The sequence below is a fragment of the Methylocystis sp. Se48 genome, from assembly GCF_056269425.1.
Genome location: NZ_CM149850.1, coordinates 279,920 through 334,347 on the forward strand (window position 1 = coordinate 279,920; position 54,428 = coordinate 334,347).

Sequence of the window (54,428 nt, forward strand, 5' to 3'; positions counted from 1 at the left end):
GGGTGCGCGCCCTCGATGAGAAAGTGCCGCAGGCGCTTTCCGGCATGCGGCCGCGCGCCAGCGCCGGAGCCTTCCTCGGCGCGCAGGACAATCGCGCGGTGACGCGCCAGTTCGACATCGATTTGCGCGATCCGACCCTGCGTGCGCCGACGAAGAGCATCCAGACCGGCGGCAGCATGCCGCGCGCCGCCAACTTCACGATCGAGCAGCCGGTCTTCGACGGCTTCAAAACGCAAAACGCCGCGCGCATGGCGGAAACCAACGTACTCGGCGGCCGCGAACGCCTGCGCCTCACCGAGCAGCGCGTGCTCTTTGCCGCCGTCTCCGCCTATATGAACGTTCTACGCGACACGGCGGCGCTCAAATTGCAGGAAAACAACGTCGCCGTTCTAAGCGAGCAATTGCGCCAGACGAAAGAACGCTACGCCTACGGCCAGATCACGCTGACCGACATCGCGCAGGCGGAGGCGCGTCTCGCCGCCGGGCAGTCGCTCGTCGGCCAGGCGCGCGCGGCGCTGGAGGCGAGCGTCGGCGCCTATCGTCAGACGATCGGCGCGGAGCCGAAGCGGCTCGCGCCCGGCGCGCCCGTCGACCGCCTGCTGCCGAAGACGCGCGAGGAGGTCGAGCGCATCGCGCAGGCGGAGCATCCCGTCATTTTGGCCGCGCTGCACGACGCCGACGCCGCCGATCTCGACATCAAGGTTCTCGAGTCCGATTTCATGCCGAAATTGTCGATCGTCGGGAACGTCTACACGCAAACCGACATTTCCGGCGTCTACAATCGCAACATCGGCGCTTCAATCGGCGGGCGTCTGAACGTGCCGCTCTACGAAGGCGGCCTGACCTCGTCGCAGGTGCGCGAGGCCAAGGAAATCGCTGGCCAGCGCAAGCTCGACGTCGATGTCGCGCGCGCCGATCTCATTGCGCTCGTGCGCGCCAACTGGGGCGCGCTGCAGGCGGCGAAAACGCAGATCGCCGCCGCGCAGACACAGATCGCCGCCGCGGAGCGCGCGCTCTACGGCGTGCGCGAGGAGGCCAAGGCCGGCCAGCGCACGACGCTCGACATTCTCAATGCGCAGCAGGAATTGCTGAACGCGCGCATCGGCCTTCTCTTCGCGCAGCGCGAGCGCGTCGTCGCCTCCTACGCGGTGCTCGCCGCCATGGGACGCCTCTCCACCGAGACGCTGCGTCTCGGCGACGCCCGTTACGATCCTTCGCGCCACTTCGATCAGGTGAAGGATATGTGGGGCGGGACGGCGACGCCGGAGCGTTGAAGACTTTTCGGCGAAAGCGCATTACTCTGCGCCGCAATCGTCGCCCGGCGACGCAACGAAAAGAGGAAACGCAATGCGAGGCGCTTACCTGAAAATCATTGCTGCGGCTCTCGCCGCGGCGCCGTTCGCCGCCAGCCCGGCCGCGGCGATTTGCTGGCTCGGCTGCGGCGATCCCACCGAGGCCCACGCCCGGCAGATCTTCGAGAATCTCCTCCCGCAGCGTTTCGACAAGCCCGGCAAGATCCTCGAATTCAAGCAGACCATGTCCGAACCGCTTGAGATGCATGCGACCGGGGAAAAGGGTTACGAGATTTTCTTCAACGCCAAAGTGCAGTTTCCCGAGGGCGCCAATCTCGACTGCAAGCCGGACGACGCCGGCAAGTTCAAGGACGGCTGTTCGCCGAGCAAGCATTACGTGACGTCGCCGCGCTCGGCCGATCCGAAGGGCAGGCAATATGTGGCGCCCGGCGAGACGGTCGTCTTCGACGAAGAATATCGCTTCTACGAGGATCCCAACGGCTGGAAGGGCCCGGACGGCAACGTCTATCGGCAGTAAAAAAATTATGGGCGCGCAATTCATGCGCGCCCCTGTGTTTCAAAACGCCTTTCCTCGACGGAAAGCGCGCCTCTCCGCTCTTAGTCGAGCAGCTTGTCGTTCTGCGGGCAGCCCGCCTTCTCGTTGCAGGCATGGAAGCTGGCGCGCAGCTCGTCCTTGTTCGCGCCGTAGTTCATCTTACGGGCGAGATATTCGTCGTAGCACTTCGACGCCGCCGCAGCCTGCTTGTCTTCGTCGGCCTTGCGCGTGTCGCAGTCGGCGAAAGCGGGGGTCATGCCGGCGACGAGGGCGAGCGCCGTGACAAAGGCGAATTTCTTCATTCTGTGGTTTCCTCTGCTTCTTCTAAGCTTGATTGGCTTGCTGATTGCGTTTGAACCCATCCCGCCGTAAACAGTACCGGCCCCAAAGATCGCGGCAAGCGCGTTGGACGATGGCGGATGAATTGCCGTGTGTCAATCGCGGTTCGAGAGACGGCGCCGGACGGCGGCCCGATTGCCGGCCGATTTTTTTTGCGCCGCACATCGGCGCCGGGCCAAACGTCGCGTTCACGCTTCAGGTTTGATATTGACCGCGAATGATTGCCGGAGCGGAAAGGTTGACGCCCGCGACAATGAAAAAGGGCGCGCCTGACGCGCGCCCTCTATCGGTGCGAAAACCGCGAGCCGGCCTCAGAGGCCCTTCGAGTTCTGCGGGCAGCCGCACTTCTCGTCGCAGGCCTTCTTGGCTTCCTTGATCTTCGCCATGTCGGCGGTCCAGCCCTGCTGGTCCTTCAGATAAGCGTCTTCGCACTTCGAGGCGCAGACGGCCTGCTCGTCTTCGGCGTGGGTGTCGCAGCTCGCGAAGGCCGGGACGGTCATCGCGGCAAAGATAGCGACGGCCGTGGCAATGGAGAACTTCTTCATCTTGGGGTTCCTCTATCTTCCGGTTTTTTGTTGCTTCTTGCGCCGCGCCTCGCGCCGCATTCGATCATGCGGCGCGGGAGTTCCCACGCTGGAGCGTCACGAACATGTCGCAGGAAGCTCTGCCCGTCAACGAGGGTCGAAGTTTTTGACAGCTCTTTTACGAGGCAAGTTGTCGCAGGACGTAAGGAAGAATGCCTCCATTTTTGAAGTATTCCAATTCGTCGAGCGTATCGATGCGCAAGAGTAGCGGAGTCGAGACCACTTTGCCGTCAGGCGATGTGATCTCGGCGACCAGCGTTTGACGCGGCGAAAGGCCCGCCTCCAGTCCGCGAATGGACACCCTCTCTTCGCCCGTCAGTCCAAGCGTCGTCCAGCCGGTCCCGGCTTCGAAGGTCAGGGGCAGGACGCCCATGCCGACGAGATTGGAGCGGTGAATGCGTTCGAAGCTCTGCGCGATCACTGCGCGCACGCCGAGCAGCGCCGTGCCTTTCGCCGCCCAGTCGCGCGACGACCCGTTGCCATATTCGGCGCCTGCGAAGACGACGAGCGGCGCGCCCTCCTTCTGATAGCGCATCGCCGCGTCATAGATGGAGAGCGTTTCCCCGCCCGGATAGTATTTCGTGAGCCCGCCTTCGGGAACGATCCCTTCCGCGTTCTTCATCATGTAGTTCTTGATGCGAATATTGGCGAAAGTGCCGCGCATCATGACCTCATGATTGCCGCGGCGCGTGCCGTATTGATTGAAGTCCTTCTGCGCGACGCCATTGTCCAACAGCCATTTGCCGGCGGGCGACGCCGCCTTGATGGAGCCGGCCGGCGAAATATGGTCGGTGGTGATCTTGTCGCCGAAAAGCGCGAGGATGCGCGCGCCGACGATGTCGGTCACCGGCTTCGGCTCTTTCGTCAGGCCGACGAAATAGGGCGGGTTGCGCACGTAGGTGGATTTGTCGTCCCAGCCATAGGTCTCGCCCGCCGGCGCCGCCACGGCGCGCCAATGTTCGTCGCCCGAGAAAACATTGGCGTAGGTCTCGCGGAAGAGGTCGCGGGTGACGTTCTCGCGAATGAAACGGTCGATCTCCGCGTTTGTCGGCCAGACGTCGCGCAGAAAGACGGGCTTGCCGTCCGAGCCGGTTCCGAGCGGCTCCTTCGTCAGGTCGATCGCCACCGTGCCGGCGAGCGCGAAGGCGACGACGAGCGGCGGCGAGGCGAGATAATTCGCCTGCACGTCCGGATTGACGCGGCCCTCGAAGTTGCGGTTGCCGGAGAGCACCGAGGCCGCGACGAGGTCATGCGCGTTGATCGCCTTCGACACCGGCGCGGGCAGCGGGCCGGAATTGCCAATGCAGGTCGTGCAGCCGAAGCCGACGAGATTGAAGCCCAGTTCGTCGAGCGATGTCTGAAGGCCCGATTTTTCGAGATATTGACCGACGACCTGGCTTCCCGGGGCGAGAGAGGTCTTCACCCAGGGTTTGACCTTGAGGCCTTTCGCGACCGCGTTGCGGGCGAGCAGGCCCGCCGCGATCAGCACGCTGGGATTGGAGGTGTTGGTGCAGGAGGTGATGGCGGCGATCACGACGTCGCCATGGCCGAGGTCGAAATTCGTCCCCTCCACCAGGTGACGCGGCCCAAGCCCGCCTTCCTTCTTGTATTCGCCGGCGAGCGCGGCCTCGAAGGTCTTGCCCATGTCCTCCAGCGGCACGCGGCCCTCGGGGCGCTTCGGCCCGGCGAGCGAGGGCGTGACGGCGGCGAGGTCGAGCGCGAGCGTGTCGGTGAATTCGGGATCGGGCGAGGCGGCGGTGCGCAACATGCCCTGCGCCTGCGCATAGGCCTCAATCAGCGCGATGCGCTCGGCGCCGCGGCCGGAAGTGTTGAGATAAGCGAGCGTCTCGGCGTCGATGGGGAAGAAGCCGCAAGTCGCGCCATATTCCGGCGCCATATTGGCGATTGTCGCGCGGTCGGCAAGCGAGAGGTGATTGAGGCCCTCGCCATAGAACTCGACGAATTTGCCGACGACGCCCTTTTTGCGCAGCATTTGCGTCACGGTGAGCACCACGTCGGTGGCGGTGACGCCCTCTTTCGGCGCGCCCGTCAGCTTGAAGCCGATCACCTCCGGCGCGAGCATGGAGAGCGGCTGGCCCAGCATGGCGGCCTCCGCCTCGATGCCGCCGACGCCCCAGCCGAGCACGGCGAGCCCGTTGACCATCGTGGTGTGGGAGTCGGTGCCGACGAGCGTATCCGGATAGGCGATTTCGGCCCCGTCCTCGGCGCGGGTCCAGACCGTCTGGGCCAGATATTCGAGATTGACCTGATGACAGATGCCCGTGCCGGGCGGCACGACGCGGAAATTGTCGAAGGCCGACTGGCCCCATTTCAGGAAGCGATAGCGTTCCCCATTCCTCTGATATTCGAGTTCGACGTTTTGCGCGAAAGCGCGCGGCGTGCCGAATTCGTCGACGATGACCGAATGGTCGATGACGAGGTCGACGGGCACGAGCGGATTGATCTTCTGCGGATCGCCGCCAAGCGCGACAAAAGCGTCGCGCATCGCCGCGAGATCGACGACAGCCGGCACGCCGGTGAAGTCCTGCATCAGCACGCGGGCCGGGGAGAAGGCGATTTCGCGCTCGGTCTTGCCCTTTTCGGTCAGCCATTTGGCGAAGGCGAGGATCGTGTCCTTCGTCACCCAGCGGCCGTCCTCGTTGCGCAGCAGGTTTTCGAGCACGACCTTGAGCGAATAGGGCAGGCGCGAGACGCCCGCGAGGCCGTTCGCCTCCGCCGCCTTCAGCGAGAAATAGTCATAGGTCTTGTCCCCCACGACGAGCTTTTGGCGGGACTTGAAACTGTCGACGGAAGTCATGGGGCGTGGTCCTCGAACGGGTCAGGAAACCCTTTGGAGACGGAAAGGCGGGCGCCGCCTTTCTAGAAAATTCCGTGCCATCGGCACAAGCGGCCGCACGCACATTACATAGGTCAGCGCCGCCGTTCGCCTCGCAGCGGCTTCTCCTCCATGCGCGCCATGAAGGCGAAGGAGAGCGTCATGCAGACGGCGAGCGCGGCGAAGACCAGCCTGAAGCTCTGGACGAGGCGCGCGACTTCCCCGGGGGAAAGCGTCGCCGCCGCAATGTAATCCGCGCGGCCGCCGCCGAGCGCCAGAGCGCCGAAGAGCGCCACGATGATCGCGGCGCCGAGCTGCCGGAAGAATTGCGTCGCGGCCGTCCCCGTGCCGAGATCGCGCGGATCGACCGCGTTCTGCACCGAGACCGTCGCGACCGGCAGCATGGTTCCGACGCCGAGCGTCACGACGGTGAGCAGCGCATTGAGGGCGAGGAGGGAAGCGCCCTCCGCTTTCCAGGCGGCGACGCCGGCCGCGATCGAGCCTGCGCCGAGGCCGAGCAAGGGAATGATCTTATAGCGGCCGACGACCGCCATCATCCGCCCGGAAAAAGTCGCGCCCGCGACCGTCGAGACCATCAGCGGAATGAGCGCGAGGCCCGAGTCATGAGGGGACAGCCCGGCCGCCGCCTCGAAATAGACCGGCATGACGACCGAGAGGCCGACGAAGGCGCCGAGCCCGAAGGAGCTCGAGGCGATGGCGTCGCGCACGATGCGCAGACCGAGAATCCGCAAAGGGATCAGCGGCTCCGGCGCGACGCGCGTGCGCCAGGCGAAGGCGCTCCAGAAGAGGCCGGAGGCGGCGAAAAGCGCGAGGACCGGGGCCGAGGCCCAAGGGTAGCGCGATCCGCCCCAGCCGAGCGCCAGCGTCATGGAGCCGGAGGCCATGACCAGAAAGGCGGCGCCCGGATAATCGACGCTGTGCGGATGGCGCCGCTCCGGCAGGCGCTTGAGGCGCGCATTGGCGATGAGAAGCGCGGCGAGGCCGAGCGGCAGGTTGATCCAGAAGATCAGCGACCAGTGCAGATATTGCGCAAAAAATCCGCCGAGCGCCGGGCCCGCGACGCTCGATGTGGCGAAAACGGCCGCGAAATAGGTTTGATACCGCCCGCGCTCGCGCGGGCTCACCAGATCGGCGACGATGGTCTGGGCCAGGGCGATGAGCCCGCCCCCGCCCAGCCCCTGCAGGAAACGGGCGGCGGCAAGCGCCGCGATGCTCGGCGCGAGCGCGCAGGCGAGCGAACCGAGGACGAAGGTCGACACGCCGACGAGCAAAACGATTCGCCGTCCGTAAATATCGGCGAATTTGCCGTAAAGCGGCGTCACCACGGTCGCGGCGACGAGATAGGCGGTGACGATCCAGGGCAGGTTTTCCGGTTCGCCGAGATCGGCGCCGATCGTCGGCATGGCGGTGACGACGATGGTCTGGTCGAGCGCCGAGAGCAGCATGGCGAGGCCGAGCCCGACCATGACCTGCCGGAATTCGGCGGGATGATGCGGCGCGTCGTCATGCATGGGGGCTTCCTCCGGGGAAGCCGTTCATAGACCGTTGCGCCGCAGCATGGAACTCCGGCGGGGCCGTCGACTCGAAAGGGGCGCGCCCACGCCCCGAAAGGCGAGGGACGCGCCCCATCTCATCTGGCGGCCGAGAGGCGCGGCCTCCCCCTTACTGGACCCAATGCGGGATGTCGGCCGAAGACGCCGCATGGGTCGCAGCGCCGGGGTAGCTCGCGCGCAAAAGGCGCCAGCCGGCCGGAAGCGCCGTCGTGAAGAGCCGCGCCCGCGCGCGCAACAGGCCGAGGAAGCCCGTCGTGGTCGCGGGGAGGAGGCGGTCGGTCGTCGCGCCGTCGCCGATCTGGCCGTAATTATTGCGCTCCCAACATTTGACGCCGCCGGCATTGGTGACGGCGCACGTATGCTCATAGCCCGCCGCCAGCGTCGCCTGGCCCGCGCCGAGGGCTTTCAACGGCGCCGCGCCCAATGACGTCGCATTGTCGGCGAAGGTCACGCTGCCGGTCGCCGCGCCGCCGCCGAGCGCGTCGACTTCCGCCGTCATCAAGACCGCCTGCCCGACGCGGGTCGGGCTCGCGGTGACGAGTTGCGTGCGGGTGACGCTTTGAGCCAGGGCGGGAAAAGCCAGCAAGACCGCGAACGCGCCCGCCGTCAGGCGCGTCGATGCGAATGAAAACAACATATGTCCCCCTCGAAAAAACGACAAAACCGATCTGATCGGAATTTGGCCAATCGCTCAGGTCAAGGTGTGGCGCATGCGGCTAATTGTCCTCTGCGGCCCCGCCGGCCTCCCCCTCCGCCGCCATCGCCCGGAAAAAGGCCGCAGGCTCGACGACGCCCGCGAAGAGCGGGTCGTCCGGACGCTGCGGCCGGGCGCGCGCAAGGTTGCGCAGCGTCTCGTCGCTCGCCACGCGGCGCGGCGCGAGGCGGCGGCGTTTCGCGATCATCCGGCGCTCCGCCTCCAGCGCGCGCAGAAGCCGCGCCTCCATGACGGTGAGGGACGCGGTGGAGGCGTCCGGCGTTTCGAAGGGCGCCTCGACGCCGGGGGAGGGGCCGGGCGGCGGCTCCGCTTCTTCCTCGCCGGCGGAAAATTGCGCCAGCCGGCTTTGCGCCGCAACGCGCCAGCCGAGCGCCAGCGCCCCGGCGCGGCGCGGCCAGGCGAGCGGGCCGCCGCGGCAATGGTCGCATTTGCCGCAGGGCGCGCTCTCCTCGCCGAATTCCGCGAGCAGGGTCTGGAAACGGCAGGCGGGCGTCGCGCAGAGCCGGGCCATGGCCTTGCGGCGCGCGTAATCTCCCGCCGCCGCTTCATTGTCCGCCGCGCTCGCCGGCGTGCGCCAGCGCAGCGCCAGCTCGCGCGGATCGAACAGGGCGAGCGCCCGCGCCGGCGCCCCGTCGCGCCCCGCGCGGCCGATCTCCTGATAATAGCCCTCGATGGACGTCGGCAGATCGGCGTGCGCGACGAAGCGCACGTCCGGCTTGTCCACCCCCATGCCGAAGGCGATGGTCGCCACCATGACGACGCCCGGCCGGGCGAAAAAGGCGTCCTGATGGGCGGCGCGCGTATGGGCGTCGAGGCCGGCGTGATAGGGCAGGGCGTCGAACCCCATGCGGGCGAGGCCCGCGGCGAGCGCATCCGTCATGCGGCGCGAATTGCAGTAGACAATCCCGCTTTCCTTGTCCCTCCCGATGAAATTCATGATCTGCCGCAGGCCCGGCCGCTTGCGGGCGAAGGCGAGCGAGAGGTTTGGCCGCGCGAAAGAGCGGACGAAGACTTCCGGCTCCCGCGAGAAAAGGCTGCGGCGGATGTCGTCGCGCGTGCGCGGCCCGGCCGTCGCGGTGACGGCGAGCACCGGCGCGCCGAGCCCGCGCGCGATGTCGCCGAGGCCCCGGTAGTCGGGGCGGAATTCATGGCCCCAATGCGAGACGCAATGCGCTTCGTCCACCGCGAACAGCGTGACGCGGTTTTTGCGCAGCAAATTCTGCATCCCCTCCTGCGCGAGCCGCTCCGGCGCGGCGTAGAGCAGCCGCGCCCGCCCAGTGGAGACGGCCTCGAAAGCCGCGCGCGCTTCGTCGTCGTCCTGCGCGGAGTGGAGCGCGACGGCGGGCAGGCCCTTGTCGTCGAGCGCCCGCAACTGGTCGCGCATCAGGGCGATGAGCGGCGAGGCGACGACGACGAGGCCCGGCCCCGCCGCGGCGGGGAGCTGATACAGGAGCGACTTGCCGGAGCCGGTCGGCATGACGGCGAGGGCGTCGCGGCCCGCGAGCACGGCCTCGATCGGCTCCGCCTGGCCGGGCAGGAAGTCCGGGTAGCCAAAAATGCTGCGCAGCAATTCATGCGCTCCGGCGCGCGCGCCGCCGCTCACGAAAGGCCCTTTTCGAGGAGCGCGGCCGCGATCTCGCGCCACTCGTCCGCCAACGCGCCCCTATGCGGCGGCCGCCCGGCGCGGCGATACCAGTAGCCCGCGTTCCACTGGTCGCCTTCCTTGCGGTGGAGATAGGCGTGGACCCACATGCCGTCGCGGTCCGACAGCGCGTCGACGCATTTGTGCGCGGCGTCCCAATCTCCCCGCGCGTCGAGCCAGAGGGCGCGCAGCGGAGCCGTTGCGGGGGGATCGCCGCCGGCGTCGACCGAGGCGAGGAAGTCGGAGAGTGAAAGCGTCACGGGCGGCCTCTCATCAGGCGCCCATATCTTGCGACAGCTCAGGCGCCGAAGAAAACATATTCCGAATAGGAGAGGTCTCCCGGCCGGGGGGCGTTCGGGCCGCGGAAATATTTCGGGCCGCGATCGGGAAAGAAGCGCCCGGCGAGCCCCGCGATGGGGCCGTTGGCGTCCGCGACGCAGAGCGCGTCGCCGAGGCGCAGCATCCGGCGTCCCAGGGCGCCGGCGATTTTGGGCAGATCGGCGACGTCGCGGCAATAGACGATCTGCCGGGCGCGCACGACGCCCATCATGATTTTCTTCTGAAGGACGAGGGGATAGGCCGCGCCGCCGCTGACGCAGATCAGCGAGACGCAATCGAGCGCCGCATGTTCTTCCAGAATCCGGCGTTCGGCCGGGCGGAGCGCGGCGGCCTCCGGCAGGCCCGGGTCGAAGTCGAGGGCGCGGTCCCCGGGCGCGACGCGGCTGAAGGCGGGAAAGAAAACGATCTGCCCTTCGCAATAGCGCCGGAAACCGTAGCCGGCGGCGACCCCCCAGGTCTCCTCGGTCGGCGAGACATTGGTGAAGGTGACGCCCTTGTGACGGAAGGCGGCGAAGGCGAGTCGCGGCGCATAGCTGCGGTAGGCGGGATCGACGCACCAGCTCGAGAGATTGCAGCGCAGTTCCGATCCCGCGCCCTCCCCGTGGCGGGAGAAGATCATGAGCATCACCCCGACAATGTCGCCGGACCGCGCCAGCGCATAGCCGAATTTCGGATAGCCCTCGATCGCCGGACGCGCGGCGAGGCGGGCGAGCCCGCGCTCCCAGTAGGCCCTGGAGCGCACCGGGAAGCCCCGGCACAGGCAGGAGGCGACCCCGTCGAGGTCGCTTTCCTCGATCAGCCGACAGGTCAGGTTTTCACCCAGGCCGCCCAGCGCCGCCATTCGACATCCCCCTCTTCGACGCGCCGCGCCTCGACGCGTCCCGACAAGCTGGACAATAGTCTGTTCCCTGGGAGAGCAATATTTTAATCAGTCGTTTACGTTAATCGCCGGCGCGCGTGGGGTCCGACAAAAGACAGAAGGCGGAAGGGTCCACGCCGCGTTTGCGGCGGCACAGGACGACGAGGAAGACCGCGGCCGGCGCGGCGACGAGCGCCCATCCGAGCGCGGCGCCCATGGAGCCGAGGATCACCGAGAGGCCCGCGGAAAGCGCGATCCGTCCCGCCGTGGCGGCCGCGGCGATGCGGGAGTAGAGCTTTTCGAGTCCTGTGAGCAGCAGCACGCCCGGCGCGAGGCCGCACATGGCGACCGTGAAGGTCGCCACGGACAGAAGGACGAGCGTTGGATAGGCCTCGGCGAAGCGCGCGCCGAAGGCCGAGAGTATGACGCGCCCGAACAGGACGACGGCCGCGAGCGCCGGCGCCGCGAGCGCCAGGGCGACCGCCGCGATGGCGCGGAACATGTTCTGAAGCTCCCGGATGCGACCCGAGAAATAGAGGTTAGCGCCATGGGCGGCCGCATAGGCGCCGAGCCCGCTGACCAGCATGAGAAACACGCCCGCGATACGCGCCGCGACGAAATACTCGCCCGCGGCCACGGGCGAGGCGAGGGCGCCGATCAGCATGACGTCAGCGTGCTGACTCGCCGCTTCGATCACGGCCGAAAGCCACATCGCGCCTGCGCGGTTTCGCCATTCAGCGCGCGTGCGCGCATCGAGGCGCGCCGCCCCCGCGCGCGGCAATGCCCGGCGGGCCGTCGCGGATTGGAAAAGCGCGGCGGCTCCCATCCCGGCCGCCGCGATCCAGAAGAAGCCCGCCGCCGTTAGCCCCGCGGCTGTGGCGGCCGCCGCTGTTCCGGCGAGCAGCGCGAGCCGCCATGTCGCCTCGCGATGGCTCTCCGAGACGAGGAAGCCCGCGACGACGCGGCTCGAACTGGATGAATAGGCGAGCGCCCCCTGCATGAACAGGAAGGCCGCCCCGGCGCGGGCCGTCTCCGCCGGCATCCCCAAGATCCGCCCGCCGAACAGGACGACCGCGAGCGCGCCCGCCGCGGCGCCGAGCAACGCCAGTCGCCAGCCATGGGCGTAGGCGGCGCATGCCCGCGCGTCGTCGCCTTGTCCACGATATTCGCCCCAGGAGCGCGAGATGAGCGTGTCCTGGCCGAGCGCCGCCGCGACGGCGAGAATCGACAGGGCGCTGAACCACATGGCGAGTCGCCCGAATTCCTCCGGCGCCATGGCGCGGGCCGCGAGAGTGAAGACGGCGATGTTGAGCAGCGCGCCCGAGGCTCTGAGGCCGAGCGCGGCCGCCGGCCCGGCGAGGGCGCGACGAGCGCGCAATAAGGCCGGCGCTGCGGAAAGGAAGGAGGCGAGAGAAGCGGCCAAGCGACGGTTCGGGAGGCTTTTCGGGAAACCGACCCATAATCTCGCCCGGGCCGGCGCGCCACCGGCGTCTCGAATCGCGGTTTACGGAATAAGTTGACAGGGGCCGCCGCCTCGGCCATTTGCGCGGCGCAATACGCGAGGCCCGATGATCCCCAGCCCCTGCAACAAGATCTGCACGCTCAATGAAAAGAACGTCTGCGTCGGCTGCGGCCGCACGCGCAACGAGATCGCGAGCTGGACGCAGCTCTCCGAGGGCGAGAAGAAACGCGTCGTCAGTCTCGCGAAGGAGCGGCTCGCGACGCTCGAGGGCGCGCCGGGAGCGGCGCGCAAATAGCGTTCGGCAAGAGAACTGCTGCGCCGCAAAAAGACCGGCCCTCGCGGACCGGCCTTTTCGGGCGTCTATGGCGCTCAGAGTTTTTCGAGCGTCGATTCTGCGCTGGAGACCGTCGCAACGCTCGAATTCTCCTCGACGTTGATCCATTCGACGACGCCGTCCCTGACGACCGCCGAATAGCGCTTGCCGCGCACGCCGAGGCCGAAGTCCGTGAGATCGAGATCGAGGCCCATGGCCTTCGCCAGAACGGCTGAGCCGTCCGCGAGGCCGTCGATCTTGCCGGCCGCGCCGCGCTCCTTGAGCCAGGCGTCGAGGGTGAAGACGTCGTTGACGGCGGTCACCGCCACGGCGTCGACGCCCTTGGACTTGATCGCGTCATAATGCGCGAGAAAGCCCGGCAGGTGCTTGGCGTGGCATGTCGGCGTGAAGGCGCCGGGCACCGAGAAGAGCGCGATCTTGCGGCCCTTGAAATAGTCCGAGGTTTTGATCGGTTCGGGGCCGTTCTTGCCCATGACGGTGACGGTAACATCCGGAATTCTGTCGCCAGCTTTGATGGTCATATGCCTCGTCTCGCTGAGGGTCGGGTGGAAGCGCTATCCTCCTATATAGCGCGTTTTCCTTTTCCGTCGCCTTGGCGGGCGCCGCTTTTCCTGTGAGTTGTCACGATCTGGCGAAATTGTCGCTGCGATCTCGGGCGCTTGTGAGCGGGCGCGCGGCGATGCAACATGCGCGCCTGCGACTCGAAACGCGAGCGCGCTCTTCCTCGGAGGTTGGGAGACATGTCGAATACCGAAACGCCCGAAAGCGGCCCGGCGCCCGCCGCCTGGGTCTGGAGTCAGTATCGCGGCGAACTGCCCGCGGGGCCGACTCCGGCCGAAACGCCCGCCTCGGCGCCGGCCGGAGCGCCTGCGGCCGCGCCCGCGGCGACTCCGGCGACCCCGCCCGCCGGAAGTCACGGCGCGATCGGGCTTGGAGTCGCGGCGGCGGTGATCGTCATTGCAGGTTTGACGTGGTTGTTCACGACCAGAACCGCCTCTGGCCCATCCGAATCCGCCGCGCCGCCCCCCGCCGAAGCCCCGGCCCCCGCTCCTCCCGAGACGAAGAGCGAAGCGCCGCCGGCCCCCGCCGCCGAGGCGCCCGCAACGCAGCCGCCCGCGGCCGCCGCGCCCGCGCCGGCCCCGGAACGCCCGAAAAAGAAGAAGAAACACAAACGGGAAGACTAAGCTCCCGAACAGGCGGCGGCGCTCCGGCTCGCCGCCGCTCTTTCAGATGTTCTCACGTCCGCCAGGGGTGTTCGGGGAGATCGCAGACGCCGAGCGTCGCAACCCCGGCCTGCGCCACCGCGTGGTCGTTCTCAACGGACGAACCGCTCACCCCGACGGCGCCGATCATCACCCCATTCTTGTCGACGATCGGCAGGCCGCCGGGGAAAGTGATGAGGCCGTCATTGGAGTGTTCGATGCCGTAAAGCGGCCCGCCGGGCTGCGAGAGCTTGCCGATCTGGCCCGTCGGCATCCCGAAGAAGACGGCCGTCTTCGCCTTCTTCATCGAAATGTCGATGCTGCCGACCCAGGCGTCGTCCATGCGGTAGAAGGCCTTCAGCACGCCGCCCGAGTCGACGACGGCGATGCACATCTGCGTCTTGAGTTCGAGCGCCTTCTCGCGCGCCGCAACGATGGCCTTTTCGGCCTGTTCAATGGTGACATGCATGGAAACGACCTCCCTCTTCCCCGTCTACGGCCAAGGCGGCGAGACGAGAGATAGGGCGCGCTCCGGCTATTTTGAGGCCGCCTCGACCGCCTTCGACGCCAGCGCCTTCGCGTCCGCCGAATGCCATGCCGCCGGGCCGTTCATCAGGCCGATCTGGCAGCCCTCGGGGTCCACCAGCATCGTCACCGGCAGGCCCAGCGCCTTGCCGGCCTGTTTCAACTCGAAGAAAATGTTGGCCTTGGGATCCGCATAGAGCGTCAGCGCCTTGACGCCCGTCTCCTCGAAGAATTTCTTCGGCCGCTCGAGGCGTGAAGTGTCGATGTTCACTGTGACGACCTGGAATTTTTCGGAGCCGAGCTCCGCCTGAAGCTTGTCCAACTCGGGCATTTCCGCGCGGCAGGGCACGCACCAAGTCGCCCAGACGTTGAGGAGCAGCGTCTTGCCCTTGAAGGCCGCGAGCGAGACGGACTTGCCCTCGGGGTCGTTGAAAGCGAAGTCGGGAAGCTTCTCCGGCTTCTTGGAAATAGTCATCGCCGCGACCTCGCCATGGGCGAGATCCTTAACGGCTTCTGCGATCTTCGCGCCGGCCGCGCAGTCTTCGGCGCGCGCTTCCTTGCCGCCCGGACCGCCCGCGTATAGAAACCCGGCGCCCGCCGCTGCAAGGATAATGGTCGCGAGGCGACGCGGGAAGGCGGGCTCTTTCATCAGGCGCAGGCTCCGGGGATAAAATGACGAGCAAGATATGGGGCGGGCGCTTTCAGAGCGCAACCGACGCCGTTCTGGAAGCGATCAACGTCTCCATCGATTTCGACAAGCGCCTCGGGCCGCAAGACATCCGCGGCTCGCTCGCCCATGTCGCCATGCTGGCCAAGCAGGGGATCGTCGCGCCGGAAGACGCGGCGAAGATCACGGAAGGGCTGACGCGGATCGCGGGCGAGATCGAACGCGGCGAATTCAAATTCTCCCGCGCGCTCGAAGACATTCACATGAACGCCGAGTCGCGCCTCGCCGAACTGATCGGCCCCGCGGCCGGGCGCCTGCACACGGCGCGTTCGCGCAACGATCAGGTGGCGACCGATTTCCGTCTCTATGTCCGCGACGAGATCGACGCGCTCGACGCGCAACTCGCGGATTTGCAACTCGCGCTGGCCGAGCGGGCGATGGCGGAGGCGGGCAGCGTCATGCCCGGCTTCACCCACCTTCAATCCGCGCAGCCGGTCACCTTCGGCCACCATCTGCTGGCCTACGTCGAGATGATCGGCCGCGACCGAGGCCGCTTCCGCGACGCCCGCGCGCGGCTCAACGAATGTCCGCTCGGCGCCGCCGCGCTCGCGGGCACCTCCTTCCCCATCGACCGCCGGATGACCGCCGCCGCGCTCGGGTTCGACCGGCCGACCGCCAATTCGCTCGACAGCGTCTCCGACCGCGACTTCGTGCTGGAGACGCTCGCGGCGGCCGCGATCTGCGCCACGCATCTGTCGCGCTTCGCGGAAGAGATCGTTCTGTGGACGACGCCGCAGTTTGCGTTCATTTCGCTCTCGGACAAATTCACCACCGGCTCCTCGATCATGCCGCAGAAGCGCAACCCGGACGCGGCGGAGCTGGTGCGCGGAAAATCCGGCCGCATCATCGGCGCGCTTCAGGCGCTGCTCATCGTCATGAAGGGCCTGCCGCTCGCCTATTCCAAGGACATGCAGGAGGACAAGGAAGGCGCCTTCGACGCGCTCGACTCGCTCTCCCTCTGCATCGCCGCCATGGCCGGCATGGTCCGCGACATGACGGTGAACCGCGACCGCATGAAGGCGGCCGCGGGCGCCGGATTCTCGACCGCGACCGATCTCGCCGACTGGCTGGTGCGCAGGCTGGGGATGCCGTTCCGGGAGGCGCATCACGTCACCGGCCGCGTGGTGGCGCTGGCCGAAGGCAAGGGGGTCGGGCTCGAAGACCTCGCCCTCGCCGATCTCCAGAGCGTCGAGCCGCGCATCTGCGCGGACGTGTTCGACGTGCTCGGCGTCGAGAAATCGGTCGAGAGCCGCACGAGCTATGGCGGCGCGGCGCCAGAAAACGTGCGCCGCGCCGCGCAAAGCTGGCTCGATTGTCTGAAAGGTTCGAAATGAGCAAGGACGCCCCGCAGCTCTATCTCGCGACCCCGCCGCTCGCCGGGGCGCGCGATTTCCTGCCGGCTTTGACGCGCGCTCTGTCGGCGGGCGACGTCGCCTCGCTCCTCATCCGTCTCGCGGGAGACGACCCGCGCAGGAACGAGGAAACCGTCCGCGCGCTCGCGCCCGCGGCGCAGGAGAAGGGCGTCGCGGTTCTCGTGGACGGGGCGCCGTCCTTGGCGCTGCGCGCGCGGGCGGATGGCGCGCATATCGAGGGCGCGGGCGCCGAGCTGACCGAGGCCGTTCAGAAGCTGTCGCCGAAATATATCGTCGGCGCCGGTGGGCTGGAGCTGCGCGACGACGCCATGCGCGCGGGCGAGGCCGGCGCCGATTACGTGCTCTTCGAGGGCGGGGATCTCGAAGCGCTCACGGAGCGCGTGGCCTGGTGGGCGGAACTCTTCAACACGCCCTGCGTCGCGCGCGCCTCGCGCCTAGCGGACGTCGCGCCGCTCGCGCGGGCGGGCGTGGATTTCGTGCTGCTCGACGACGCGGTCTGGTCCGACCCGCGCGGCCCCGAGGCGGCGGTCGCGCAGGCCCTGAAAGAGCTGGAGGAAGCGAGGACATGATCCGCCGTCTCCTCGCGCTCCTCGCGCTCGTCTCCCTCTTGGCGCCCGCTCTCGCCGCGTCGGCCGAGGCGCCCGCGCGCGATCTCGCCTTCGGCGCTTATCAGCGCGGCGACTATCGCGCGGCCATGACGGAGGCGAAGAAGCGCATCGAGGCCAATCCGCAAGACGCCGCCGCCTACACGCTCATCGGCCGCATGTATCTGGAGGGCTCGGGCGTCAAACGCGACATGAAGCAGGCGATGGACTGGTTCCGTCGCGGCGCGGACGCGGGCGACGCGGAGGCCGCCTATCTCTACGGCGTCGCGACGCTGGAAGGCATCGATACGCCCAAGGACCGCGCTCGCGCCCGCGCCTATTTGGAAAAGGCGGCCGCGAGGGAGCATCCCGCCGCGCTGCATCTTCTGGGCGAAATCGCGCTGGAGAACGAGGGCCGCGATCCGGACTTCGGGAAGGCCCTCGGTTATTTCGAGCGCGCGTCGAAAGCGGGCAGCGCCGACGCGGACTATGCGCTGGGCGTTCTCTACAGGACCGGCAAGGGCGTCGCGAAGGACGAAAAACTGGCGGCCGATTGGTTCAAGCGCGCCGCTGACGCGGGCCTCGCGCCCGCGATGGTGGAATACGCCATCATGCAGTTCAACGGCCTGGGCGTCGAACGCGACCGGGCGGCGGCGGTCGATTTGCTGCGCAAGGCGGCGCTCAAGGGCAACGCCGTGGCGCAGAACCGGCTCGCGCATCTTTACGCCGAGGGGCTCGGCGTCGAGGTCGACCTGGCCAAGGCGAAGGAGTGGCGCGACAAGGCGAAAGCGCAAGGGCTCGCCGATCCCTCGCTCGATTTCCTCTCGAACGCGCCCGCGCCGCACAAGCCTGCGGACGCCGCGGCGCCGGCCGCGAAATGAGCGCGCGGCGGGGAAGTCTCGCGGCGCGATGGACGAGCGCGCTCCTCCGCCGTTTCGTCAAGCCGCGGCTCCTCGCGATGATTCCGCGGATCCTGCGCCTTCAGGCCTTCGTGGAGCGGCGCGCGCCCGAACGGCGGGCGCCTTTCGCGCCCGAGCTTCCGGGCGACTGGATCCCGGCGATGGGGACGCCGGTCGGCGCGACGCTTGTCTATCTTTACGGCGGCGCCTTTCTCGTCGGCTCGCCGCCCCTCTTTCGCTTCATCTCGCGGTCCTTCGCCCGCGCGGGGTTCGACGTCTTCACGCCGCGTTACCGGCTCGCGCCCGAGCATCCTTTTCCGGCCGCGCTCGACGACGCGCTCGCCGCCTATCGGGCGCTCCTCGCCGCGCGGCCGGGACCGGTCGTGCTCGCAGGCGACTCCGCCGGCGGCGGCCTCGCGGTGTCGCTGATGCTGCGCGCGCAGGAAGAGGGCCTGCCGCTCCCTAAAGCCGCGGCGCTCTTTTCCCCCTGGACCGACCTCGCCGTCGCCGGCCCCTCGGCGCGCGCCAATGAGGAGAGCGACGCCCTGTTCGCCCGGCGCACGATTCTGTCGGGCGCCCGCGCGGTTCTGGGGCGCGCGGGCGCGCGCGACCCGCTCGCCTCGCCCGTCTACGCCGATCTTTCCGGCCTGCCGCCGCTCGTCGTCCACGCCGGCGAGCAGGAGGCGCTGCGCGACGACGCGACGCGGCTCGTCGACAATGCGCGGGCGGCCGGCGTGGAGGCCGAGCTGGAACTGTGGCCGGACGTTCCCCACGCCTGGCAATGGATGGGTTTCATCCCGGAGGCGCGGGAATCGCGCCGGAAGGCGATCGCCTTTCTCGAGCGGAAGCTCGCGGCCGCGCGGCCGGCCTGACCGGACCGTCGCGCCGCCTCAGTCCATTTTGCCGCAAACCGGCTGATCGCATCTGCGCGCATTGGCGATGATGTCGCGCAGGGATTTCGCGCCGGGCCAGCCGAGGATCGCCACGCCGGCGATGATGAAGGACGGCGTCATGGCGAGCCCCAGCGCCTCCGCGAGCCGCGTTTGGCGGAGGATGACGTCGCCGACCGTTTCGCTGTCGGCCGACTCCTCGGCCTTGGCGGCGTCGAGGCCCATGGCGCGAACGACGGCGAGCGCGGTCCGCCCGTTCGCGCCGCCGCGCGCGGCGTACATTTTCAGGTGGAAGTCATAGGCCTTCGCTGGGCCGTAAAGCCGCAGCACGGATTGCTGAACCTTCGCGGCCTGCACCGAGCCGATGGAAAGGATGGCGTCGTTGACGAGGCCCAGACGCAAATTACGGTCGCTTGCCGCAATTGCCGCGATTTCGCGGGCCGCCTTTCGGCAGAAGGCGCAATTATAGTCGAAGAATTCGTAGAGGATGACGTCCCCGTCGCGCCTTCCCTCCCAGATCACGCCGGGAAGGGACGCCGGATCGAGTTCGGCGGGGATGCGGAAATTGCGTAGCGGCTCGCCCGTTTCGCCGCGCAGCGCGAAAGCGGAATCGTCCTCGGCGCGGACCGGCGAGGCGTCGATGAAGGGCAGAGCGGCGAGCCCCCCGAGCGTCGCGCGGCGGGTCAGGAGACCGTTTTCCTTTTTCAATGGTCGTTCCGATGCTGGGAGGAGGCGCGGGGGGTTCACCCCCATGGGCCCGGTCTTGGCGGGTCGAGAGGATGGCGACCGTCCTGCGGCAGGAATGAGGCTTCGGCTCCTCCGGGCGGCTCGATCGACTCAGCTGCGGCCTCGTCCGCGATCGGCGGGGCAGATTCGATCGGGCCGATGTCCCGTCCGCCCCCAAAGGCGATCAGGGCCTTCACCCGCTCGTCGACGCTGGGATGGGTCGAAAACCAGCCGGATTCCTGAACCTGGGCCGGGCTCTCGATGAAAAAGGCGTGCATGCGGGAGGGCATGCCGGGAATGACCGAATGCGCCTCGATCTTGCGCAGCGCCGAGATCATGGCGTCCGGGTTCTTGGTCAATTCCACCGATCCGGCGTCCGCGAGATATTCCCGCGAGCGGGAGAGCGCGAAGCGGATCAGCACGGAGGCTCCCCAGCTCAGGGCGATGATGAGCAGCGCGATCAAGATCGCGAGGCCGGCGCCTCCCTCGCGGCGCTGGTCCTCGCGGGTCGAGGGACGATGCGGCGAGAAGCCGAAGGGGAAATTCCAGCGGCGGATGGTCAAATCCGCCGCGAAGGCGAAAATCCCCGCGAAGATCACCGCGATCACCATGAGCTGCACGTCGCGGTTGCGGATATGGGTCAGCTCATGGGCGAGCACCGCCTCTATCTCGGGGTCCGTCAGCTCCACCAGCAGGCCGCGCGTCACGGCGATCTTGTATTGCCCCTCCTTCAGCCCGGAGGCGTAGGCGTTGAGCGCGTCGCTGTCGATGATCTGCAAGGCCGGGATCGGGACGCCGCGAGAGATGCAGAGATTTTCGAGGAGGTTGTAGAGCCGCGGCGATTCGGCGCGGGAGACGGCGTGGGCGCCGGTGGCGAAGTCGATCATCCGCTGATGGAAAAGATAGGCGACGGCGAACCAGGCGCCCGCCGCGCCGACGCCGGCCGGCCAGCCGCGAGCGAGATCCGCGAGCGCGCGGGCGAGGATTTTGTCGAAGGGCGCGCCCGGCGGCGCCTCGAAGGCCTCGATCAGCAGCGCAAAAGAGAACATCAGCGCCAGGAGCAGCGCCACGAAGCCTGCGAGCAGGAAGGCCGAGCGCAGCCGGTTGGCGCGGATGTGGGTGTAAAGGCCATAGGCTTTGAACATGAGCGATCCTGCGAGAGGTGCGCCGGATCTCTCCGGTCATCGCGCGCGAGGCGAAGCGTTCCGGCGAAGCCGACGCCGCCCCTCGATTGCCGCGCCGCTTGCGCGCCGCGCAATGACGGGGCTGGTCGATCGATTAAAACTGAACCTTCGGCGCCGTTTCGACCGCCTTTTGCTCCGTCTCGCCGAGCTCGAAATAATCGAGCGGCTGGAAGCCGAAGCGCTCGGCGAGGAGGAAGCCGGGAAACCCTTCGCGCGCGGCGTTGTATTCCGCGACGGCGTTGTTGAGAAAGCGGCGGGCCGCCGAAATCTTGTTCTCGACGTCCGAGAGTTCGGTCTGAAGCTGCTGGAAGTTCTGGTTCGCCTTGAGATCCGGATAGGCTTCCGAGAGCGCGATGAGGCGCGAGAGCGCGCCGGTGAGCGCCCCCTCGGCCGCGCCCTGCGCATTGGGGCCTGCGGCGGCGACGGCGGCGTTGCGCGCCTTGATCACGTCCTCGAGCGTCGTCTTCTCGTGCGTCGCGTAGCCCTTCACAGTCTCGACCAGATTGGGCACGAGATCGTGGCGCTGCTTGAGCTGCACCGAGATGTCCGAGAACGCCTGCCGGGAGCGCTGGCGAAGGTTGACGAGACCGTTGTAGACGCCGACGAGCCACATCGCGACGAGGGCCACGAGGCCCAGAAATGCCAGAAACGCCATAGCGCAATCCCCTTCCTCGGCGGCCCACCCGAAACGCGCCCGAACCGGCGCGTATGTTAGCCGTCCTCGTGCTTCAGGCAAAGGCGGGTCCATTTGACGGAAAGCCCGGCCGCGCCTATCTCTTTGCAGACGTCATCCTCGCTCGCCCACGGCGACGAAACCGAAGAAGAAACAGCGATGGCTCTTCTGCCGATCATCACCCTTCCCGATCCGCGGCTGCGGCAGGTTTCCACGCCCGTGGAACGGATCGACGGCGATATCCAGCGTCTGCTCGACGACATGCTCGAGACGATGTACGACGCGCCCGGCATCGGCCTCGCGGCCATTCAGGTCGCCGTCGCAAAGCGCATCGTCGTCGTTGACATCGGCAAGACGGAAGAGGAGCGCAAGCCGCTCTTTCTCATCAATCCCGAGATCGTCTGGGCGTCCGAGGAGCTTTCCTCCTACAATGAGGGCTGCCTCTCGGTGCCTGATTATTTCGACGAGGTGAAGCGGCCTGCGATGGTGCGCGTCCGTCATCTCGACCGCACGGGCGAGACGCGGGAGTTCGACGCGGCCGGCCTGCTCGCCACCGTGGTGCAGCACGAACTGGAGCATCTCGAAGGCGGGCTCTTCATTGACAATCTCTCGCGCCTGAAGCGCGAGCGGGTGGTGAAGAAATTCACGAAGGCCGCCCGGTTCGAGGAGATCGCGTCGCAGCGCCGCGCCGAGGCCGCCCGCCAGTCCGAAGAAGCCGGGGCCTGACGGTTGCGTCTGATTTTCATGGGCACGCCGGAGTTTGCGACGGCGCTGCTGAAAGAGATTTGCGCCCGCGGCCATGAGGTCGCGGCCGTCTACACCCAGCCGCCGCGTCCCGCCGGGCGCGGCATGGCGGAAAAGAAATCCAGCGTTCACCAATTCGCCGAGAGCCGGGGCCTGCCTGTTCGCACGCCGAAAAGCCTGCGCTCGCCCGAGGAGCAGGAGGCGTTCCGCGCGCTCGGCCCGGATGTCGCGGTAGTCGCGGCCTACGGTCTGCTGCTGCCGCAGCCAATTCTCGACGCGCCGACCTACGGCTGCCTCAATCTCCACGGTTCGCTGCTGCCCCGCTGGCGCGGCGCGGCGCCGATCCAGCGCGCCATCATGGCGGGCGATCGGGAGAGCGGCGTCGAGGTGATGAAAATGGACGCCGGGCTCGACACCGGGCCGGTCGCTTTGAGCGCGCGGACGCCCATCGGGCCGGACATGACTGCCGGGGAGCTGCACGACCGCCTCGCCGCGCTCGGCGCGCCGCTGATGGCGGAGGCGCTCGATCTTCTCGCAAAGGGAGAGCTGCGCTTCACGCCCCAATGCGAGGACGGCGCCTGCTACGCGCAGAAGATCGACAAGGCCGAGGGGCGGATCGACTGGCGCCGGCCGGCGCAGGCGCTTCACGACCACGTCCGCGGCCTCGCGCCCTTCCCCGGCGCTTTTTTCGAGGCCGACCTCGGCCATGGCGTCGAGCGCGTGAAGGCGCTGAAAACGCGGCTGGAAGAGGGCAAGGGCGCGCCGGGAACGGTTCTCGACGACGCGGGCCTCGTCGCCTGCGGCGAGGGCGCGCTGCGTCTGCTGCGGGTCCAGCGCGCCGGCAAGGGCGAGATGGGGATCGAGGAATTTTTGCGCGGGCGCAAGATGGCGAAGGGCGCCGTCCTGACCTGATGGCCCGCTACGCGCTCACTATCGAATATGACGGCGGGCCTTTCGTCGGCTGGCAGCGGCAGGCGAATGGCGTCTCCGTCCAGCAGCGGCTGGAGGAAGCGGTCCTCGCCATAAATGGCGCGCGCGCCGTCATCCACGGCGCCGGGCGCACCGACGCGGGCGTCCATGCGCTGGGGCAGGTCGCCCATGTCGATCTCCTGCGCGAGTGGCGGCCGGACCGGCTGCGCGACGCGCTCAACGCGCATCTCAAGCCCGATCCGATCGCGGTCATCGCCGCGCGCGCCGTCGACGAAACATTCGAAGCGCGCTTCTCGGCGATCCGCCGCCATTATCGCTACCTCATCGACAATCGCCGCGCGCCGCTCACGGTCACGCTCGGGCGCGCCTGGCACGTCAAGCGCCCGCTCGACGCGCAGGCCATGCATGCGGCGGCGCAGCGGCTCGTCGGGCGGCATGATTTCACGACCTTCCGCGCCTCGGAGTGCCAGGCCAATTCGCCGGTGCGAACGCTGGAGCGGCTAGACGTTCGCCGCGAGGGCGACCGTATCGAGATCGTGACTTGCGCCCGCTCGTTTTTGCACAATCAGGTGCGCTCCATGGCCGGTTCGCTGGAGCATGTCGGGTCCGGCAAATGGAGCGCCGACGATCTCGCGGCCGCCCTCGCGTCAAGAGACCGCGCGCGCTGCGGACAGGTCGCGCCGCCGCACGGTCTCTATCTCGTCGCCGTCGATTATTGATTCACGGACGCCGGGGCGTTCGCGCCTGCGTCGGGCGGCGCGGCGTCGTCTCTAGCGGCGTCCTTCGGCGTTGCAGAGGCGTCGGGTTTCCCGGCCGCCGGCGGTTCGTTCGCCTTCTTGGCGACGGCCTTGTGCGCGGCGACGGATTTCTCCTTCGCGAGCGCGCCATGGATCGGGATGATGCTGGCGGAAAGAACCGCGGCGAGGATGCCGTTTACGCAGGGTCGATTATTGATCATGCAATCCCCTCGAGTCGAACGCCCCCGCGCCGAATCGAAACCGGCCCGCCCCTAAACCATCAGGCCCGCCAACCGTGGAGATGTTTGGCCGCGCGGCGGGCGGCGGGAAGTTGATTTTGCGGCGGCCAAGGTCGCGATTGCGGCGATCCGCCGCGACCCGCCTCAAAGGTAAATCACGACCCGCTGAACCAGTTGTAGCCCTTGTCTTCCCAATAGCCGCCGGGGTTGTCGTTCGTCACGAAGATCTCCGCGACGAATTTCGGGTTCTTGAATCCGAGCTTCGTCGGCATGCGGACCTTCACGGGAAAACCATATTTCGTGTCGCCCGCGCGGCCGGGGAAATCCAGCGCGAGCAAGGTCTGGGGATGGAGGGCGCTCGGCATGTCGATGCTCGTCCAGTAATTGTCCGCGCAGCGAAAGCCGACGAAGCGCGCCGAAAGATCGGCCCCGATCCGTTCCAGAAACAGGCGGAAGGGAACGCCGCCCCATTTGCCGATCGCGCTCCAGCCTTCGACGCACACCTGCCGCGTGATCTGAGACGCCTGCGGCAGCTCCCGCAATTTGCGCAGCGTCCAGGGCCGCTTGTCCGCGACGAGGCCCGACAGCGCGAGGCGATAGTTCTCAGCCTCAATGACGGGGGCGAGCTTTTCCTCGTAATAGGCGTTGAAGGGGAAGGGCTCCGTAACGTCGGCCTCCGTGTAGAGCGGCGCGAGCCTGTTCGGATCGAACAGCGCCGCCTGCACGCGATCGTTGAACCGCGACATGGCGAAGAGCAGGCGATCGACGGCGTCGTCGTCCTTGAGCGTGCAGCCAGACAGCATCGTCAGCGCGCCGAGCGAAAGACCTTGCTTGAGAAAAAGGCGCCGCTCGACGCGCTTGAGCTGCGGGCGGAAATTCGTCAGCGAAATCTTGCGTCGGATCATGTTCGATCCTCCGACCGGCCCGTCGCCATGGCGCGCAGCGCATCCTCTGCGCGCAACGCCAGAGAGACATGCGCGACGAGAAACAGAACGAGCGCGGCCATGGCGAGGAAATGCACGCGCCGCGCCGTCTCGAACCCGCCCATCAGCGCGGTGAGTTGCTGAAGCTGCACCGGCTTCCAGATCGCGAAGCCGGAGAGGATTGCGACGATGGTCGAGAGGATCGCAAAGACATAGGCCGCGCGCTGGGCGCCGTTGTAACGGCCGGGCCGGCGCGCCGCGCGCCCGGCAAGAACGTCCCGCAAGTCGCGCAACGTCTCGGAAGGCCATAGCGGCGCCAGACGGCGCCGGAAATGGCCCGTCAGCGCGCCGCAAAGGAGGTAGGCGCACAGATTAGCCACAAGCAGCCACATGGCGGCGAAGTGCCAGGCGAGCGCGCCGGCGAGCCAGCCGCCGAGCGTGAAGCCCGCCGGAAACTCGAAACCGAAAAACGGCGAGGCGTTGTAGATGCGCCAGCCGCTCAGGATCATGACGATCGTCGCGAAGGCGTTGATCCAGTGGGCGAGCCGCACGAACAACGGATGGACGATTCCATCGCTGCGTTTGGCCGGAGCGGCGTCGGCGCTCATCCTTTTTTCCCTCATGTTCGCGACGCCGAAAGATAGCGTCGCGGCGAGAGAAAGCGAGCCCCGCACGAGCTTGGCCTTGGCGCGCCCGCGTTGACAGTCCGCCCGCTTTCTCTCATGACGGCCCGGCTGCTTTCATGAAACCTAGGGCGTTACATGCGTATTTTCGTGACCGGCGCGGCGGGATTCATCGGCTTTCATCTTTCCCGGCGCCTGCTCGCCCTCGGCCATACGGTCGACGGCTTCGATGGCATGACGCCCTATTACGATCCGCGGCTGAAAGAGACGCGGCGACAGATCCTCTCGGGATCCGACGGCTATCGCGACACGATCGCCATGCTCGAGGACATGTCCGCGCTCACCGAGGCCGCGGAGCGATGCGCGCCGGACGTCATCGTCCATCTCGCGGCGCAGGCGGGCGTTCGCTACAGCCTCCAGAATCCGCGCGCCTATGTCGACTCCAATCTCGTCGGAACCTTCAATGTGATGGAGATCGCGCGCACGCTCAGGCCGCGTCATCTGCTCATCGCGTCGACGAGTTCCGTCTATGGCGCGAATCCGAGCGTGCCCTTTTACGAGAGCGACTGCGCGGACCATCCGCTGACGCTTTACGCCGCGACGAAGAAGGCGAGCGAGGCGATGGCGCATTCCTACGCGCATCTGTGGTCCATCCCGACGACCATGTTCCGCTTCTTCACCGTCTACGGCCCATGGGGGCGTCCGGACATGGCGCCGCTGAAGTTCGTCGACGCCATCGAAAGCGGCCGGCCGATCGACATCTACAACCACGGAAACATGTCGCGCGACTTCACCTATGTCGACGATCTCGTCGAGGGAATCGTGCGCCTGATGGACTGCGTCCCGGAGCGCGACTCCGGCGACGAGTCGGTCTCGCCGGTCGCGCCGTTCCGCGTCGTCAATATCGGACGCGGCGCGCCGGTCCAGCTCCTCGACTTCATCGAGACGATCGAAAAGGCGCTCGGCAAGAAGGCGGCGCGCAATTATCTCGACATGCAGAAGGGCGACGTGCCGCGCACCTTCGCGTCGGCCGATCTCCTCGAAAAGCTCACGGGCTACCGACCGCAAACGCCGCTCGATCAGGGCGTGCGCGCGCTGGTCGACTGGTATCGGGAGTATCGCGCGAAGAACGGGCCGCTGCGGCTGTGACCTAGATCCAATCGGGCACGCGGTCCATGGCGATGAGATCGGCGACGCTCGGACGCGGGCGGATCACGGCGAAGCGCGCGCCGTCGACCAGCACTTCCGGGATCAGCGGGCGGGTGTTGTAGGTTCCCGCCTGCACGGCGCCATAGGCCCCCGCCGTCAGCACGGCGAGAAGTTCGCCGGGTTTCGTCTCCGGCATTTTCCGGTCGAGCGCGAGATAATCGCCGGTCTCGCACACCGGCCCGACGACGTCCGCCGTGATCTGCGCCCGATCCGTCGGCTCGCGCACCGGGACGATGTCGTGATGGGCGTCGTAGAGCGTGGGGCGCACGAGGTCGTTCATGCCCGCGTCGACGATGACGAAGGTCCTGGCTTCGCCCTGCTTCACGTAAATGACGCGGGTGATCAGCACGCCGGCGTTGCCGACGATGAGGCGCCCCGGCTCCATCACCAGCTTGCAGCCGAGCCCGTCGAAATGGCGCCGCACGATGTCGGCGTAGCGTTCGGGATGATAGGACTGCGGATCGTCCCCGTCGTGATAGGGGATGCCGAGGCCGCCGCCGAGGTCGACGTGTGAGACATGATGGCCGTCGGCGCGAAGATCCCGCACCAGTTCGGCGAGCAGGGAGAACGCCTCGTCGAAAGGTTCGAGGTCCGTGAGCTGCGAGCCGATATGCATGTCGGCGCCGGCGATCTCGACGGCCGGCAGTTTCGCGGCGCGGGCGTAAACCTCGCGGGCGCGTGAGAGCGGCACGCCGAATTTGTTCTCGGCCTTGCCAGTGGAGATCTTCTTATGGGTGCGCGCGTCGACGTCCGGATTGACGCGCAGCGCCACCGGCGCGCGCGCGCCTTTAGCGGCGGCGACGCGCGAAATCGCTTCGAGCTCGGGCTCCGACTCCACGTTGAAGCAGAAGATTCCGGCCTCCAGCGCGGCGGCGATCTCCGCCTCCGTCTTGCCGACGCCGGAATAGGTGATTTTCGATCCCGGAACACCAGCGGCGCGGGCGCGGGCGAGTTCGCCGCCCGAGACCACGTCCATTCCCGCGCCCTCTTTGGCCAACAGGCGCAGCACGGCCTGGTTGGAATTGGCCTTCATGGCGTAGCAGACCATCGCGTCGAGCCCTGAGAAGGCTTGCGAGAAGACCTGATAATGGCGCCGGATGGTCGCCGCCGAATAGCAGTAGAAGGGCGCGCCCACCTGCTCCGCGATGGCGGAAACGGCGACGTCTTCGGCGTAGAGCGCGCCGCCGCGATAATCGAAGTGATGCATCGCTTACTGGAGCAGCGGGTCGAGGAGGAAGGGATATTGATCCGGCGGCCGGTTGCCGATTGTGCCCGGAATGCGCACGGGGGCCGCTTCGGGCTCCGCCTGTCCGGGGACGGGCTTGGGGCCCGAGCGGGCGGCCGCCGCGCGCGCGGCGTCCTGCTCCGCCTTTAGCGCGGCGCCGCGCGCCTGGGTTTCTTCCGGCAACTCCAGCGGACCGCGCCGGCCGCAGCCGGAGAGGCCGCCGGCCAGCAGCGCGGCCGCGAGCAAAGAGGCGAGGATGGGTTTGCGAGGCGTCACGGGTCGGTCCGGCGATTTTTCCGGGGCGCACTATACCGATCGGCAAGGAAAAGGCGAGGCTTCTTCGCCGGCGCCCGTCAGCTCACTTTCCGCCGGAGGAGCCGGTTCGCGGCCCGCTTCGCGAGTTCGCGCAGCTGGCGTCGCGTCCGGTCGCGGCGGCAGCTTACGGCGAACTCCTGGCCGCGCCCGGTTTGAAGCTGCACGGCGACGTCGCAGACGCCGACGCGATCCGGCCAGAGCTTGTCGATCATTGGATGGTTGGCGATGGCGCAGCTGTCGGCCATCTCGAGGTCGGGCCTTTCGAGATGGGCCTTGGTCTGCGCGTAGACGAGCTGGACGCCCGGCGCCTGCGCGCGCAGCGACTCGTCGAAGGCGATCTTCCAGCAATAGCTGCGCCCTTGGCTTTCGAGCACGACCGCCATCGCGATGGGGCGGCCGTCGAGGCGCAGCGACTGGATCTTGCAGCCGCCGTCCCGCGCGAGCAGGCGGGTCGCGCTGCGAAAGAAGGTCGCCAGCGACGGCTGCGAGAGAAAGGCGCCGCGGCTGGCCTTCCAGCCCGAGGCTTCCAGCGTCATGAACTCCTCGGCGGCGGCTCGCACCTCGTCGACGGTTTCATGCGACTCGAAGGTCAGGCGTCCCATTTCCCGCAGCCGCCGCGACTGGCGGCGCAGCTCCGCGAGCTTTTTCTTGGATCCCGCCCGGGCGCAAAGGTCGTCGGCGTCGCTCCCCGGCAGGAGCGCCGCGCGCTCATAGGCTTCGAGAATGTCGACGCCGCGCCCGTCGCGCCCGGCCGCCGCCGTCAGCGCCGCATGGAAACGGCCGCCGTTCGTCACGCGCGAGAAGACGACGCCCGACGACAGGCTGCGCAATTCGATCCAATCGAGAAAGGCGGCGACGACGTCGGCGGCGGCGTCCCGGTCCACCAGCGGCGTGGCCAGCGCCGCCTGCTTGTGCAGCCAGAGCCGGATCAGGCCGTCGCCGATCAGCGGATGGGCCGGAACGATCGGAAAGAGGCCGGCCATGCGGCCGGCGCGGTCGCGCACGACGATGAAACGGGGACGGTCGCTCAGCGGAAAATGCCGCGCCGCGGAAAGCGCGAAGCCCGGCTCGTAAAAGGCGTTGGGCTCCAGCGCGCGGTTCGCGAGATCGCGCCATTCGTCCTGGGCGGCGTCCATCTGCTCGACGGAGAGTTCGCCCACTCTGAACGCGGACTTGTCGCCCTGATAATCGACGCCTGCGACGATGCGGGGCGCCGGCCGGCGGCCGGCGGGCTCCGCGTCGGATCGGCCCTGCTCGGCCATTGCGAGAGCGACGCCCTTAATGTTCAGGAACGGCCCGATCATCTTCGACAATCCCTTGCTCTGTCCCATTTTGAAGCGGAGGAGCCCCTGTACCGGAACGTTTCCGGACGGCGCGGCCCCGTCGGGGAACGGAGGTTCAAGCCGGGCGCCAGGGGCTGGCGCGCGACGGCGGGAGGCCGCCAACCCTGGCGGCGCGCGCGTCTTTACGCGGACGCCCGGGCGTGTTTAGGTCTTTTCATGAAGATGCTGCGGCTTTTCCTCATTTGGGCGGCGCTTCTCGCCTCGGCGCAGGCGCAGGCGACCGTTCGCATCACCATCGACCTCGCCCGGCAGCGGCTGACCGCCGTGCGCGGCGGCGAGACGGTGGTGTGGAAAATTTCCAGCGGCCGGCCGGGCTACGAAACCCCGACGGGCCACTACTCCGTGATGCGGATGGAGGCGGATCACCACTCCGACGAATATGAACAGGCGCCGATGCCCTATGCGATCTTCTTCTCGCCGCGGGGCCTCGCCATTCATGGGAGCTTCGAGCGCGGCCTCGGCCGACCGGCGTCGCACGGCTGCGTGCGCCTGAGCGTCGCCAACGCCCGGCGCCTTTTCGAGTGGGTCGAGGAGCAGGGCGGCGCCTCCATCGACATCGTCGGGGGCGCCCCCGGCGCGTCCGAGGCCCGACTTGCGCGCAGCGAGCGCCCGCGCCGCGGCCGCCGCGAGCGGATGTTCGAGATCGAACCTTCGGATTCCCTGCCGGACCAAGCCTATCGCTACTGAGTGGTCCCTTCGCTTACGCCTGCGGCCGCTCCATGCGTTGCGCGCGGGCAACACTTTCAACAGAATCGAACGGTCGGCGCGGCTCCGCATTTGCCGCAAGGAATATCTGCGGATATGCCTTGACTTTGTGGAATTGCCGACCGCCGAGAAAAGAGCAAGCCTTTGACGACATCGAAGACCCCCCTTCTCGACCAGATTCCGACCCCCGAAGAGCTGCGCAAGCTGCAGCCTGGCCAATTGAAGCAGGTCGCCGACGAATTGCGGCGGGAGACGATCGACGCCGTGTCGGTCACGGGCGGGCATCTCGGGGCGGGCCTCGGCGTGGTCGAGCTGACGGTTGCGCTGCACTATGTCTTCGACACGCCGCGCGACAAGATCATCTGGGACGTCGGCCACCAGACCTACCCGCACAAGATTCTCACCGGGCGCCGCGACCGCATCCGCACGCTGCGCATGGGCGGCGGCCTTTCCGGCTTCACCAAGCGCGCGGAAAGCGAATATGACGCCTTCGGCGCCGGCCATTCCTCCACGTCGATTTCGGCCGGCCTCGGCATGGCCGTGGCGCGCGACCTCTCCCACGGCGACAACCACGTCGTCGCCGTCATCGGCGACAGCTCCATGTCGGCCGGCATGGCCTATGAGGCGCTGAACAACGCCGGGGCGCTCGACTCGCGCCTCATTGTCATCCTCAACGACAACGACATGTCGATCGCGCCGCCCACCGGCGCTATGTCGGCCTATCTCGCCCGTCTCGTCTCGGGCGGCGCCTATCGCTCGATCCGCGACGCCGCCAAGCAGCTCGCCTCCCATCTGCCGCGCTTCATCTACGACAAGGCGCGCAAGGCCGAGGAGTTCTCGCGCAGCTTCATCACCGGCGGCACCATGTTCGAGGAGCTCGGCTTCTATTACGTGGGGCCGATCGACGGGCACAATCTCGACCATCTGCTGCCCGTGCTGCAGAATGTGCGCGACAAGGACGACGGCCCCGTGCTCGTCCATGTCGTGACGCAGAAAGGCAAGGGCTATGCGCCGGCCGAGGCGTCGGACGACAAATATCACGGCGTCGTGAAGTTCGACGTCGAGACCGGCAAGCAGTTCAAGCCCAAGGCCAACGCCCCGTCCTACACGGGCGTCTTCGCCAAGGCGCTGATCGCCGAGGCCGAGCATGACGACAAGATCGTCGCCATCACCGCGGCCATGCCGTCGGGCACCGGCCTCGACGCCTTCGGCAAGCATTTCCCGAACCGCACCTTCGACGTCGCCATCGCCGAGCAGCACGCCGTCACCTTCGCGGCGGGCCTCGCCTGCGAGGGCTACAAGCCCTTCTGCGCGCTCTATTCGACCTTCCTGCAGCGCGGCTACGATCAGGTCGTGCACGACGTCGCGATCCAGCATCTGCCGGTGCGTTTCGCCATCGACCGCGCCGGCCTCGTCGGCGCGGACGGTCCGACTCACGCCGGCGCCTTCGACATCGCCTATCTCGGTTGCCTGCCGGGCATGGTGGTGATGGCCGCCGCCGACGAGGCGGAGCTGATGCATATGGTGTCGACGGCGGTCGCCTATGACGACGGTCCGATCGCCTTCCGTTATCCGCGCGGCGAGGGCGTGGGCGTGGAGCTGCCCGAGCGCGGCGAACCGCTCGAGATCGGCAAGGGCCGCATTCTCCGCGAGGGATCGAAGGTCGCGCTCCTCTCGCTCGGCACGCGCCTCGCCGACGCCATGAAGGCGGCCGATGAGCTGGAGAACTACGGCGTCTCGACGACCGTCGCCGACGCCCGCTTCGCCAAGCCGGTCGACCGCGACCTCCTCCGCCGCCTCGCGGCCAATCACGAAGTTCTCATCACGATCGAGGAAGGCTCCATCGGTGGCTTCGGCTCCCAGGTCTTCCAGGCGCTTTCGGACGACGGCCTGCTCGACGGAACGCGCGGCGTGTTCAAGTTCCGCAGCATGACGCTGCCGGACGCCTATATCGACCATGACAAGCATGAGATGATGCTCGCCAAGGCGATGCTCGACTCCAAGGCTATGGTCGCCAAGGCGCTGGAACTGCTCGGCGACGAAACGGGCGCGGCGCGGGTGATGATCGCGTAAGCCGCGCGGCCGCTTACGAGGTCTCGTTGTCCCGCACCGTCAGGCGGGGATAAGGCGTCGCGCCGGGCTTCGTGAGATCGCCGGGCAGGAAATTCATGCCAGCCGAGGCGATCACCGCGGATTTTTTTGCGCTGATCCTGTTGCGGACAACCGTCGCCTCGCCGGCGCCCGCCCCGGTCGCGAGCACCACGCCATAATCGACGCCGGAAATATCATTCGCCTCGGCGCGCAGATTCTCGCGCCATCCGCCAAGCGCGATCCCGATCCAGCCCGGCCCCACGATCCTGTTGCCTGCGATGTCAGCGTTCTTTTCCGCGAGAATGCCGGTGAGCCAGAGCATCTCCGGGCCGAAGTCCGAATCCGGATGGCTCTCTTTCATCGAGACGATCGTGTTTCCCGAGATGACGGCGCCGTCGGTGCCCTTGTCGGCGTTGGCGACGGCGATGCCGGCGCCGGCGTCCTCGATGCGGTTGTCCCGAAAGACCGAGTTCTTCGCGCCGAATTCGGCGTACATGGCCTTTTCGCCGAAGCTCTTGCAATCGTTGCCGACGACCGCGACGCCATGGCCTGAATTGTTGCGCACCGCGCTATAGGCGCAGCGGCGGATTCGGTTGCGCTCGACGCGGATCGAGCCCGCGCCCCAGATCAGCACGCCGTTGCCGTAAGGCCCGTTGCCGCCGGACAGGTTACGCACCTCCTCGATGCGATTGTCGCGCAGACGCGAGCCGTCGTAGCGGCCCGCCGCCGTCGACCAGACGACAAGGCCATTGTCGCCGCAGTCGCAAATCTCGTTGCCGTCGACGTCGAGGTCCGATCCGTCGAGCGAATGAAGCGCGCAATCAGCGACGCTCTCGATCCTGTTTTGCGCGAGCGCGCCGCCGCAGCGCGCGAGATTGACGCCGCGCGCCGAAGAATGGCGGAGGACGCAGCCGCGGATCGACAGATCGACGACGTCCGTGAAGTCGAGCAGCCCCTTCTCGCGCGGGATGAAGCCGCCGGCGCCGTCGAAGACGATGTTTTCGAGCGCGATCCGCCGCGCCGTTCGGGCCGAGAGCAGCGGCCCGAGGCCCGAGAGCTTCAGCACGGTCCGGCCCGGAACTCCGGTCAGGATGGTCCCGTCGGGGAGGTCGAGCCCCATCAGGGCGGTTTCCCCGGCGGGGAGGGCGACGGCGGCGCCCTTTCGCGCCGCCTCCCGCAGCTTCAGGGCGAGATCCTGCGTCCGCGCGATGGCTTCTAAATTTGGCAAGCAAAATGAGGCGCTTGCCGCGCAGCAAAGGCGCAGCATTTTTCGGCGGGACAGGATCGGCGGGGACAAATTGCTGCGCAGCATGCGGTCAGTTTGGACGGCTCGCGCGCCGGGGTCGAGCCGTGAAGCGAAGCAGCGTAAACAGGACGCATGACGTCCCCGCCCGAGCGTTCCCCGACAGCGCGTCTCCGCTTCGTCGCAAGCGCCGCCGCCGCGCCCGCCGCGCCGGGCGCCTATGCGCTCTGGCTCGCCCTCGAGGCGCCGCTTGCGGTCACGGCCGGACGCCGCGCCGCAACCCTGCCGCCGGGCGACTACCTCTACTGCGGCTCGGCCAACGGCCCCGGCGGCTTGCGGGCCCGGCTCGCCCGCCACCTGCGGCTCGAAAAACGCGCGCATTGGCACGTCGACCAGCTCACGGCGGTCGCCCGGGTTCACGGCGCCTTCCTCATCGCGGGCGGGAGCGAATGCGCGCTGAACGCGGCGCTGTCGGCCCTGCCGATTCCGCTTCCCGGCTTCGGAAGCTCGGATTGTCCGCGCTGCGTTTCGCATCTGCGTCATTTTCCGCGCGGCGCGCGGCTTCCCTTGGCTTGGGAAAATGCTAGGAAGGCGGCCGTACTCCCGCCTCTCCTTCTGGGGGAGGCCGTGCGGCCGTGATTCCGCGCGGGAGGGGGCGGCCTCCTCGCCCCGTTCTGCGCCCGTGGCCCCGCCCCACCCCGGACTGCCGCGCAGTCCGGCCCTCTCCCTCGCGGGGAGGGTGAAATCCCTGCTGGAATTTTCGGATGTCCGACGAAAAGAAATCGAAGGTCGAGGCGCGCACCCCGCGCGGATTCGCGGATCGCGAGGCGGGCGAGATCGCGGCGACGAACCGCATGCTCGACGTCATCCGCTCGGTCTATGAGCTTTACGGCTTCGAGGCGCTGGAGACGCCCGCGATCGAATATACGGACGCGCTCGGCAAGTTCCTGCCGGATCAGGACCGGCCCAATGAAGGCGTCTTTTCCTTCCAGGACGACGACGAGCAGTGGCTCTCGCTGCGCTACGACCTCACCGCGCCGCTCGCGCGTTACGTCGCGCAGAATTACGACCGCATCCCGAAGCCCTATCGCTCCTTTCGCTGCGGCCCGGTCTATCGCAACGAGAAGCCGGGGCCGGGGCGCTTCCGGCAATTCATGCAGTTCGACGCCGACACGGTCGGCTCGGCCTCGCCCGCCGCGGACGCGGAAATCTGCATGATGGCCGCCGACGCATTGGAGAAGCTCGGCATTGCGCGCGGCGATTACGTCATCAAGATCAACAGCCGCAAGGTGCTCGACGGCGTGATGGACAAAATTGGTCTAGACGGCTCCGGAAACGCCGGACGTCGCCTAACGGTGTTAAGGGCTATCGACAAATTTGATCGGCTCGGAGCTGAGGGCGTGATGCAACTTCTCGGAAAAGGGCGCCGCGACGAAAGCGGTGACTTTACAAGGGGTGCGGAGCTTAGCGCCTCTCAAATTTCAACGATTATGGTGCTGTTCGAAATCGATGCAATGGCGGCGCAAAGCCGGAATACTAATCCAACGTTCTTAGCGGGAGTCGCAAGCGGCGACATCGACCAAATCAAAACTGAAAAAATACGCGCGGATGGAATTTTTGGAGGTTTGCAGAGCGTTCTGGTTAGTTCTGCGCTTGGCCTCGAAGGTCTGTCGGAACTCGCTACAATCTGGGATTTATGCCGAGACTCCGGGTATGGAGATGGTCGCATCCGCATCGACCCGTCGGTGGTGCGCGGACTGGAATATTACACCGGACCCGTCTTCGAGGCGGATCTTGCGTTCGAGACGCGCGATGAAAAGGGCCATCCGGTGCGGTTCGGCTCGGTGGGCGGGGGCGGGCGCTACGACGGACTCGTCGGACGCTTTCGCCCTGAGAACGCGCCCGCGACCGGCTTCTCGATCGGCGTCTCGCGCCTCTTTGCGGCGCTGAAGCTCGTCGGGAGCCCGATCGTCACGGCGCGGCCGCATGTCGGGCCGGTGGTCGTGCTGGTGCTCGACCGCGACCGACTGACCGATTATCAGCGCATGGTGGCGCAGTTGCGCGGGGCCGGCGTCGCCGCCGAGCTGTATCTCGGGGCGGCGGGCATGAAGGCGCAGATGAAATACGCCGACCGCCGCAACGCCCCGCTCGTTCTCATTCAGGGGTCGGACGAAAAGGCCAAAGGCGAGGTCCAGATCAAGGATCTCGTCGCGGGCGCCCGCGCCGCGGCCGGCATCGCGACGAACGAGGAATGGAAGGCCGCGCGCCCCGCCCAGATTTCCGTCCCCGAGGCGGACCTCGTCGAGCGCGTCCAGCAGGCGCTCGCGGCGCAGCGGGAGGCGAGCTGACTGCGACATCGCCGGTCTAGGCGCGCGCCCCTTCGCGTTATAGGTTAGGCCGCAAAGTCAAGGGAGATGCGCAATGATCGGCGAACCGCCCAAATCCATCGTCCATCCGACGGACCTCTCCTTCGCGAGCCAGGACGCCTTTGCGCATGCGTTGCGCATCGCCGTCGCCACGAAGGGACTTCTTCACCTTCTGCACATCGAGGGGATCGACGAGACCGCGGACGACGAGTGGGACCGCTTTCCGCATGTGCGCGAAATGCTGGCGCGCTGGCGGATGATCGAGCCCAATGCCTCGCGCGCGGAGGTCGCGGAGAAACTCGGCGTGAAATTCGTAAAGGCGACCGTCGAATCGGAAAATCCCGTCCATGGCGTCGCGACCTATGTCACGCGGCACATGGCCGATCTGATGGTGCTGATGACGCACAACCGCACAGGACTGGAGCGCTGGCTGGAGGGCTCGGTCGCCGAGGATGCGGTGCAGGAGGCGCGCGCGCCCGCCCTTTTTCTGCGCGAGGACCAGACCGGCTTCGTCGATCGCGAAACAGGGAAAGTGTCGCTCGACACCGTGCTGATGCCGGTCGAGGCGAGCGTGCCGCCGCTCGACGCCTTCCGCCATATCGCCGACTTCGCTCATGCGCTGAACCCGGCGGCCGACGTCATGCTGCTGCATGTCGGCGATGATCTGCCGATCTTCGATGGCTTGCTGCCGCATATCGAATTGCGGAAGGGGCCGGTGATCGAAACCATCCTGTCCTATGCGCAGGAAATCGGCGCCGATCTCATCGCCATGCCGACGCAGGGGCGCCGCGGCTTGCTCGACGCGCTGCGCGGCTCGACGACCGAGCGCGTGCTGCATGGGAGTCCGTGCCCGGTCTACGCCGTGCCGGCGAAATAAGTTGGACGCTTCTTCGCCGCGCCTCGGGAAAAACGCGACAGAAAAAACGCTCCCGAACCGTCGCGGCGGTTCGGGAGCGTCATCCCTTCGCTTCTCGCAATGAGGGAACGGCGAGGCGTTACAGCGAACGCTGGAACCGCAGCACGCCGCCCTTGAAGCCCTTAAGCGTCAGATCGTCGCCCTTCACGTCCCAATAGGGGCCGGAGAGCAGCACGCTCCAATATTCCCGCTCGATGCCGGCGAGCGCGCCGTCGCACTGGCGTTCGTTGATCGCGGGCATGGCGCGCGGGCCGAGACGGTCGGGGCCGATGATGAATACGCCCGACCAGTGCTTGCAGCCCGAGAAGCCGTTCGCGCGTCCCGTCGAGTCGATGTTGATCCACATTTCGACGGGCGGCGCCTTGCCGTTGATTTCCTTGAGGACGAAATTGCGGTTGTGCGGGAAGGGCACGTAGCGCGGAATGCCGGCCGGATCCTTGTTCGCGTCCTCGCCCTGCTGTTGTTGTTCCTGACCCGCCTCGGCCGGTTTGGCGCGCTTCTTGGCCTCTGCCGGCAGGGCGACCATCGCGGCGCACAGGGCGGCGACGATCGGCAAAATCTTCTTCATGTGCGTCCTCCCTCGGGGCGCTGTCGATTGCATGAAAAAACGCCCGAATCGCGGCGCGCCGCCGCGCGGGCGCGGGAACCCTAACGCGCTTTTTCCGCCAGCGGAATCATCCCGCCGGCGCCGCTCAAAGCATGCTGGGCAAAACGCGGTCCGGCGGACGGTGGCCGTCCATGAAGGTCTTGATGTTGATGATGACCTTCTCGCCCATGTCGATGCGGCCCTCGATCGTCGCCGAACCCATGTGCGGCAGCAGCGTCACCTTGCCCGCCTGCGCGAGCTTCAGAAGCTTGGGCGAGACAGCCGGTTCGTGCTCGAAGACGTCGAGGCCGGCCCCGGCCATCTCGTTCGCCTCGAGCATGCGCACGAGGGCGTTTTCGTCGACGATCTCGCCGCGGGCGGTGTTCACCAGAATGGCGTGCGGCCGCAGATGCTTGAGGCGTCGGGCGGACAAAAGGTGATAGGTCGCGGGCGTATGCGGGCAGTGGATCGACACGATGTCGACGCGCGCCAGCATCTGGTCGAGCGACTCCCAATAGGTCGCCTCGAGCTGCTCCTCGACCTCGACGGGGACGCGGCGCCGGTTGTGATAATGGATGGACAGGCCGAAGGCCTTTGCGCGGCGGGCGAGCGCCTGGCCGATGCGGCCCATGCCGACGATGCCCAGCCGCTTGCCGGTGATTCGATGGCCCAGCATCCAGGTCGGCGACCAGCCGGCCCAATTGCCCTCGGGAATCGCGCGGGCGCCCTCGACGAGGCGGCGCGCCACCGAGAGAATCAGCGCCATGGTCATGTCGGCGGTGTCTTCGGTCAGGACGCCCGGCGTGTTGGTGACGGTGATGGAGCGGCCGAGCGCCGAGGCGACGTCGATATTGTCGACGCCGTTGCCGAAATTGGCGATGAGCTTCATTTGCTCGCCGGCCTGAGAGATGAGCCCCGAGTCGATGCGGTCGGTGATGGTGGGCACCAGCACCTCCGCCGTGCGCATGGCCTCGGCGAGCTCCTCGTGGGTGAGCGGCCTGTCGGTCTCGTTCAGCCGCGTGTCGAACAACTCGCACATGCGGGTCTCGATCACTTCCGGCAGGCGGCGCGTCACCACAACGAGCGGCTTCTTTTTCGGCATCTTGCGCTTCGTCCCTTTGGCTCGCTCGACGGTCGTCGCGTGGCTAAAATTCACGAAATCAGTTACAAGGCGGGGCGGCGGCGACGCCGCGACGCGCCTTCAACCCGGTCTTAACGACGTTGGGCGACAAAACCAATACGCCCCCGGCGCTGCGTTTTTCGTTCCTAGCAGATGACGGGCCAAAGACAAGACGAGCGATCGCTTCCATCATGCGGCAACCCAAAAGCGACAATTCGACAAGCCTGTGGCTGGCCTGCGCGGCCCTCGCGCTGTTCTGCGCAGCGTCCGCGGCGGCGCAGGAGCCGCAGAAGGGGCCGGTGAGCAATCTGCCCATTCCGCGATATGTCAGCCTCAAATCCGACCGCGTCAATGTGCGCGAGGGACCGAGCAAGGAGCATCCGACGGTCTGGGTCTATGAGCGCGCGGGGCTGCCAGTGGAAATCACCGCGGAATTCGAAACCTGGCGCAAGATTCGCGATTCGGAGGGCTCGGAGGGCTGGGTGCTGCATTCGCTGCTCTCGGGCCGCCGCACGGCGCTGGTCGCGCCCTGGAAGAAGGAGCGCCAGACCCTCTATGCGTCGGACCATGCGACGCCGGTCGCCAAGCTCGGCCCCGGCGTCATCGGCAATCTGCGCGGCTGCGACGGCCAATGGTGCCGGCTCGCCGGCAAGGAGTTCGACGGCTACATCCAGCAGGAGAATCTGTGGGGCGTCTATCCCGGCGAGAAGGTGGAGTAGGCCCGGGGCGCCAAGCGCGTCCGGCCCTCAGCCCCGATCCCGCCGCAGCCGGACCACCACGTCGACCCGATCGATGCGCAGGCCCTTTGGGGGCGTCGGCAGATTGGACACGGCGACGTTCGAGCCCGGGATGTCGTGAAGTTCGCCGTCTTCCTCGATGAGGAAGTGATGGTGGTCGCTCACATTGGTGTCGAAATAGACCCGCGCGCCGTCCACCGCGATCTCGCGCAGCAGGCCGGCGTCGGTGAACTGGTGCAAGGTGTTGTAGACCGTCGCCAGCGATACGGAGAGATTGGCGGCGATCGCCTCCTCGTAAAGACGCTCCGCCGTCACATGGCGGTCGCATCCCTGGAACAGAAGCTCTCCCAGCGCGATGCGCTGCCGGGTCGGCCGCAGCCCGGCGGCGACGAGCATGTCCTGAACGGGCTGGCGTTGCGGCGCCGCCGAAGGCTCGGCGGAAATCGGTCTATTCAGGAAGGCGTCCATCGGCGGGCGTCTCGATTGCGATTTTATTTGACCTATACCAAAAAAGCCCGGACGACTCAACGCGGGCGCCGCGTTTGCGCCGCGCCGGGCCGTCAAGTTCGCGCGCGGCTCGCGCCCGGGCGCTTCCGGCGCGCCGTCGGCTATGTTACGGAACATCCGCCCGAAGCGGCGAGCGTCGGCCGAAACGGCCGCGCCTCGCCAAAAATAACAGGGGGCGGCGCGCGCCTTTGCGGGCGGAAGCGCGTTCTAGTGGGGGACAGGGCTTTTTGGAAAAGGCTCCAGCGGAGGCGGTGAGATCATGAGCGAACGGCGCTCGTCATTCGGCTATGAGGATTTGTTGGCCTGCGGGCGCGAGGAGCTTTTCGGGCCCGGCAACGCCCAATTGCCGCTGCCGCCGATGCTGATGTTCGACCGCATCACGGAGATTTTCGAGGAGGGCGGGGAGCACGGCAAGGGCTATATGCGCGCCGAACTCGACATCAAGCCGAGCCTCTGGTTCTTCGATTGCCATTTCAAGGGCAATCCGGTCATGCCGGGCTGCCTCGGCCTGGACGCGCTGTGGCAAATGGTCGGCTTCTACATCGCCTGGCTCGGCAATCCCGGCCGCGGCATGGCGCTCGGCGTCGGCGAGGTGAAATTCTCCGGCCAGGTGCGGCCGCACAACAAGCTCGTGACCTATGGCATCGACTTCACACGGGTGCGCACCGGCAAGCTCGTGATCGGGCTCGCCGACGGCTGGGTCGCGGCGGACGGCCAGCGGATCTACGAGGCGAAGGACCTCAAGGTCTGCCTCGCGCCCGCCAGCTGACGGCGGGCGTCGGGCGCGCCAGGGAGGTCGAGCAGTGCCGGTAACAGCGCTTTACGCCAGCCTCCTGGCTTGCCTGTTCGTCCTGCTCTCGGTGCGGGTCATCTTCATGCGCCGCGGCGCGCGCGTCGCCCTGGGCGATGGGGGCGACGCTGCGCTTCAGCGGCGCATAAGGGTCCACGCCAATTTCGCCGAATATGCGCCCTTCGCCCTTCTGACGCTCGCTTTGGCCGAGAGCCTGCGCACGCCCGCCTGGGCGCTGCATCCGATCGGACTGGCGTTGATCGCCGGGCGCTGCGCGCACGCTTACGGCGTCTCGCGGCCCAAGGAGGATTTCCGCATCCGGGTCGCCGGAATGGGCCTGACCTTCGCGGCGATCCTCTGCTCCGCGGCCGCGTGTTTCGTCGGGTCGGCGGCGCGCAGTTTCGGGCTTTAGGAAATGGACGTAATGTCCGAAGTCGCCAAGAGAACAAGACAGCGCCGACAGGGCGCGGCCTGCAAGGGGGAGTGATCATGAGACGAGTCGTCGTCACCGGCATGGGCATCGTGTCGTCGATCGGCAATACGACGCAGGAAGTGGTCGCCTCGCTGCGCGAGGCGAAACCCGGCGTCGTTCGCGCGGAGAAATACGCCGAACTTGGCTTCCGCTCTCAGGTTCATGGCATGCCGACGCTCGATCCCTCGACCGTCGTCGACCGCCGCGCCATGCGCTTCCACGCGACCGGCACGGCCTGGAACCATGTCGCCATGGATCAGGCGATCCGGGACGCCGGTCTCACCGAAGCCGAAATCTCCAACGAGCGCACCGGCATCATCATGGGCTCGGGCGGCCCCTCGACCAAAACCATCGTCGAGGCCGCCGACATCACCCGCACCAAGGGCCCCAAGCGCGTCGGTCCCTTCGCGGTCCCGAAATGCATGTCCTCGACGGCCTCGGCGACGCTCGCCGTGTGGTTCAAGATCAAGGGCGTGAACTATTCCATCTCCTCGGCCTGCGCGACGTCGAACCACTGCATCGGCAACGCCTATGAGATGATCCAATACGGCAAGCAGGACATGATCTTCGCCGGCGGCTGCGAGGAGCTGGAGTGGGAGCTCTCCGTCCTCTTCGACGCCATGGGCGCCATGTCCTCCGCCTATAACGACCGTCCGGCGACGGCCTCGCGCGCTTACGACAAGAACCGCGACGGCTTCGTCATCGCCGGCGGCGCGGGCGTGCTGGTGCTGGAAGAATATGAGCACGCGAAAGCGCGCGGCGCGAAGATCTACGCTGAGGTGGCCGGTTATGGCGCGACCTCGGACGGCTACGACATGGTCGCGCCCTCCGGCGAAGGCGCGGTGCGCTGCATGCGGCAGGCGCTCTCCACCGTGAAATGCCCGATCGACTACATCAATCCGCACGCGACCGCGACGCCGGTCGGCGACGCCAAGGAGATCGAGGCGCTGCGCGTCGTCTTCGGCAATGAAGACAAATGCCCGCCGATCGCGGCCACGAAGTCGCTCACCGGCCATTCGCTCGGCGCCACCGGCGTGCAGGAGGCGATCTATTCGCTGCTGATGATGCAGAACGGCTTCATCTGCGAGAGCGCCAATATCGAGGAGCTCGATCCGGACTTCGCCGACATGCCGATCGTCCGTCAGCGCCGGGACAACGTGAAGCTCGGCGCCGTGCTGTCGAACTCCTTCGGCTTCGGCGGCACCAATGCGACGCTCGTTTTCAAACATCCGGATGCCTAGGAGCGGACGGCTCGTCGCCCTCGGCGCGGTTTTCTTCGCCCTCGCCGCGCCTTCGGGCGCGGAGCCGGATTTCGCCGGCCGCTACGCGCAGCCGGCGCGTTTCTATTCCCAGACGGCGGTCATCTCGCGCCGGAGCGACGGCGCTTACGACGTGACGATCGATCTCGACTTCAAGGGCTGTCGCGGGAACGTGGCGCTCGTCGGCCGGATCGAGGACAACCGGCTGATCGCGACTCGAACCGAAGCGGGGCGAGAGACCTGCCGGCTGGACATCAGGCGCGAGCCGCCGGGCGTACATGTATTTGAGGAAAGCTGCGCCGCCCATCACGGGCCGGAATGCGAATTTTCCGGTTTTTTGCGAAGGAAGCGCTGACGCCGCCGCTGGCGGCGCGTCGCTCTCCCCCGGTTTTTACGCGGCGCGACTTGCCTAATCCGCCCCGCCGGTCATAAGAGCCGCCGAAGGCGAAGGCGGCGCTCAGAGAGAAAGAATGTCGATGACGGTTGCGACTGGTTTGATGCAGGGAAAACGCGGGCTCGTGATGGGCGTCGCCAACGATCATTCGATCGCCTATGGCATTGCCCGCGTGCTGGCCCGCCACGGCGCGCAGCTCGCCTTCACCTATCAGGGCGAGGCGCTCGGCAAGCGCGTGAAGCCGCTCGCCGAGGAAATGGGCTCCCATCTCGTGCTGCCCTGCGATGTCGAGGATATCGCCACCGTCGACGCCGTCTTCTCGCGGCTCGAACAGGAATGGGGCGGGATGGACTTCCTCGTCCACTCCATCGCCTATTCCGACAAGAGCGAATTGAAAGGCCTCTACGCCGACACCTCGCGCGAGAATTTCATCCGCACCATGGTGATTTCCTGCTTTTCCTTCACCGAGGCCGCGCGCCGCGCCGCCGTCCTGATGAAGAACGGCGGCGCGATGGTGACGGTGAGCTTCGGCGGCGGCACGCATGTCATGCCGAATTACAATGTCATGGGCGTCGCCAAGGCGGCGCTTGATTCCTCCGTGCGCTATCTCGCGGCGGACTATGGCGCGCGCGGCATTCGCGTTAACGCCATTTCGCCCGGTCCGGTGCGCACCATGGCGGGCGCCGGCATCACCGGCGCGCGGGCGATGGGGGCCTTCCAGAAACAGCATTGCCCGCTGCGGCGAATGATCACGCTCGATGAAATCGGCGGTTCGGCGCTCTATTTCCTCTCCGAGCTTTCGGGCGGCGTGACGGGCGAGATTCATCTCGTCGACGCCGGCTATAACATCATGTTGCAGCCGCGCCCGGAGGATTTGAACGGGGGCGAATGAGCGGGGGACGCAAATGAGACTGGCGCGCGTTTCGATTCTGGCGTTTCTCGCGGGCGCCGTCCCGCCGGCCGCCGCCCAGAGCGCCGATCCGAGCGTCGGCGCGCGTTTGGCTGGCGGCGAGTGCGCAGGCTGTCACGCCGTCGAGGCAGATCCGCAGGCCAAGAGCCCCGACCCCAAGGCGCCGCGCTTCCTCGACGTCGCGAAAATGCCGTCCACGACGGAATTGTCGATCAAGGTCTTCCTGCGCTCCTCGCACAAGAACATGCCGGATTTCATCCTCTCGCCCGAGGAGATCGACTCCATCGCCTCGTATATTCTGGGGCTGGGGAAGAAATAAGGGAGCGGCCGGCCCGCCCCGGCGCGCGACGCAAATTTCCTCGCCGGCTTCCGCGCGATCGACAATCTCGGAGAGACGCGATTTGGCGTCGGCGAGACCGACGGCGTTCCGGTGAGGGCGCTTCCGGACATGACCAGTTTGTCGGTCATTTCAACGATCTTCTCTGCTTCGTAAGGCCCCCCGGACTCTCCCGCTTGACTCTTTCCGGTGTGAGAACAAAAATCGAACATGCGTCCTCGGGGCGCTCTCTCCAGATCCGGGATTTTTCAACCGATGTCGCAGGGCGGCTTTTCGGAACGCGTCGCTTTTTTGCGGGCCCGCATCGCCGCCATGGAGGCGCGGGGCGGGGCGGCGGCGCCTGCGCCGGCGGCGGGCGGCGATTTTTTCGGGCCGCTTTTCGCCGGGCGCGGGGGGCTGGCCGAGGTCTTCCCCGCCCGCCCGCCGGACGCGCCTGCGGCCGCCGCCTTCGCGCTGGCCATGGCGCTGCGCGCGCGGGCGGTTCGCGGCGGCGGCGCGCTGGTCTTCATCGTCGAGGATCTGGGCGCGCGGGAATTCGGCCTGCCCTATGGGCGCGGCCTCGCGGCGGCGGGGATGGACCTCTCGCGCTTCGCGCTCGTGCGGTCGCGCCGCCCGCGCGAGACGCTCTGGGCCATGGAGGAGGCGCTGAAAAGCCCCGCCTGCGCGGCGGTCGTCGCCGAGAGCTTCCTCGACGCCCGTCTTTACGGCCTCGCGGCGTCGCGCCGCCTCCTTTTCGCATCGCGTCGCGGCGGCGCGCTCGGCCTGCTCGCGCCGCAGGGGGCGGAGGCCGCGCGCTTTTCCGGCGCCGCGGAACTGCGCCTCGAAATCGCGGCCGCGCCGCCGCCCCTCCTGCCGGGCCGCCCGCCGCTCTCTCCGGCGGCGCCCTTCCTGTGGCGGCTGCGGGCGCCCAGGGCGCGCGCCGGCCTCTTCGGCGAGATCGACCCGGCGCAGTGGCGCGACATCGTCTTCGACCCTGAAAAAGCAGCGTTCCGTCATGCGTTTCCTGAGCGTTTTCCTCCCGCGGCTTTCGATCGACCGGCTGCTGCGCCGCCGCTCCGGCGCCGCGCCTGAGGCTTTCGCCCTCTACGCCCGCGTCAAGGGCGGGGAGCGGCTCACGGCCGTCGACGCGGGCGCGCAAGGGCGCGGCCTTCTGCCCGGCATGGCGGTCGCGGACGCCCGCGCGCGCTGTCCCGCGTTGGCGCTCGCCGAGGCCGATCCGCGCGCCGACGCCGCGCTCCTCGACGGTCTCGCCGACTGGAGCCGCCGCTTCACGCCGCTCGCCGCGCCCGATCCGCCCGACGGCCTGCTGCTCGACGTGACGGGCGCGGCGCATCTCTTCGGGGGCGAGGCGGCGCTCCTCGACGAGATCGAGCGCCGCCTGCGGGCGCTGGGCTTTTCCGCCCGCGCGGCGCTCGCGCCGGGGCCCGCGCTCGCCCGGGCGCTGGCGCGTTTCTCCAGGACGCGGCGCGTTCCGGCGCAGGCGACGCAGGCGGCGCTCGACGAAATCGCCGCGTCGCTGCCCGTCGAGGCGCTGGGGCTCGCGCCGGACGCGCGCGCCGGTCTGCGCCGCGCCGGCCTGCGCCGCGTCGGCGATCTGCTGTCGCGTCCGCGCGCGCCGCTCGCCGCGCGCTTCGGGCCGGCGGCGCTCGCCCGGCTCGATGCGCTGACCTGCCGCCTGCGCGATCCCATCACGCCCCGGTTCGAGGCGCCGTCCTTCATCGCCGAGCGTCGCTTTCCGGAGGGGCTGGCCCGCCAGGCCGATCTCGAGGCGACGCTGCGCCTGCTCGCCGCCGATCTCTGTCCGATGCTCGAGCGCGCGGGCGCCGGCGCGCGGCGGCTGGAGGCCGTCTTCTATCGCGTCGACGGTGCGGTGAAGCGCATCGAGGCCGGGACGAGCCGGCCGCTGCGCGATCCCGCCCGCCTCGCCGTCTTGCTGGTCGAGCGGCTCGCGGCGGTCGCGGAGGAGGGGCTCGACACGGGCTATGGCTTCGACGTGCTGCGGCTCTGCGCCACCGAGGTCGAACGCGCCGCGCCGCCGCAGACTTCTCTCGCCCCGCCCACGCCCGGCGGCGGCGGCGACGCCGATCTCGCAGACCTGCTCGACAGGCTCGGCGCGCGGCTCGGCCTGCGCCGCGTGCTGCGGCTTCATCCACAGGCCGCGCATCTGCCGGAATTCGCCGTGGCCGCCGTTCCCGCCGCGCTCGCCGCCCCCTCGGCCTTTCCGGCGCAGGAGGCGCCGCGTCCGCTGCGGCTCTTCGAGCGTCCCGAACCCGTCGAGACGGTCGCGCTTTTTCCCGACGGACCGCCGCTCAAATTCCGCTGGCGGCGCGTGCTGCGCGAAATCGTCGCCTATGAGGGGCCAGAGCGCATCGCGCCGCCCTGGTGGGACGCGGCGCCGGACGGGCGCGTCCGGGATTATTTCCATGCCCAGGACAGGGACGGACTTTTGTTCTGGCTCTTTCGAGAGGGGCTTTACGCACAGGAAACAGAGGCGCCCCGCTGGTTCGTGCACGGCTTGTCGTGATCGCGCGCTTGACTCGCGGGCCCGCGCCCCCAAGCTAACGACCAGCTGTGCGTCATTCAGACGTCATGATTTCGAGACGAAGTCTGCCTTGCGGCGGCCGGCCATGGGCCGGCCGCCATGACGCCAACGAGCGGTGCATGCAACAAGACGAGGATATCGCCATTTCGCCGCAACCGGGCCTGCCGATCGCCGTCAAGCGCAAGAGCTTCTTTGAGACGCTGCAAGACCGCCTCCCCCATGGCGCGACCCACATTCTTGGCGCGCTTGCGAGCGTGGCGCTCTTCCTCCTCGCGGCGTTCATTCTCGGCAATGTTCTCTCGAACATCCGGCTCGCGGACGTCGTCGCGGCGCTGAAAGAGACGAGCGGCGGACAAATCCTCGCCGCGCTGTTCTTCACGGCGCTCTCCTATCTCGCGCTCACGGGCTATGACCTCTCGGCCCTGCTCCAGATCGGCCACCGCGCGCCCTATCGCGTCACCGCGCTCGCCTCCTTCGCGAGTTACGCCATCTCCTTCAATCTCGGCTTTCCCATCGTCACCGGCGCGGCGGTCCGTTACTGGATCTATTCCCGTGTGCAGATGAGCGCGTTGCAGGTGGCCAACATCACCGTCATCACGGGCGTCACCTTCTGGCTCGGCATGACGGCGGTGATCGGCTTCAGCCTCGTGAAAGCTGCGGCGCCGCTCGCGGCGCTGGATCGCGTTCCCGCCTTGGTCCATGTCCTGATCGGCGGGTTCGTGCTCGCGGCGGTCGCGGGCTATTGCGCCTGGGTGGCGCTCGAGCCGCGCCGCATCCGCCTTCGCGGCCATGTGCTGGAATTGCCCGGCCCCGGCTCGACGATCGCGCAGCTGTGCGTGGGCGCCGCCGATCTCTGCGCCGCCTCCGCCGCGCTCTACGTCCTGCTTCCGCAGGGCGTCGATCTCGATTTCACAGCCTTCCTCGCGGTGTATGTGTTCGCCTGCATGTTGGGCGTCATCAGCCATGCGCCGGGCGGGATCGGCGTCTTCGAGGCGACCATGCTGCATGCTTTGCCCGCCGCCTCGCAGGAAAGCGTCCTGGCGTCGCTCCTGCTCTTCCGGGCCGTCTATTATTTTCTGCCCTTCCTCTTCGCCCTGGCGCTTCTCGGCGCCGACGAAGGCGCGCGCCGGTGGTCGTCGCTGCGCGACGCGATCGCGCGCATCGTCGAAAATCGGACGGAATAGGCCCGACCGACCATGCAGGCCCTCAAATGGCGCGACCGCGCCGGGGATCTTCTCGGACCTGTCATCGACGCGCTGCCAGAGCCCGTCTTCGTCGTCGACGCCGAGGGGCGGCTGATCGCCGCCAACGCCGCCGCGCGCGCCCTCGCGCCGGCCATGCGCTTCGGGGAGCCCTTGTCGCGCAGCCTCCGTTCGCCCGACATGCTCGACGCGGTCCGGCGCGTCGTCGCGGGCGGCGAGGCGGAAAAAACCGCCTGGACGGAACGGCTGCCGGTGGAGCGCTGGTTCGAGGCGCATGTCGCGCCAATAAATATTTCGGGCTACGACGCCGCCGCGATGATCAGCCTGCGCGATCTTACGGAGGCGCACCGCGTCGAGCGCATGCGCGTCGATTTCGTCGCCAACGCCAGCCATGAATTGCGCACGCCGCTCGCCTCTCTCCTCGGCTTCGTCGAGACGCTTCAGGGGGCCGCGAAGAACGACGCGGGAGCGCGCGAAAAATTTCTCGGCATCATGCGTGAACAGGCGCAGCGCATGGCGCGGCTGATCGACGATCTCCTTTCCCTCTCGCGCATCGAGCAGCACATGCATGTGCGGCCGGCGGAGCCCGTCGACCTCACCATGCTCGTCGCGCATATCGTCGACACGCTGACGCCGATGGCGGAGGAAAACGGCGTTCCGCTGAAGCTTGCTCTCGAAGCCGGCGTCGTCGTTCCCGGAGACCGGGACGAGCTTGCGCGCATCGTCGAGAATCTCGTCGAGAACGCGCTGAAATACGGCCGCAGCGAAGATGTTGCAAAGCCTGTGGAAATCTCGCTCTCGCGGGAGGGGGCGACGGCGGTCTTCGCCGTGCGCGACCATGGTCCCGGCGTTGCGCAGGAGCATATTCCGCGGCTGACGGAGCGCTTCTACCGTGTCGACGCCGGAAAAAGCCGCGCCAAAGGCGGCACGGGCCTCGGTCTCGCCATCGTCAAGCACATCGTCCTGCGTCATCGCGGGCGGCTCGCCATCGAGTCCGCGCTCGGCGAGGGCTCGTTGTTCAAGGTCACGCTTCCGTCGGCCGGCGTGAATACCGAAAATGTAGGTTAACGTATTGAATAAATGTCATTTTGACTGTCATATTTTTGTGATCTGAACGTCACAAAAAACTCTTGGCGAGCGTTTATCCCTGCGGCCGTGACAGGCGCCGTAGGCGTCTCTCGTGTTTTGTTCTCGAGCTGAAAGCGATCCTCGAATGATCTCCACGTTTTTCAAGCGCGCCGCCGCAGCGGCGTTCGCGCTCGCGGCCATGGCCGGCTCCGCGAGGGCGCTGGACATTTCCGGCGCGGGCGCGACTTTCCCCTATCCCCTCTACGCCAAATGGGCGGACGTCTATAAGAAGGAGACGGGGATCGGTCTCAACTACCAGTCGATCGGCTCCGGTGGCGGCATCAAGCAGATCAAAGCCAAGACTGTGACGTTCGGCGCGTCCGACATGCCGCTCAAGCCGGACGACATAAAATCCTCAGGCCTCGTTCAATTTCCGACCGTGGTCGGCGGAGACGTGCCGGTGGTCAATCTTGACGGCGTGAAGCCTGGCGAACTCGTCTTGGACGGCCCCACGATCGCGGGAATTTTTCTCGGCGAAATCACGAGCTGGGACGATCCGGCGATCAAGAAGTTAAATCCGAAGCTCAAGCTTCCGTCTCTGCCGATCGTCGTGGTTCATCGTTCCGACGGATCGGGCACCACCTTCATCTGGACGGATTACCTGTCCAAGGTGAGCGAGGCTTGGAAAAACAAGGTTGGGGCCAATACTTCGGTCGAATGGCCGACGGGCATCGGCGCCAAGGGCAACGAAGGCGTGGCTAACAATGTGGTGAACACCAAGGGCGCCATCGGATACGTTGAATACGCCTATGTGAAGCAGAACAAGATGAACTTCGCCAAGGTCGTCAACAGGGCCGGCAACGCGATCGCGCCAAACGCTGCGAGCTTCCAGGCGGCCGCCGCCGCGGCGGATTGGGCGAACTCGGACAGCTACTACGTCATTCTCACCGACGAGCCGGGCCCCAAATCGTGGCCGATCTCCGGCGCGACGTTTATCCTCATGCACCAAGTTCCCGCCGATCCGACGGTCGCCTCCGAGGCGCTCAAATTCTTCGCCTGGGCCTACGACAAGACCGGCGACAAGCTGGCCGAGGAGCTCGACTACGTGCCCATGCCTGACGCCGTCGTCGCTCAGATAAAGAAGACTTGGGCGTCGGAAATCAAGGGGCCAGACGGAAAGCCTTTGTGGCATTAACATGCCGCGCCGCCGGTTAGGCCGCGCCCCGTGGGGCGCAGCCCTCCCGCCGGCTGGACAAAAAACGACAGTAGGCGCCGGTCCATCCGGGCTGGCGCCGGGAGCGCGGCATGCAAATCGAAAAACCGGACGCGCCTCAACCGGACGGAGCAGGCAAAGTGTCGGATGTTGTTCTGGAGCAAAGCTATTCGCGCCCGGCGGCCGAGGCGCGCGCCGGGTCTTTGAAGCGCATCGCGCTGTTCGACCGCGTGTTTTTCCAATTCACGCGCGCGGCGGCGGTCGCCGTGCTCATCATCCTCGGCGGCGTGATCGCGTCGCTTGTGTATGGCTCGCTTCCGGCGATCAAGGCGTTCGGCTTCGGGTTCCTCGCCTCGCAGGCGTGGAATCCGGTTACCGAAAACTTCGGCGCGCTGCCGGCGATGTACGGCACGATCGTCACATCGATCATCGCCATGCTGATCGCGGTGCCGGTGGGGCTCGGCATCGCGATGTTCCTCACCGAGCTGTGTCCGCACCCCTTGCGCCGGCCCATCGGCGTCGCCATCGAGCTGCTCGCGGGCATTCCCTCGATCATTTACGGCATCTGGGGTCTCTTCGTTCTTGCGCCTTTCGTTCAGGCGCATGTGCAGCCGGGTCTGATTTCGCTCTTTCGGGACGTTCCTGTGCTCTCCACGCTCTTTGCCGGGCCGCCCTACGGCATCGGCGTGCTGACCGCCGGCTTCATTCTGGCGATCATGGTTCTGCCCTTCATCGCCTCCATTTCACGCGACGTGTTCGAGACGGTGCCGCCCGTATTGAAGGAGGCGGCGGCGGGCGTGGGCTGCACGACCTGGGAAATGATGCGATACGTCGTGCTTCCCTATACGCGCGTCGGCGTCATCGGCGGCGTGATGCTGGGGCTCGGCCGCGCGCTCGGCGAGACGATGGCCGTCACTTTCGTCATCGGCAACGCGCACAAGGTCTCGCCGTCGCTGCTCGCGCCCGGCACGACGATCTCGGCCACCATCGCGAACGAATTCACCGAAGCGGTGGGCGACATCTACACCTCCGCGCTGATCGCCCTCGGTCTGATCCTCTTCGTCATCACCTTCGTCGTTCTGGCGATGGCGCGTTACATGCTGATGCGCATCGAAAAGAACGCGGCATAAGGAACGCGATCATGTCGCTTTACGCCGCCCGCCGCCGTCGCAACGCCCTGGCCAAGAGTCTCGCCTGGGGCGCGTCGGTCTTCGGCCTCGCCTGGCTGTTCCTCATCCTCGCATCGCTGCTTTACGAGGGTTTGCGCGGGCTCTCTCCCGCGGTCTTCACACAAATGACCCCGCCGCCCGGCGGCCAGGGCGGCCTGCTCAACGCGATCGCGGGGTCGCTGGTGATGACGGCCATCGGCGTCGCGATCGGCACGCCGCTCGGCATGCTCGCCGGCACCTATATGGCGGAATACGGGCGCTACACGAAGCTCACCGTCGTCGTCCGCTTCATCAACGACATTCTGCTCAGCGCGCCCTCCATCGTGATCGGCCTCTTCGTCTACGAAGCGCTCGTTCACCCGATGGGCCACTTCTCGGGAATAGCGGGAGCGGTCGCGCTGTCGCTTCTGGTCGTGCCCGTCGTGCTGCGCACGACCGAGGACATGCTGCTGCTCGTGCCGGGCTCGATGCGCGAAGCGGCGTCGGCGCTCGGCGCGCCGCGCGCGCATGTCATCGGAAAAGTCGCCTATCGCGCCGCCAAGGCCGGCCTCGTCACCGGCGTGCTGCTTGCGGTGGCGCGCGTTTCGGGCGAGACGGCGCCGCTTCTTTTCACGGCGCTCAACAACCAGTTCTGGAGTTCGGATCTCGGCGCGCCGATGGCGAGCCTTCCGGTCGTGATCTTCCAGTTCGCCCTGTCGCCCTACAAGGATTGGCAGCAACTCGCATGGGCCGGCGCGCTGCTGATCACGGTCGCGGTCCTCACGCTCTCCATTATCGCCCGGATGCTCAGCGCCGGACGGAGGAAGTCCAAATGAACATGGCAGTCGCGCAAAACGAGCCGCCGGCCAAAGTGTCGGTGAACAATCTCGATTTCTTCTACGGCGAGTCGCTCGCGCTCAAATCCATCAACCTGCCGCTGCATGACAACAAGGTCACGGCTTTCATCGGACCGTCGGGTTGCGGCAAGTCCACGCTGCTGCGCGTCCTCAACCGGATGTACGATCTCTATCCGGCCCAGCGCGCGCGGGGCGAAGTCTTGCTCGACGGGCAGAATATTCTCGATCCGGCGGTGGACGTGAACGCCCTGCGCTCGCGCGTCGGCATGATCTTTCAGAAGCCGACGCCTTTCCCGATGTCGATTTACGAAAACATCGCCTTCGGCATCCGCCTCTACGAAAAGCTGTCGCGCGCCGACATGGATGCGCGCGTCGAGGAAGCGCTGCGCGGCGCCGCGCTCTGGGACGAGGTGAAGGACAAGCTGCACACGAGCGGGCTCGGACTCTCCGGCGGCCAGCAGCAGCGCCTGTGCATCGCGCGCAGCGTCGCGGTTCAGCCGGAAGTCATCCTCTTCGACGAGCCCTGCTCCGCCCTCGATCCCATCTCGACCGCCAAGGTCGAGGAGCTGATCGAGGAGCTTTCCGAGCGATATTGCATCGCCATCGTCACCCACAACATGCAGCAGGCGGTGCGCGTCTCCGACTATACGGCCTTCATGTATCTCGGAGAGCTCGTCGAATACGGCGACACGGATCAGGTCTTCAACACGCCGCGGGAAAAGCGCACGCTGGACTACATCACCGGCCGCTTCGGCTGAGGAAGGACACGCCATGAGCGAGCATATCGTCAAATCCTACGACCGCGATCTGGAGGCCTTGGGCCGGCGCCTGGCGGAGATGGGCGGCGTCGCGGAAAAAATGCTGGCGGAGGCGATGCAGGCGCTCGCCAGTTTCGACGTCGATCTCGCCAAGCGCGTCGTGGCGGCGGACGCGCGCCTCGACGCGCTTCAGCGCGAAGTCGAGGAGGCCGCGATACTGACCATCGCCCGGCGCCAGCCGCTGGCGGTGGACTTGCGCGAATGCATCGCCGCCATCCGCATCTCGGGCGACATCGAGCGCATCGGGGATCTCGCCAAGAACCTCGCGAAACGGACGCTGAAGATCGCCTCGGACGCGCGTCTGCCGCGCGCCATCGTCGGGCTGAAGTCGATGCACGAACTCGCCGCCACGCAGCTCAAGGAAGTGCTCGACGCTTATGCGCTGCGCGACGTCGAACGCGCCCGCGCGGTGTGGGAGAACGACGCCGATCTCGACGCGCTGGAGGACTCCGTCTTCCGCGATCTCCTCACCTTCATGATGGAAGATCCGCGCAACATCTCCTTCTGCACGCATCTTCTGTTCTGTTCGAAAAATCTCGAGCGCATCGGCGATCACACCACCAATATCGCGGAGACCGTCGTCTATCTCGTCACCGGCGAGCCCATGCCGGCCGAACGACCGAAGACGCGCGTTTGCAATCTCCGCGCCGGGGAGACCGAAAGCCCGCAATGAACGAGTCCGCCCAACAATCCGCCCTCCGCGAGGTCAAGCCAGATCGCGCGCCGCGCATTCTCGTCGTGGAGGACGAGACGTCGCTCGCGACGCTGCTCGTCTACAATCTGGAGGCGGAGGGCTATCAGGTCGAGCATGTCGACAATGGCGACGAAGCGGAGTTGCGCATCACGGAGACGCCGCCGGACCTCGTCATTCTCGACTGGATGCTGCCCGGCGTCTCGGGCCTCGAAATCTGCCGGCGCCTGCGGGCGCGCGACGCCGCCCGCGACATGCCGATCATCATGCTCACCGCGCGCGGCGAGGAGAGCGAGCGCGTGCGCGGCCTGTCGGTGGGCGCCGACGATTACGTCGTGAAACCCTTCTCGACGCCGGAGCTGATGGCGCGCGTGCGCGCCCTGCTGCGCCGCGCGCGGCCGGAGCGCGTCGCTTCCCGGCTGACGCTCGGCGACATCGATCTCGATCGCGAGACGCGCCGCGTGCGCCGCTCGGGCCGCGAGATTCATCTCGGACCGACGGAGTTCCGGCTGCTGGAATATTTCATGGAGAAACCGGGGCGCGTCTTCACCCGCGCGCAGCTTCTCGACAGCGTTTGGGGAATGTCGGCGGAGATCGACGAACGCACGGTGGACGTTCACGTCGGCCGGCTGCGAAAGGCGCTGATCCGCGGGCGGGAGAAGGACCCGATCCGCACCGTGCGCGGTTCGGGTTATTCCTTCGACGAAACATTCGGGCGCGACTAGCGCGCCCCGGCCGTCAGGCGCGTCACGCGTAGCGCGGGGCCCTGAGCTGCTCGCGCGCGCGGCGGCGGTCTTGCGCCGGCTGATAGGCGATGCGGGCGTGATGGGCGCAATAGGGGCCGCCGCCGATC

The 54,428-nt window shown here is 67.3% G+C and carries 60 protein-coding genes and 1 pseudogene (2 of these 61 running past the window's edge); 34 read left to right on the forward strand and 27 right to left on the reverse strand.

Going from position 1 to position 54,428, the window contains the following annotated elements; genetic code table 11:
• Together ACV959_RS01370 and ACV959_RS01375 are read left to right on the forward strand one after the other, a co-directional pair.
• Positions 1-1,274, forward strand: partial view of a TolC family outer membrane protein gene (locus ACV959_RS01370; protein WP_475738145.1) — the 3' portion only. The gene continues 130 nt to the left of window position 1, outside the view; the window shows 1,274 of its 1,404 coding nt (coding positions 131-1,404); the start codon falls outside the window, past its left edge; its stop codon occupies positions 1,272-1,274.
• Between the two features lie 73 nt (positions 1,275-1,347).
• Entirely contained in the window at positions 1,348-1,830 is a 483-nt protein-coding gene (locus ACV959_RS01375; RefSeq protein ID WP_475738146.1) for a hypothetical protein, read from the forward strand.
• 80 nt (positions 1,831-1,910) lie between these two features.
• On the opposite strand, the gene ACV959_RS01380 is transcribed toward ACV959_RS01375, so the two are convergent.
• The 9 genes from ACV959_RS01380 to ACV959_RS01420 all read right to left on the reverse strand — a co-directional run bounded on the left by ACV959_RS01380 (position 1,911) and on the right by ACV959_RS01420 (position 12,159).
• Entirely contained in the window at positions 1,911-2,150 is a 240-nt protein-coding gene (locus ACV959_RS01380; protein WP_475738147.1) for a hypothetical protein, read from the reverse strand.
• Positions 2,151-2,498: 348 nt separating this feature from the next.
• Positions 2,499-2,732, reverse strand: a complete 234-nt coding sequence (locus ACV959_RS01385) for a hypothetical protein (protein WP_475738148.1) — start codon at positions 2,730-2,732, stop codon at positions 2,499-2,501.
• A gap of 157 nt (positions 2,733-2,889) precedes the next feature.
• A complete protein-coding gene (acnA, locus tag ACV959_RS01390) occupies positions 2,890-5,589 on the reverse strand; it encodes an aconitate hydratase AcnA (RefSeq protein ID WP_475738149.1) in 2,700 nt (899 codons plus the stop codon).
• A gap of 113 nt (positions 5,590-5,702) precedes the next feature.
• Positions 5,703-7,139, reverse strand: a complete 1,437-nt coding sequence (locus ACV959_RS01395; RefSeq protein WP_475738150.1) for an MFS transporter — start codon at positions 7,137-7,139, stop codon at positions 5,703-5,705.
• Positions 7,140-7,290: 151 nt separating this feature from the next.
• Positions 7,291-7,818: an Ig-like domain-containing protein gene (locus tag ACV959_RS01400; RefSeq protein ID WP_475738151.1), complete on the reverse strand. Its 528-nt coding sequence runs from the start codon at positions 7,816-7,818 to the stop codon at positions 7,291-7,293.
• Positions 7,819-7,897: 79 nt separating this feature from the next.
• Positions 7,898-9,499, reverse strand: a complete 1,602-nt coding sequence (locus tag ACV959_RS01405) for a RecQ family ATP-dependent DNA helicase (protein ID WP_475738152.1) — start codon at positions 9,497-9,499, stop codon at positions 7,898-7,900.
• The gene (locus tag ACV959_RS01410) at positions 9,496-9,798 is read right to left on the reverse strand and encodes a hypothetical protein (protein WP_475738153.1); all 303 of its coding nucleotides are present in this window, start codon (positions 9,796-9,798) and stop codon (positions 9,496-9,498) included. The genes ACV959_RS01405 and ACV959_RS01410 overlap by 4 nt, the downstream gene beginning before the upstream one ends.
• Positions 9,799-9,836: 38 nt before the next feature.
• On the reverse strand, positions 9,837-10,718 hold the full coding sequence (locus ACV959_RS01415; RefSeq protein ID WP_475738154.1) for a hypothetical protein: 882 nt from the start codon (positions 10,716-10,718) through the stop codon (positions 9,837-9,839).
• A gap of 100 nt (positions 10,719-10,818) precedes the next feature.
• Positions 10,819-12,159 carry a lipopolysaccharide biosynthesis protein gene (locus tag ACV959_RS01420; RefSeq protein ID WP_475738155.1) on the reverse strand — a complete coding sequence of 447 codons (1,341 nt, stop codon included), beginning with the start codon at positions 12,157-12,159 and terminating at the stop codon, positions 10,819-10,821.
• A 145-nt stretch (positions 12,160-12,304) separates the two neighbouring features.
• Here ACV959_RS01420 and ACV959_RS01425 point away from each other — a divergent pair, with 145 nt between their 5' ends.
• Complete coding sequence (locus tag ACV959_RS01425; protein WP_475738156.1) at positions 12,305-12,493, forward strand: DUF1289 domain-containing protein; 189 nt, start codon at positions 12,305-12,307, stop codon at positions 12,491-12,493.
• 74 nt (positions 12,494-12,567) lie between these two features.
• Here the strand turns inward: ACV959_RS01425 and ACV959_RS01430 are convergent, their stop codons facing one another.
• Positions 12,568-13,053 (reverse strand): redoxin family protein, encoded by a 486-nt coding sequence (locus ACV959_RS01430; protein ID WP_475738157.1) that lies wholly within the window; start codon positions 13,051-13,053, stop codon positions 12,568-12,570.
• Positions 13,054-13,272: 219 nt separating this feature from the next.
• Here ACV959_RS01430 and ACV959_RS01435 point away from each other — a divergent pair, with 219 nt between their 5' ends.
• Positions 13,273-13,716: a hypothetical protein gene (locus ACV959_RS01435; protein ID WP_475738158.1), complete on the forward strand. Its 444-nt coding sequence runs from the start codon at positions 13,273-13,275 to the stop codon at positions 13,714-13,716.
• A gap of 52 nt (positions 13,717-13,768) precedes the next feature.
• Here the strand turns inward: ACV959_RS01435 and ACV959_RS01440 are convergent, their stop codons facing one another.
• Together ACV959_RS01440 and tlpA are read right to left on the reverse strand one after the other, a co-directional pair.
• Positions 13,769-14,203: a GlcG/HbpS family heme-binding protein gene (locus ACV959_RS01440; RefSeq protein ID WP_475738159.1), complete on the reverse strand. Its 435-nt coding sequence runs from the start codon at positions 14,201-14,203 to the stop codon at positions 13,769-13,771.
• Positions 14,204-14,269: 66 nt separating this feature from the next.
• Positions 14,270-14,908, reverse strand: coding sequence for a thiol:disulfide interchange protein TlpA (tlpA, locus tag ACV959_RS01445; protein ID WP_475738160.1), 639 nt, complete (start codon positions 14,906-14,908; stop codon positions 14,270-14,272).
• A gap of 23 nt (positions 14,909-14,931) precedes the next feature.
• Here tlpA and argH point away from each other — a divergent pair, with 23 nt between their 5' ends.
• From argH to ACV959_RS01465, 4 genes are all read left to right on the forward strand, one after another.
• A complete protein-coding gene (gene argH / locus ACV959_RS01450) occupies positions 14,932-16,320 on the forward strand; it encodes an argininosuccinate lyase (RefSeq protein ID WP_475738161.1) in 1,389 nt (462 codons plus the stop codon).
• A complete protein-coding gene (locus ACV959_RS01455; protein ID WP_475738162.1) occupies positions 16,317-16,928 on the forward strand; it encodes a thiamine phosphate synthase in 612 nt (203 codons plus the stop codon). Before argH ends, ACV959_RS01455 begins: the two co-directional genes overlap by 4 nt.
• Entirely contained in the window at positions 16,925-17,824 is a 900-nt protein-coding gene (locus tag ACV959_RS01460; RefSeq protein ID WP_475738163.1) for a tetratricopeptide repeat protein, read from the forward strand. The genes ACV959_RS01455 and ACV959_RS01460 overlap by 4 nt, the downstream gene beginning before the upstream one ends.
• Before the next feature lie 77 nt (positions 17,825-17,901).
• Positions 17,902-18,714: an alpha/beta hydrolase gene (locus ACV959_RS01465; protein WP_475738164.1), complete on the forward strand. Its 813-nt coding sequence runs from the start codon at positions 17,902-17,904 to the stop codon at positions 18,712-18,714.
• Positions 18,715-18,732: 18 nt separating this feature from the next.
• Here the strand turns inward: ACV959_RS01465 and ACV959_RS01470 are convergent, their stop codons facing one another.
• The 3 genes from ACV959_RS01470 to ACV959_RS01480 all read right to left on the reverse strand — a co-directional run bounded on the left by ACV959_RS01470 (position 18,733) and on the right by ACV959_RS01480 (position 21,297).
• Positions 18,733-19,440, reverse strand: coding sequence for a DsbA family protein (locus ACV959_RS01470; protein WP_475738165.1), 708 nt, complete (start codon positions 19,438-19,440; stop codon positions 18,733-18,735).
• 35 nt (positions 19,441-19,475) lie between these two features.
• Positions 19,476-20,603, reverse strand: a complete 1,128-nt coding sequence (locus ACV959_RS01475; protein WP_475738166.1) for a M48 family metallopeptidase — start codon at positions 20,601-20,603, stop codon at positions 19,476-19,478.
• A gap of 133 nt (positions 20,604-20,736) precedes the next feature.
• Positions 20,737-21,297, reverse strand: a complete 561-nt coding sequence (locus tag ACV959_RS01480) for a LemA family protein (protein ID WP_475738167.1) — start codon at positions 21,295-21,297, stop codon at positions 20,737-20,739.
• Between the two features lie 177 nt (positions 21,298-21,474).
• On the opposite strand from ACV959_RS01480, the gene def reads away from it, so the two are divergent.
• From def to truA, 3 genes are read left to right on the forward strand one after another with little or no spacing between them, the layout of a single operon-like run.
• A complete protein-coding gene (def, locus tag ACV959_RS01485) occupies positions 21,475-22,041 on the forward strand; it encodes a peptide deformylase (protein ID WP_475738168.1) in 567 nt (188 codons plus the stop codon).
• Positions 22,042-22,059: 18 nt separating this feature from the next.
• Positions 22,060-22,971, forward strand: a complete 912-nt coding sequence (fmt, locus tag ACV959_RS01490; RefSeq protein ID WP_475739728.1) for a methionyl-tRNA formyltransferase — start codon at positions 22,060-22,062, stop codon at positions 22,969-22,971.
• Positions 22,971-23,708: a tRNA pseudouridine(38-40) synthase TruA gene (truA, locus tag ACV959_RS01495; protein ID WP_475738169.1), complete on the forward strand. Its 738-nt coding sequence runs from the start codon at positions 22,971-22,973 to the stop codon at positions 23,706-23,708. Before fmt ends, truA begins: the two co-directional genes overlap by 1 nt.
• Here the strand turns inward: truA and ACV959_RS01500 are convergent.
• The 3 genes from ACV959_RS01500 to ACV959_RS01510 form a co-directional block, all read right to left on the reverse strand.
• Positions 23,702-23,947 carry a hypothetical protein gene (locus ACV959_RS01500; RefSeq protein WP_475738170.1) on the reverse strand — a complete coding sequence of 82 codons (246 nt, stop codon included), beginning with the start codon at positions 23,945-23,947 and terminating at the stop codon, positions 23,702-23,704. The two genes, truA and ACV959_RS01500, sit on opposite strands and share 7 nt — an antisense overlap.
• A gap of 173 nt (positions 23,948-24,120) precedes the next feature.
• A complete protein-coding gene (locus tag ACV959_RS01505; protein ID WP_475738171.1) occupies positions 24,121-24,870 on the reverse strand; it encodes a molybdopterin-dependent oxidoreductase in 750 nt (249 codons plus the stop codon).
• Positions 24,867-25,496: a cytochrome b/b6 domain-containing protein gene (locus ACV959_RS01510; protein ID WP_475738172.1), complete on the reverse strand. Its 630-nt coding sequence runs from the start codon at positions 25,494-25,496 to the stop codon at positions 24,867-24,869. The genes ACV959_RS01505 and ACV959_RS01510 overlap by 4 nt, the downstream gene beginning before the upstream one ends.
• A 153-nt stretch (positions 25,497-25,649) precedes the next feature.
• Here ACV959_RS01510 and ACV959_RS01515 point away from each other — a divergent pair, with 153 nt between their 5' ends.
• Positions 25,650-26,660 carry an NAD-dependent epimerase/dehydratase family protein gene (locus ACV959_RS01515; protein WP_475738173.1) on the forward strand — a complete coding sequence of 337 codons (1,011 nt, stop codon included), beginning with the start codon at positions 25,650-25,652 and terminating at the stop codon, positions 26,658-26,660.
• Position 26,661: 1 nt separating this feature from the next.
• Here the strand turns inward: ACV959_RS01515 and lysA are convergent, their stop codons facing one another.
• From lysA to ACV959_RS01530, 3 genes are all read right to left on the reverse strand, one after another.
• Positions 26,662-27,927, reverse strand: a complete 1,266-nt coding sequence (gene lysA / locus ACV959_RS01520) for a diaminopimelate decarboxylase (RefSeq protein WP_475738174.1) — start codon at positions 27,925-27,927, stop codon at positions 26,662-26,664.
• Between the two features lie 3 nt (positions 27,928-27,930).
• Positions 27,931-28,221: an LPS translocon maturation chaperone LptM gene (gene lptM / locus ACV959_RS01525; RefSeq protein ID WP_475738175.1), complete on the reverse strand. Its 291-nt coding sequence runs from the start codon at positions 28,219-28,221 to the stop codon at positions 27,931-27,933.
• A gap of 77 nt (positions 28,222-28,298) precedes the next feature.
• Positions 28,299-29,564: a GNAT family N-acetyltransferase gene (locus ACV959_RS01530; RefSeq protein WP_475738176.1), complete on the reverse strand. Its 1,266-nt coding sequence runs from the start codon at positions 29,562-29,564 to the stop codon at positions 28,299-28,301.
• A 195-nt stretch (positions 29,565-29,759) separates the two neighbouring features.
• Between ACV959_RS01530 and ACV959_RS01535 the strand changes: the two genes are divergently transcribed.
• Both ACV959_RS01535 and dxs read left to right on the forward strand, forming a co-directional pair.
• Complete coding sequence (locus ACV959_RS01535; protein ID WP_475738177.1) at positions 29,760-30,290, forward strand: L,D-transpeptidase; 531 nt, start codon at positions 29,760-29,762, stop codon at positions 30,288-30,290.
• Positions 30,291-30,452: 162 nt separating this feature from the next.
• Positions 30,453-32,381, forward strand: coding sequence for a 1-deoxy-D-xylulose-5-phosphate synthase (gene dxs, locus ACV959_RS01540; protein WP_475738178.1), 1,929 nt, complete (start codon positions 30,453-30,455; stop codon positions 32,379-32,381).
• A 13-nt stretch (positions 32,382-32,394) separates the two neighbouring features.
• On the opposite strand, the gene ACV959_RS01545 is transcribed toward dxs, so the two are convergent.
• Entirely contained in the window at positions 32,395-33,627 is a 1,233-nt protein-coding gene (locus ACV959_RS01545; RefSeq protein ID WP_475738179.1) for a TIGR03808 family TAT-translocated repetitive protein, read from the reverse strand.
• Positions 33,628-33,777: 150 nt separating this feature from the next.
• On the opposite strand from ACV959_RS01545, the gene ACV959_RS01550 reads away from it, so the two are divergent.
• The 3 genes from ACV959_RS01550 (at position 33,778) to ACV959_RS01560 (ending at position 36,885) form a co-directional block, all read left to right on the forward strand.
• Positions 33,778-34,281 (forward strand): GIY-YIG nuclease family protein, encoded by a 504-nt coding sequence (locus tag ACV959_RS01550; protein ID WP_475738180.1) that lies wholly within the window; start codon positions 33,778-33,780, stop codon positions 34,279-34,281.
• Between the two features lie 125 nt (positions 34,282-34,406).
• Complete coding sequence (gene hisS, locus ACV959_RS01555; protein ID WP_475738181.1) at positions 34,407-35,990, forward strand: histidine--tRNA ligase; 1,584 nt, start codon at positions 34,407-34,409, stop codon at positions 35,988-35,990.
• Positions 35,991-36,063: 73 nt separating this feature from the next.
• On the forward strand, positions 36,064-36,885 hold the full coding sequence (locus tag ACV959_RS01560) for a universal stress protein (RefSeq protein WP_475738182.1): 822 nt from the start codon (positions 36,064-36,066) through the stop codon (positions 36,883-36,885).
• A gap of 118 nt (positions 36,886-37,003) precedes the next feature.
• Here the strand turns inward: ACV959_RS01560 and ACV959_RS01565 are convergent, their stop codons facing one another.
• Both ACV959_RS01565 and ACV959_RS01570 read right to left on the reverse strand, forming a co-directional pair.
• A complete protein-coding gene (locus ACV959_RS01565; protein WP_475738183.1) occupies positions 37,004-37,492 on the reverse strand; it encodes an META domain-containing protein in 489 nt (162 codons plus the stop codon).
• A 124-nt stretch (positions 37,493-37,616) separates the two neighbouring features.
• Positions 37,617-38,612, reverse strand: a complete 996-nt coding sequence (locus tag ACV959_RS01570; protein ID WP_475738184.1) for a 2-hydroxyacid dehydrogenase — start codon at positions 38,610-38,612, stop codon at positions 37,617-37,619.
• Positions 38,613-38,821: 209 nt separating this feature from the next.
• Here ACV959_RS01570 and ACV959_RS01575 point away from each other — a divergent pair, with 209 nt between their 5' ends.
• Complete coding sequence (locus ACV959_RS01575; RefSeq protein ID WP_475738185.1) at positions 38,822-39,349, forward strand: SH3 domain-containing protein; 528 nt, start codon at positions 38,822-38,824, stop codon at positions 39,347-39,349.
• 27 nt (positions 39,350-39,376) lie between these two features.
• On the opposite strand, the gene irrA is transcribed toward ACV959_RS01575, so the two are convergent.
• A complete protein-coding gene (gene irrA, locus ACV959_RS01580; protein WP_475738186.1) occupies positions 39,377-39,835 on the reverse strand; it encodes an iron response transcriptional regulator IrrA in 459 nt (152 codons plus the stop codon).
• A 298-nt stretch (positions 39,836-40,133) separates the two neighbouring features.
• Here irrA and fabA point away from each other — a divergent pair, with 298 nt between their 5' ends.
• The 6 genes from fabA (at position 40,134) to ACV959_RS01610 (ending at position 44,018) form a co-directional block, all read left to right on the forward strand.
• Positions 40,134-40,643 carry a 3-hydroxyacyl-[acyl-carrier-protein] dehydratase FabA gene (fabA, locus tag ACV959_RS01585; RefSeq protein WP_475738187.1) on the forward strand — a complete coding sequence of 170 codons (510 nt, stop codon included), beginning with the start codon at positions 40,134-40,136 and terminating at the stop codon, positions 40,641-40,643.
• A gap of 34 nt (positions 40,644-40,677) precedes the next feature.
• Entirely contained in the window at positions 40,678-41,076 is a 399-nt protein-coding gene (locus tag ACV959_RS01590) for an MAPEG family protein (RefSeq protein WP_475738188.1), read from the forward strand.
• Between the two features lie 77 nt (positions 41,077-41,153).
• Entirely contained in the window at positions 41,154-42,377 is a 1,224-nt protein-coding gene (fabB, locus tag ACV959_RS01595) for a beta-ketoacyl-ACP synthase I (protein WP_475738189.1), read from the forward strand.
• The gene (locus tag ACV959_RS01600; protein ID WP_475738190.1) at positions 42,370-42,750 is read left to right on the forward strand and encodes a hypothetical protein; all 381 of its coding nucleotides are present in this window, start codon (positions 42,370-42,372) and stop codon (positions 42,748-42,750) included. Before fabB ends, ACV959_RS01600 begins: the two co-directional genes overlap by 8 nt.
• Positions 42,751-42,871: 121 nt before the next feature.
• On the forward strand, positions 42,872-43,681 hold the full coding sequence (gene fabI, locus ACV959_RS01605; RefSeq protein WP_475739729.1) for an enoyl-ACP reductase FabI: 810 nt from the start codon (positions 42,872-42,874) through the stop codon (positions 43,679-43,681).
• A 13-nt stretch (positions 43,682-43,694) separates the two neighbouring features.
• Positions 43,695-44,018 (forward strand): c-type cytochrome, encoded by a 324-nt coding sequence (locus ACV959_RS01610; protein WP_475738191.1) that lies wholly within the window; start codon positions 43,695-43,697, stop codon positions 44,016-44,018.
• A 15-nt stretch (positions 44,019-44,033) separates the two neighbouring features.
• On the opposite strand, the pseudogene ACV959_RS01615 reads toward ACV959_RS01610, so the two are convergent.
• Positions 44,034-44,111 (reverse strand): annotated as a pseudogene (locus ACV959_RS01615) (type II toxin-antitoxin system prevent-host-death family antitoxin); the annotation flags it as partial.
• A 180-nt stretch (positions 44,112-44,291) separates the two neighbouring features.
• Between ACV959_RS01615 and ACV959_RS01620 the strand changes: the two are divergent.
• From ACV959_RS01620 to phoB, 10 genes are all read left to right on the forward strand, one after another.
• Positions 44,292-45,107 (forward strand): hypothetical protein, encoded by an 816-nt coding sequence (locus ACV959_RS01620; RefSeq protein ID WP_475738192.1) that lies wholly within the window; start codon positions 44,292-44,294, stop codon positions 45,105-45,107.
• Entirely contained in the window at positions 45,031-46,560 is a 1,530-nt protein-coding gene (locus ACV959_RS01625) for a Y-family DNA polymerase (protein ID WP_475738193.1), read from the forward strand. Before ACV959_RS01620 ends, ACV959_RS01625 begins: the two co-directional genes overlap by 77 nt.
• A 137-nt stretch (positions 46,561-46,697) precedes the next feature.
• Positions 46,698-47,762 (forward strand): lysylphosphatidylglycerol synthase domain-containing protein, encoded by a 1,065-nt coding sequence (locus ACV959_RS01630; RefSeq protein WP_475738194.1) that lies wholly within the window; start codon positions 46,698-46,700, stop codon positions 47,760-47,762.
• 12 nt (positions 47,763-47,774) lie between these two features.
• A complete protein-coding gene (locus ACV959_RS01635; protein WP_475738195.1) occupies positions 47,775-48,848 on the forward strand; it encodes an ATP-binding protein in 1,074 nt (357 codons plus the stop codon).
• 145 nt (positions 48,849-48,993) lie between these two features.
• Positions 48,994-50,043 (forward strand): phosphate ABC transporter substrate-binding protein PstS, encoded by a 1,050-nt coding sequence (gene pstS / locus ACV959_RS01640; protein ID WP_475738196.1) that lies wholly within the window; start codon positions 48,994-48,996, stop codon positions 50,041-50,043.
• 158 nt (positions 50,044-50,201) lie between these two features.
• Positions 50,202-51,191 carry a phosphate ABC transporter permease subunit PstC gene (gene pstC / locus ACV959_RS01645; RefSeq protein ID WP_475738197.1) on the forward strand — a complete coding sequence of 330 codons (990 nt, stop codon included), beginning with the start codon at positions 50,202-50,204 and terminating at the stop codon, positions 51,189-51,191.
• 11 nt (positions 51,192-51,202) lie between these two features.
• Positions 51,203-52,045 carry a phosphate ABC transporter permease PstA gene (pstA, locus tag ACV959_RS01650; RefSeq protein ID WP_475738198.1) on the forward strand — a complete coding sequence of 281 codons (843 nt, stop codon included), beginning with the start codon at positions 51,203-51,205 and terminating at the stop codon, positions 52,043-52,045.
• Positions 52,042-52,824 (forward strand): phosphate ABC transporter ATP-binding protein PstB, encoded by a 783-nt coding sequence (gene pstB / locus ACV959_RS01655; RefSeq protein WP_475738199.1) that lies wholly within the window; start codon positions 52,042-52,044, stop codon positions 52,822-52,824. Before pstA ends, pstB begins: the two co-directional genes overlap by 4 nt.
• A 13-nt stretch (positions 52,825-52,837) precedes the next feature.
• Positions 52,838-53,557, forward strand: a complete 720-nt coding sequence (gene phoU / locus ACV959_RS01660; protein ID WP_475738200.1) for a phosphate signaling complex protein PhoU — start codon at positions 52,838-52,840, stop codon at positions 53,555-53,557.
• The gene (gene phoB, locus ACV959_RS01665; protein ID WP_475738201.1) at positions 53,554-54,300 is read left to right on the forward strand and encodes a phosphate regulon transcriptional regulator PhoB; all 747 of its coding nucleotides are present in this window, start codon (positions 53,554-53,556) and stop codon (positions 54,298-54,300) included. Before phoU ends, phoB begins: the two co-directional genes overlap by 4 nt.
• Positions 54,301-54,322: 22 nt before the next feature.
• Here the strand turns inward: phoB and ACV959_RS01670 are convergent, their stop codons facing one another.
• Positions 54,323-54,428, reverse strand: partial view of a GcrA family cell cycle regulator gene (locus ACV959_RS01670; RefSeq protein WP_475738202.1) — the final stretch only. Its footprint extends 422 nt past the window's final position; 106 of the gene's 528 nt are visible here — the last part of the coding sequence; its start codon lies beyond the right edge, outside the window; it ends in the stop codon at positions 54,323-54,325.

Coding starts and splice junctions, on each gene's coding strand:
- ACV959_RS01620 (WP_475738192.1), top strand. CDS start 44,292: ATGTCGCAGGGCGGCTTTTCGGAACGCGTCGCTTTTTTGCGGGCCCGC.
- ACV959_RS01440 (WP_475738159.1), bottom strand. CDS start 14,203: ATGCATGTCACCATTGAACAGGCCGAAAAGGCCATCGTTGCGGCGCGC.
- tlpA (WP_475738160.1), bottom strand. CDS start 14,908: ATGAAAGAGCCCGCCTTCCCGCGTCGCCTCGCGACCATTATCCTTGCA.
- ACV959_RS01500 (WP_475738170.1), bottom strand. CDS start 23,947: ATGATCAATAATCGACCCTGCGTAAACGGCATCCTCGCCGCGGTTCTT.
- ACV959_RS01435 (WP_475738158.1), top strand. CDS start 13,273: ATGTCGAATACCGAAACGCCCGAAAGCGGCCCGGCGCCCGCCGCCTGG.
- ACV959_RS01575 (WP_475738185.1), top strand. CDS start 38,822: ATGCGGCAACCCAAAAGCGACAATTCGACAAGCCTGTGGCTGGCCTGC.
- pstA (WP_475738198.1), top strand. CDS start 51,203: ATGTCGCTTTACGCCGCCCGCCGCCGTCGCAACGCCCTGGCCAAGAGT.
- ACV959_RS01560 (WP_475738182.1), top strand. CDS start 36,064: ATGATCGGCGAACCGCCCAAATCCATCGTCCATCCGACGGACCTCTCC.
- lysA (WP_475738174.1), bottom strand. CDS start 27,927: ATGCATCACTTCGATTATCGCGGCGGCGCGCTCTACGCCGAAGACGTC.
- ACV959_RS01380 (WP_475738147.1), bottom strand. CDS start 2,150: ATGAAGAAATTCGCCTTTGTCACGGCGCTCGCCCTCGTCGCCGGCATG.
- ACV959_RS01425 (WP_475738156.1), top strand. CDS start 12,305: ATGATCCCCAGCCCCTGCAACAAGATCTGCACGCTCAATGAAAAGAAC.
- ACV959_RS01510 (WP_475738172.1), bottom strand. CDS start 25,496: ATGAGCGCCGACGCCGCTCCGGCCAAACGCAGCGATGGAATCGTCCAT.
- ACV959_RS01610 (WP_475738191.1), top strand. CDS start 43,695: ATGAGACTGGCGCGCGTTTCGATTCTGGCGTTTCTCGCGGGCGCCGTC.
- ACV959_RS01630 (WP_475738194.1), top strand. CDS start 46,698: ATGCAACAAGACGAGGATATCGCCATTTCGCCGCAACCGGGCCTGCCG.
- ACV959_RS01475 (WP_475738166.1), bottom strand. CDS start 20,603: ATGTTCAAAGCCTATGGCCTTTACACCCACATCCGCGCCAACCGGCTG.
- acnA (WP_475738149.1), bottom strand. CDS start 5,589: ATGACTTCCGTCGACAGTTTCAAGTCCCGCCAAAAGCTCGTCGTGGGG.
- ACV959_RS01530 (WP_475738176.1), bottom strand. CDS start 29,564: ATGATCGGGCCGTTCCTGAACATTAAGGGCGTCGCTCTCGCAATGGCC.
- def (WP_475738168.1), top strand. CDS start 21,475: ATGGCTCTTCTGCCGATCATCACCCTTCCCGATCCGCGGCTGCGGCAG.
- ACV959_RS01535 (WP_475738177.1), top strand. CDS start 29,760: ATGAAGATGCTGCGGCTTTTCCTCATTTGGGCGGCGCTTCTCGCCTCG.
- fmt (WP_475739728.1), top strand. CDS start 22,060: ATGGGCACGCCGGAGTTTGCGACGGCGCTGCTGAAAGAGATTTGCGCC.
- ACV959_RS01460 (WP_475738163.1), top strand. CDS start 16,925: ATGATCCGCCGTCTCCTCGCGCTCCTCGCGCTCGTCTCCCTCTTGGCG.
- ACV959_RS01455 (WP_475738162.1), top strand. CDS start 16,317: ATGAGCAAGGACGCCCCGCAGCTCTATCTCGCGACCCCGCCGCTCGCC.
- phoU (WP_475738200.1), top strand. CDS start 52,838: ATGAGCGAGCATATCGTCAAATCCTACGACCGCGATCTGGAGGCCTTG.
- ACV959_RS01385 (WP_475738148.1), bottom strand. CDS start 2,732: ATGAAGAAGTTCTCCATTGCCACGGCCGTCGCTATCTTTGCCGCGATG.
- ACV959_RS01430 (WP_475738157.1), bottom strand. CDS start 13,053: ATGACCATCAAAGCTGGCGACAGAATTCCGGATGTTACCGTCACCGTC.
- phoB (WP_475738201.1), top strand. CDS start 53,554: ATGAACGAGTCCGCCCAACAATCCGCCCTCCGCGAGGTCAAGCCAGAT.
- ACV959_RS01635 (WP_475738195.1), top strand. CDS start 47,775: ATGCAGGCCCTCAAATGGCGCGACCGCGCCGGGGATCTTCTCGGACCT.
- ACV959_RS01395 (WP_475738150.1), bottom strand. CDS start 7,139: ATGCATGACGACGCGCCGCATCATCCCGCCGAATTCCGGCAGGTCATG.
- hisS (WP_475738181.1), top strand. CDS start 34,407: ATGTCCGACGAAAAGAAATCGAAGGTCGAGGCGCGCACCCCGCGCGGA.
- ACV959_RS01415 (WP_475738154.1), bottom strand. CDS start 10,718: ATGGCGGCGCTGGGCGGCCTGGGTGAAAACCTGACCTGTCGGCTGATC.
- fabI (WP_475739729.1), top strand. CDS start 42,872: ATGACGGTTGCGACTGGTTTGATGCAGGGAAAACGCGGGCTCGTGATG.
- ACV959_RS01375 (WP_475738146.1), top strand. CDS start 1,348: ATGCGAGGCGCTTACCTGAAAATCATTGCTGCGGCTCTCGCCGCGGCG.
- pstS (WP_475738196.1), top strand. CDS start 48,994: ATGATCTCCACGTTTTTCAAGCGCGCCGCCGCAGCGGCGTTCGCGCTC.
- ACV959_RS01505 (WP_475738171.1), bottom strand. CDS start 24,870: ATGATCCGACGCAAGATTTCGCTGACGAATTTCCGCCCGCAGCTCAAG.
- fabB (WP_475738189.1), top strand. CDS start 41,154: ATGAGACGAGTCGTCGTCACCGGCATGGGCATCGTGTCGTCGATCGGC.
- ACV959_RS01625 (WP_475738193.1), top strand. CDS start 45,031: ATGCGTTTCCTGAGCGTTTTCCTCCCGCGGCTTTCGATCGACCGGCTG.
- ACV959_RS01480 (WP_475738167.1), bottom strand. CDS start 21,297: ATGGCGTTTCTGGCATTTCTGGGCCTCGTGGCCCTCGTCGCGATGTGG.
- fabA (WP_475738187.1), top strand. CDS start 40,134: ATGAGCGAACGGCGCTCGTCATTCGGCTATGAGGATTTGTTGGCCTGC.
- ACV959_RS01400 (WP_475738151.1), bottom strand. CDS start 7,818: ATGTTGTTTTCATTCGCATCGACGCGCCTGACGGCGGGCGCGTTCGCG.
- argH (WP_475738161.1), top strand. CDS start 14,932: ATGACGAGCAAGATATGGGGCGGGCGCTTTCAGAGCGCAACCGACGCC.
- ACV959_RS01565 (WP_475738183.1), bottom strand. CDS start 37,492: ATGAAGAAGATTTTGCCGATCGTCGCCGCCCTGTGCGCCGCGATGGTC.
- pstB (WP_475738199.1), top strand. CDS start 52,042: ATGAACATGGCAGTCGCGCAAAACGAGCCGCCGGCCAAAGTGTCGGTG.
- irrA (WP_475738186.1), bottom strand. CDS start 39,835: ATGGACGCCTTCCTGAATAGACCGATTTCCGCCGAGCCTTCGGCGGCG.
- truA (WP_475738169.1), top strand. CDS start 22,971: ATGGCCCGCTACGCGCTCACTATCGAATATGACGGCGGGCCTTTCGTC.
- ACV959_RS01465 (WP_475738164.1), top strand. CDS start 17,902: ATGATTCCGCGGATCCTGCGCCTTCAGGCCTTCGTGGAGCGGCGCGCG.
- ACV959_RS01550 (WP_475738180.1), top strand. CDS start 33,778: ATGACGTCCCCGCCCGAGCGTTCCCCGACAGCGCGTCTCCGCTTCGTC.
- ACV959_RS01515 (WP_475738173.1), top strand. CDS start 25,650: ATGCGTATTTTCGTGACCGGCGCGGCGGGATTCATCGGCTTTCATCTT.
- ACV959_RS01600 (WP_475738190.1), top strand. CDS start 42,370: ATGCCTAGGAGCGGACGGCTCGTCGCCCTCGGCGCGGTTTTCTTCGCC.
- ACV959_RS01570 (WP_475738184.1), bottom strand. CDS start 38,612: ATGCCGAAAAAGAAGCCGCTCGTTGTGGTGACGCGCCGCCTGCCGGAA.